General features: G+C 67.4%; 51 protein-coding genes, 1 tRNA gene and 1 pseudogene (1 of these 53 running past the window's edge). 23 read left to right on the top strand and 30 right to left on the bottom strand.

All coding sequences use genetic code 11. The features are described from left to right. Positions 1-202, top strand: the final stretch of a protein-coding gene (locus A5645_RS26230; protein WP_065131584.1) for an acyltransferase family protein. 1,145 nt of this gene lie to the left of the window's left edge; only the last 202 of its 1,347 coding nucleotides appear in the window; the start codon falls outside the window, past its left edge; the stop codon is at positions 200-202. Here the strand turns inward: A5645_RS26230 and A5645_RS26225 are convergent. After that, a complete protein-coding gene (locus A5645_RS26225; RefSeq protein ID WP_065131632.1) occupies positions 158-604 on the bottom strand; it encodes a MarR family winged helix-turn-helix transcriptional regulator in 447 nt (148 codons plus the stop codon). The two genes, A5645_RS26230 and A5645_RS26225, sit on opposite strands and share 45 nt — an antisense overlap. A gap of 76 nt (positions 605-680) precedes the next feature. On the opposite strand from A5645_RS26225, the gene A5645_RS26220 reads away from it, so the two are divergent. After that, entirely contained in the window at positions 681-1,622 is a 942-nt protein-coding gene (locus A5645_RS26220; protein ID WP_065131631.1) for a CE1 family esterase, read from the top strand. Between the two features lie 10 nt (positions 1,623-1,632). Here the strand turns inward: A5645_RS26220 and A5645_RS26215 are convergent, their stop codons facing one another. The 6 genes from A5645_RS26215 to A5645_RS26190 all read right to left on the bottom strand — a co-directional run bounded on the left by A5645_RS26215 (position 1,633) and on the right by A5645_RS26190 (position 7,516). After that, positions 1,633-2,187, bottom strand: a complete 555-nt coding sequence (locus A5645_RS26215; RefSeq protein ID WP_065131583.1) for a cytochrome b — start codon at positions 2,185-2,187, stop codon at positions 1,633-1,635. Continuing rightward, entirely contained in the window at positions 2,187-3,275 is a 1,089-nt protein-coding gene (locus A5645_RS26210; RefSeq protein ID WP_253867170.1) for a catalase family peroxidase, read from the bottom strand. Before A5645_RS26210 ends, A5645_RS26215 begins: the two co-directional genes overlap by 1 nt. 102 nt (positions 3,276-3,377) lie before the next feature. Beyond that, a complete protein-coding gene (locus tag A5645_RS26205) occupies positions 3,378-4,373 on the bottom strand; it encodes an ABC transporter ATP-binding protein (protein ID WP_036361844.1) in 996 nt (331 codons plus the stop codon). A 2-nt stretch (positions 4,374-4,375) separates the two neighbouring features. After that, on the bottom strand, positions 4,376-5,425 hold the full coding sequence (locus A5645_RS26200; protein ID WP_065131581.1) for an ABC transporter permease: 1,050 nt from the start codon (positions 5,423-5,425) through the stop codon (positions 4,376-4,378). A gap of 45 nt (positions 5,426-5,470) precedes the next feature. After that, positions 5,471-6,463, bottom strand: a complete 993-nt coding sequence (locus A5645_RS26195) for an ATP-binding cassette domain-containing protein (protein WP_065131580.1) — start codon at positions 6,461-6,463, stop codon at positions 5,471-5,473. A gap of 3 nt (positions 6,464-6,466) precedes the next feature. Then, positions 6,467-7,516 (bottom strand): ABC transporter permease, encoded by a 1,050-nt coding sequence (locus A5645_RS26190; protein WP_065035811.1) that lies wholly within the window; start codon positions 7,514-7,516, stop codon positions 6,467-6,469. Between the two features lie 243 nt (positions 7,517-7,759). Between A5645_RS26190 and A5645_RS26185 the strand changes: the two genes are divergently transcribed. From A5645_RS26185 to A5645_RS26170, 4 genes are all read left to right on the top strand, one after another. Further along, positions 7,760-8,137 (top strand): STAS domain-containing protein, encoded by a 378-nt coding sequence (locus A5645_RS26185; RefSeq protein ID WP_065035810.1) that lies wholly within the window; start codon positions 7,760-7,762, stop codon positions 8,135-8,137. A 46-nt stretch (positions 8,138-8,183) separates the two neighbouring features. Beyond that, entirely contained in the window at positions 8,184-8,612 is a 429-nt protein-coding gene (locus A5645_RS26180) for an ATP-binding protein (protein ID WP_065131579.1), read from the top strand. Positions 8,613-8,730: 118 nt separating this feature from the next. Further along, positions 8,731-10,491 (top strand): N-acyl-D-amino-acid deacylase family protein, encoded by a 1,761-nt coding sequence (locus A5645_RS26175; RefSeq protein WP_065131578.1) that lies wholly within the window; start codon positions 8,731-8,733, stop codon positions 10,489-10,491. Between the two features lie 13 nt (positions 10,492-10,504). Further along, positions 10,505-11,830 (top strand): aromatic ring-hydroxylating oxygenase subunit alpha, encoded by a 1,326-nt coding sequence (locus tag A5645_RS26170; RefSeq protein WP_065131577.1) that lies wholly within the window; start codon positions 10,505-10,507, stop codon positions 11,828-11,830. 85 nt (positions 11,831-11,915) lie between these two features. Here A5645_RS26170 and A5645_RS26165 read toward each other — a convergent pair whose 3' ends face one another. Beyond that, positions 11,916-15,227: a LuxR C-terminal-related transcriptional regulator gene (locus A5645_RS26165; RefSeq protein WP_155768178.1), complete on the bottom strand. Its 3,312-nt coding sequence runs from the start codon at positions 15,225-15,227 to the stop codon at positions 11,916-11,918. A gap of 204 nt (positions 15,228-15,431) precedes the next feature. Here A5645_RS26165 and A5645_RS26160 point away from each other — a divergent pair, with 204 nt between their 5' ends. From A5645_RS26160 to A5645_RS26150, 3 genes are all read left to right on the top strand, one after another. Further along, positions 15,432-16,667: a cytochrome P450 gene (locus tag A5645_RS26160; RefSeq protein ID WP_065131629.1), complete on the top strand. Its 1,236-nt coding sequence runs from the start codon at positions 15,432-15,434 to the stop codon at positions 16,665-16,667. Between the two features lie 136 nt (positions 16,668-16,803). Beyond that, entirely contained in the window at positions 16,804-17,541 is a 738-nt protein-coding gene (locus A5645_RS26155; protein ID WP_065131576.1) for a PP2C family protein-serine/threonine phosphatase, read from the top strand. Positions 17,542-17,568: 27 nt separating this feature from the next. After that, entirely contained in the window at positions 17,569-19,197 is a 1,629-nt protein-coding gene (locus tag A5645_RS26150; RefSeq protein ID WP_253867169.1) for an FAD-binding protein, read from the top strand. On the opposite strand, the gene A5645_RS26145 is transcribed toward A5645_RS26150, so the two are convergent. After that, positions 19,175-20,104 carry an alpha/beta fold hydrolase gene (locus tag A5645_RS26145; RefSeq protein WP_065131575.1) on the bottom strand — a complete coding sequence of 310 codons (930 nt, stop codon included), beginning with the start codon at positions 20,102-20,104 and terminating at the stop codon, positions 19,175-19,177. The two genes, A5645_RS26150 and A5645_RS26145, sit on opposite strands and share 23 nt — an antisense overlap. Before the next feature lie 31 nt (positions 20,105-20,135). Here A5645_RS26145 and A5645_RS29345 point away from each other — a divergent pair, with 31 nt between their 5' ends. Next, a complete protein-coding gene (locus A5645_RS29345) occupies positions 20,136-20,369 on the top strand; it encodes an SbtR family transcriptional regulator (RefSeq protein ID WP_065131574.1) in 234 nt (77 codons plus the stop codon). A gap of 2 nt (positions 20,370-20,371) precedes the next feature. Here A5645_RS29345 and A5645_RS26135 read toward each other — a convergent pair whose 3' ends face one another. The 3 genes from A5645_RS26135 to A5645_RS26125 all read right to left on the bottom strand — a co-directional run bounded on the left by A5645_RS26135 (position 20,372) and on the right by A5645_RS26125 (position 23,921). Beyond that, on the bottom strand, positions 20,372-21,235 hold the full coding sequence (locus A5645_RS26135; RefSeq protein WP_155768177.1) for an alpha/beta fold hydrolase: 864 nt from the start codon (positions 21,233-21,235) through the stop codon (positions 20,372-20,374). 124 nt (positions 21,236-21,359) lie between these two features. After that, entirely contained in the window at positions 21,360-22,745 is a 1,386-nt protein-coding gene (locus tag A5645_RS26130; RefSeq protein ID WP_065131572.1) for an NtaA/DmoA family FMN-dependent monooxygenase, read from the bottom strand. 18 nt (positions 22,746-22,763) lie between these two features. Beyond that, a complete protein-coding gene (locus tag A5645_RS26125; protein ID WP_065131571.1) occupies positions 22,764-23,921 on the bottom strand; it encodes an LLM class flavin-dependent oxidoreductase in 1,158 nt (385 codons plus the stop codon). 350 nt (positions 23,922-24,271) lie between these two features. Between A5645_RS26125 and A5645_RS26120 the strand changes: the two genes are divergently transcribed. Then, positions 24,272-26,509: an NADP-dependent isocitrate dehydrogenase gene (locus A5645_RS26120; RefSeq protein WP_065035800.1), complete on the top strand. Its 2,238-nt coding sequence runs from the start codon at positions 24,272-24,274 to the stop codon at positions 26,507-26,509. On the opposite strand, the gene A5645_RS26115 is transcribed toward A5645_RS26120, so the two are convergent. Next, complete coding sequence (locus A5645_RS26115; protein WP_065035799.1) at positions 26,478-27,032, bottom strand: DoxX family protein; 555 nt, start codon at positions 27,030-27,032, stop codon at positions 26,478-26,480. The genes A5645_RS26120 and A5645_RS26115 overlap by 32 nt on opposite strands. Before the next feature lie 102 nt (positions 27,033-27,134). On the opposite strand from A5645_RS26115, the gene A5645_RS26110 reads away from it, so the two are divergent. The 3 genes from A5645_RS26110 to A5645_RS26100 are packed head-to-tail and all read left to right on the top strand — an operon-like array spanning position 27,135 to position 29,839. Next, positions 27,135-27,548 carry a cupin domain-containing protein gene (locus tag A5645_RS26110; protein WP_065131570.1) on the top strand — a complete coding sequence of 138 codons (414 nt, stop codon included), beginning with the start codon at positions 27,135-27,137 and terminating at the stop codon, positions 27,546-27,548. Between the two features lie 48 nt (positions 27,549-27,596). Next, positions 27,597-28,817, top strand: a complete 1,221-nt coding sequence (locus A5645_RS26105) for an acyl-CoA dehydrogenase family protein (protein WP_065035797.1) — start codon at positions 27,597-27,599, stop codon at positions 28,815-28,817. Then, positions 28,814-29,839 (top strand): phosphotransferase family protein, encoded by a 1,026-nt coding sequence (locus A5645_RS26100; protein ID WP_065131569.1) that lies wholly within the window; start codon positions 28,814-28,816, stop codon positions 29,837-29,839. The genes A5645_RS26105 and A5645_RS26100 overlap by 4 nt, the downstream gene beginning before the upstream one ends. A 20-nt stretch (positions 29,840-29,859) precedes the next feature. On the opposite strand, the gene selB is transcribed toward A5645_RS26100, so the two are convergent. From selB to A5645_RS26085, 3 genes are all read right to left on the bottom strand, one after another. Continuing rightward, positions 29,860-31,650 (bottom strand): selenocysteine-specific translation elongation factor, encoded by a 1,791-nt coding sequence (gene selB / locus A5645_RS26095; RefSeq protein WP_065131568.1) that lies wholly within the window; start codon positions 31,648-31,650, stop codon positions 29,860-29,862. Next, positions 31,647-32,954, bottom strand: a complete 1,308-nt coding sequence (selA, locus tag A5645_RS26090; protein ID WP_065131567.1) for an L-seryl-tRNA(Sec) selenium transferase — start codon at positions 32,952-32,954, stop codon at positions 31,647-31,649. Before selA ends, selB begins: the two co-directional genes overlap by 4 nt. 29 nt (positions 32,955-32,983) lie before the next feature. Continuing rightward, positions 32,984-33,079 (bottom strand) — tRNA-Sec (locus A5645_RS26085). Between the two features lie 42 nt (positions 33,080-33,121). Between A5645_RS26085 and selD the strand changes: the two genes are divergently transcribed. Then, positions 33,122-34,093 (top strand): selenide, water dikinase SelD, encoded by a 972-nt coding sequence (selD, locus tag A5645_RS26080; RefSeq protein ID WP_065131566.1) that lies wholly within the window; start codon positions 33,122-33,124, stop codon positions 34,091-34,093. A gap of 78 nt (positions 34,094-34,171) precedes the next feature. Here the strand turns inward: selD and nrfD are convergent, their stop codons facing one another. From nrfD to A5645_RS26050, 5 genes are read right to left on the bottom strand one after another with little or no spacing between them, the layout of a single operon-like run. After that, positions 34,172-35,239, bottom strand: a complete 1,068-nt coding sequence (gene nrfD / locus A5645_RS26075) for an NrfD/PsrC family molybdoenzyme membrane anchor subunit (RefSeq protein WP_065131565.1) — start codon at positions 35,237-35,239, stop codon at positions 34,172-34,174. Then, a complete protein-coding gene (locus A5645_RS26070; RefSeq protein ID WP_065131564.1) occupies positions 35,236-36,198 on the bottom strand; it encodes a 4Fe-4S dicluster domain-containing protein in 963 nt (320 codons plus the stop codon). The genes nrfD and A5645_RS26070 overlap by 4 nt, the downstream gene beginning before the upstream one ends. Next, positions 36,198-39,470, bottom strand: coding sequence for a formate dehydrogenase (gene fdh / locus A5645_RS26065; protein WP_253867167.1), 3,273 nt, complete (start codon positions 39,468-39,470; stop codon positions 36,198-36,200). Before fdh ends, A5645_RS26070 begins: the two co-directional genes overlap by 1 nt. Before the next feature lie 42 nt (positions 39,471-39,512). Then, positions 39,513-40,553, bottom strand: a complete 1,041-nt coding sequence (locus A5645_RS26055; protein WP_065131561.1) for an LLM class F420-dependent oxidoreductase — start codon at positions 40,551-40,553, stop codon at positions 39,513-39,515. 2 nt (positions 40,554-40,555) lie between these two features. Beyond that, a complete protein-coding gene (locus tag A5645_RS26050; RefSeq protein WP_301337006.1) occupies positions 40,556-40,984 on the bottom strand; it encodes a nuclear transport factor 2 family protein in 429 nt (142 codons plus the stop codon). Positions 40,985-41,104: 120 nt separating this feature from the next. Here A5645_RS26050 and A5645_RS26045 point away from each other — a divergent pair, with 120 nt between their 5' ends. Together A5645_RS26045 and A5645_RS26040 are read left to right on the top strand one after the other, a co-directional pair. Next, positions 41,105-41,683 (top strand): PadR family transcriptional regulator, encoded by a 579-nt coding sequence (locus A5645_RS26045; protein WP_065131560.1) that lies wholly within the window; start codon positions 41,105-41,107, stop codon positions 41,681-41,683. Further along, complete coding sequence (locus A5645_RS26040) at positions 41,680-43,134, top strand: flavin-containing monooxygenase (RefSeq protein ID WP_065131559.1); 1,455 nt, start codon at positions 41,680-41,682, stop codon at positions 43,132-43,134. Before A5645_RS26045 ends, A5645_RS26040 begins: the two co-directional genes overlap by 4 nt. A 3-nt stretch (positions 43,135-43,137) precedes the next feature. On the opposite strand, the gene A5645_RS26035 is transcribed toward A5645_RS26040, so the two are convergent. The 5 genes from A5645_RS26035 to A5645_RS26015 all read right to left on the bottom strand — a co-directional run bounded on the left by A5645_RS26035 (position 43,138) and on the right by A5645_RS26015 (position 49,327). Continuing rightward, a complete protein-coding gene (locus A5645_RS26035) occupies positions 43,138-44,211 on the bottom strand; it encodes a hypothetical protein (protein WP_065131626.1) in 1,074 nt (357 codons plus the stop codon). Continuing rightward, a complete protein-coding gene (locus A5645_RS26030; protein ID WP_253867166.1) occupies positions 44,204-45,055 on the bottom strand; it encodes an ABC transporter permease in 852 nt (283 codons plus the stop codon). The genes A5645_RS26035 and A5645_RS26030 overlap by 8 nt, the downstream gene beginning before the upstream one ends. Further along, the gene (locus tag A5645_RS26025) at positions 45,045-45,779 is read right to left on the bottom strand and encodes an ABC transporter ATP-binding protein (protein ID WP_065131624.1); all 735 of its coding nucleotides are present in this window, start codon (positions 45,777-45,779) and stop codon (positions 45,045-45,047) included. The genes A5645_RS26030 and A5645_RS26025 overlap by 11 nt, the downstream gene beginning before the upstream one ends. Before the next feature lie 71 nt (positions 45,780-45,850). After that, a complete protein-coding gene (locus A5645_RS26020; RefSeq protein ID WP_065131558.1) occupies positions 45,851-46,873 on the bottom strand; it encodes an ABC transporter substrate-binding protein in 1,023 nt (340 codons plus the stop codon). A gap of 138 nt (positions 46,874-47,011) precedes the next feature. Beyond that, positions 47,012-49,327, bottom strand: coding sequence for a CehA/McbA family metallohydrolase domain-containing protein (locus tag A5645_RS26015; RefSeq protein ID WP_065131557.1), 2,316 nt, complete (start codon positions 49,325-49,327; stop codon positions 47,012-47,014). Positions 49,328-49,405: 78 nt separating this feature from the next. On the opposite strand from A5645_RS26015, the gene A5645_RS26010 reads away from it, so the two are divergent. Beyond that, positions 49,406-50,305 carry a LysR family transcriptional regulator gene (locus A5645_RS26010; protein ID WP_065131556.1) on the top strand — a complete coding sequence of 300 codons (900 nt, stop codon included), beginning with the start codon at positions 49,406-49,408 and terminating at the stop codon, positions 50,303-50,305. Here the strand turns inward: A5645_RS26010 and A5645_RS26005 are convergent. Continuing rightward, entirely contained in the window at positions 50,295-50,864 is a 570-nt protein-coding gene (locus A5645_RS26005; protein ID WP_065131555.1) for a TetR/AcrR family transcriptional regulator, read from the bottom strand. The two genes, A5645_RS26010 and A5645_RS26005, sit on opposite strands and share 11 nt — an antisense overlap. An 86-nt stretch (positions 50,865-50,950) precedes the next feature. Here A5645_RS26005 and A5645_RS26000 point away from each other — a divergent pair, with 86 nt between their 5' ends. Beyond that, entirely contained in the window at positions 50,951-51,358 is a 408-nt protein-coding gene (locus A5645_RS26000; RefSeq protein ID WP_065131554.1) for a hypothetical protein, read from the top strand. After that, positions 51,355-52,827, top strand: a complete 1,473-nt coding sequence (locus A5645_RS25995; protein WP_065131553.1) for an FAD-dependent oxidoreductase — start codon at positions 51,355-51,357, stop codon at positions 52,825-52,827. Before A5645_RS26000 ends, A5645_RS25995 begins: the two co-directional genes overlap by 4 nt. A 3-nt stretch (positions 52,828-52,830) precedes the next feature. On the opposite strand, the gene A5645_RS25990 is transcribed toward A5645_RS25995, so the two are convergent. Genes A5645_RS25990 through A5645_RS25980 form a run of 3 tightly spaced genes read right to left on the bottom strand, consistent with a single transcriptional unit; the run spans position 52,831 to position 55,127 of the window. Further along, positions 52,831-54,033 (bottom strand): NAD(P)/FAD-dependent oxidoreductase, encoded by a 1,203-nt coding sequence (locus tag A5645_RS25990; protein WP_065131552.1) that lies wholly within the window; start codon positions 54,031-54,033, stop codon positions 52,831-52,833. A gap of 3 nt (positions 54,034-54,036) precedes the next feature. Then, complete coding sequence (locus A5645_RS25985) at positions 54,037-54,213, bottom strand: ferredoxin (RefSeq protein WP_253867162.1); 177 nt, start codon at positions 54,211-54,213, stop codon at positions 54,037-54,039. An 8-nt stretch (positions 54,214-54,221) separates the two neighbouring features. Next, positions 54,222-55,127, bottom strand: coding sequence for a metal-dependent hydrolase (locus A5645_RS25980; RefSeq protein WP_065131551.1), 906 nt, complete (start codon positions 55,125-55,127; stop codon positions 54,222-54,224). Positions 55,128-55,310: 183 nt separating this feature from the next. Between A5645_RS25980 and A5645_RS25975 the strand changes: the two genes are divergently transcribed. The 3 genes and pseudogenes from A5645_RS25975 to A5645_RS28970 form a co-directional block, all read left to right on the top strand. Next, a complete protein-coding gene (locus tag A5645_RS25975) occupies positions 55,311-56,525 on the top strand; it encodes a GNAT family N-acetyltransferase (RefSeq protein WP_065131550.1) in 1,215 nt (404 codons plus the stop codon). 12 nt (positions 56,526-56,537) lie between these two features. Further along, positions 56,538-57,461: an NAD(P)/FAD-dependent oxidoreductase gene (locus tag A5645_RS25970; protein ID WP_065131623.1), complete on the top strand. Its 924-nt coding sequence runs from the start codon at positions 56,538-56,540 to the stop codon at positions 57,459-57,461. A gap of 8 nt (positions 57,462-57,469) precedes the next feature. Continuing rightward, positions 57,470-57,545: pseudogene (locus A5645_RS28970) on the top strand (TetR/AcrR family transcriptional regulator); the annotation flags it as partial.

Here is a 57,545-nt window from a genome sequence, read left to right as displayed (position 1 = left end):
CACCGTTATAGGTGTGCTGCTCTGCGTGGCGGGGGCGGCGACCCTCGCCGCGGTGAAGTGGGGCCTCAAGGATGACGGGTTGGTGTGCGTTTCGATCATGTTCGCCGCGTTGTTGGCCGCGCGACTCCTGGCGGCGGCGCGCCCGTCCGTCGTGCCGTCAGTCCCCCATGGCGGCCAAGAGGTCCTGCAACGCGCGGCGTAATTCGGCCAGCCGGCGGGATCCGAGGGTCTGCTCCCAGTTCTTCTCCAAAGCCATTGCACTGGAACGCATCACACGCAATGCATGGCGACCGCGGGGGGTCAGTTCGATGATCCGGGTGCGCGCGTCCACGGGATTGGACTCGCGGATCACATAGCCACCCCGCTCCAGCGCGGTGATTGCCTGTGCCACCGCCTGCCGACTCACCCCGAGCCGATCGGCGAGGTCCGAGGCGTGCAACCCCCCGCCGGCCAACGGAACCAGCGCCACGGCCTGCGCCGGCCGGATGCCGTCGAGCCCGGCGGCCGTGAATGCCGCGCGCAGCCGCGGACCACCGGCGGACGCCACCAGTTGCAGCAAGGCCGGCACGGTCGGTTCCCACTGAGCATCCGCCAGACGTCGCATGATGGCCGAGTCTGCCATCTCCGCGCAATTTGACAAGTTACTTGTCAAACTTGAGCGGCGCTGTCACCATGGGCTGATGGCCTCGCGATGTGCCCGGGCCCGGCAACTGCCGGTGGTGGTCGCCCTTGCGGCGTTGCTGGCCGGGTGTTTCGGCGGCGGCCACGCCGTCGGATCACCGGACCATCCCACGATCCCGATCGGGCAGTCCTCGCAAACCATCCAATGGGCCGGCAGCAGCAGGACTTTCCACCTCTACCGCCCAGCCGGTTTGACCGAGGCGGCACCGTTGGTGGTGATGCTGCACGGCGGGTTCGGCAACGGAGCCCAGGCCGAACGCTCCTACCACTGGGACAGTACGGCCGACCGGGGTCATTTCCTGGTTGCCTATCCCGACGGTCAGGGCCGGGCGTGGAACGCCGGCTCGTGCTGCGGAGGCCCCGCGCAGTCCAACCTGGACGACGTCGGATTCATCACCGCCATCGTCGGCGCGATAGCGCAGCAGACGCCCGTCGACCCGGCGCGGATGTATGTCACCGGCATGTCCAACGGCGCCATGATGTCACTCCGATTGGCTTGCGAGACAGACATGTTCGCCGCGATCGCGCCCGTGGCGGGTACCACGGTGACCGATTGCTCGCGGGCCCGGCCGACCTCGGTACTGCAGATTCACGGCACGGCCGACGCCAGCGTGCCCTACAACGGCGGCCCCGGTAAGGGTTTGAGAATCGATGGCAACCCGCGCGTCGACGGCCCGGCCATACCAGCGGTGGCCGCGGCCTGGCGCGCTATCGACGGCTGTCCGGCACCGGCCTCGACCACCGTCGGCGTGGTGACCACCGAAACGGCCGACTGCCCGAACGGCCGCACGGTTCGCTTGATCTCGGTGGCCGACGCCGGCCATCAATGGCCCGGCGGTGTCCGCGGACCTTTGCTGGAGCGGCTGGGTTTGCCGCAGCCCTCGACCGCGCTCGGTGCCACCGACACCATTTGGGAGTTCTTCGCCCAGCACCACCGCTGATCCGTCCGAACTAGCGACGCCTGGTGGGCCACACCGCCATCCGGTCGATGATCCGGTCACGCAGCACGAGCGTATGGAACAGCACCGCGCAGACGTGGGCGGTGAACGTCAGGAACAACAGGAGGGCAAAGACACCGTGGCACTGCCGCAGCACCGCGTAGGCGTCGATGTTGTGTGGGGCGATGCCGGGCAGGTGGAACGGTCCCAGCGACACGATCGGGTTCCTGGCGGCCGATAGCATCGCCCAGCCCGTCAACGGCTGCACGATCAGCAGCGCATACAACAGGTACTCCGACCACGACGCGATGCGCCGCTCCACCGGTCCCATGGTCGTCAGGAACGGCGGCAACGTGTGGGTGAGCCGATTGATGAGCCGGATCACCGCGAAAATGAGGATCAGCACCCCCAGCGGGCGGTGGATCGCCAGCAGCAGCGGGTAGTAACTCAGCGACGCCACCATTGTCACGCCGATCAGCAGCTGGGCGATCACCATCGGCGCCATCAGCCAGTGCAAGATTCGCGACGGCACCGCGAAACGTGGTGCTGTGTAGGTTGTTTCGGCCATCAGACGCGAACCTCGCTCGGCGACTTGGGCTCTTCGGCACGGCGGGTGAAGGACCGTGCGTACACGCCGGCCCGGGCCGCGGGCAGAGGATCGTCGGACAGGGCCATGCCGTCCGGCAACACCGTCGGGTCGAAGTTGACGTCCCGAGCGTTACCCGCCGCCTCGGTCTGCACCGCGGTGAGGGTCAGGATGCCCGCGTCGATGGTGCGCCGCGACGGCGGCCACGGTTTGGTGGCGTCATTAGTCGGGTCCGCCGGGTCGCCGACGGTCAACACCAGCCGCCACCGCAGGGGGCGCTGCGCCACCGTGCGGATCAGTTCGTCGAACAGGTAGTCCTTTCCCGTTGCTCCGGTGGCGGGGGCCGGCGGGTCAATCGGCAGCACCGACCAGCGCACCGCAAACCTCGCGCCCGCGTCGTTGGTGAACCGAAAGGCGTTGAGACCGTGATAGGCACTATCGGCGAAGCCGGAGCTGGGCGGTGATTGCTTGATGATCTTCATCGCCGCCGCGGTCTCGGGATGCCGGTCCATGAATGCTGCCATCCGCTGCGGGTCGGGCTTGCCGGTGTCGGGCCGAGGCTTGCCGGCAAGCAACCGCTCGAAGAACCCTTCCGGGGTGCTGTCGGTGAAGACGGGCAGGTTGATCATCGCGGTGCGCCACTGCTGGCCATCGGAGGCGCGGAACACCAAGCCGAGGCCACGGACCGTGTCGGGCTTGTCGGGCTGATCGGGTAGGCCGCCGCCCAGCGAGAAGCGGCCGACGACCGGCACCGTGCCGCTACGGAATACCGAAGCACGGCAGATCTGCGTGCCGGCGCCGTTGCTCTCGAAAGTCCCTGTCGCGCTGAGCCCTTTGGCGTGGTTGCGACGAAACCCGTCGTGCCGTCCATAAACATGTTCGAATCGGTCGGCGAATCGGCCCGGTGTCAGCGTGTCCGGTCGCAACCACCCACCGGCGTAGGCGAACCCGCCGACATCCACCGCGGCGAAACCCGCCACGGCGCCCATGCCCAGCAGCGCTCCTCGCCTGCTCAGCGCCGGTCGATCGGCGGCTTTGGCCTCAGTGGATTCCTCGTGCTGGGGCCCCATGCCCACCGTCCTTTCGGCACGAACAGACCGCAAACAGACACAGTGTCGGCGACACAGGTTCAATCCGCATCACGAGCAGGCGAACGGAATCGTTCAGCCCGGTTAATCGTCGGCCGGTTCGCGATGGTCCAGCACGTCGCTGATACCGCCCAGTCCCAGCCGCTCACGGAAGGCCTGCGCCGTGTAACCGACGGCGGTCGCGTCGGTGCGGGCGCGCACGGTGGCTGACCGCGGCATGTGAAACAGCACGCCCATCTCGCCGAAGTAGTCGCCGGGGCCACTGACCTTGACCAATTCCTCACCGCCGTCAGCCAATTCGCGCACGATCTCGAACTCCCCGTCGGACACCAGGTAGATCAGATCGCCCATGGTGCACTGCTCGAACAGCACCTCGCCCGCCTTCAGCCGCACCGTCTCCGGGGCGCGATTGGTGGAGGCAGCGGCGGGCGCGACCATCTCGACCACCCGGTCGGCCATCGGCAGGATGCGGCTGTCGTGGGTGGCGACCACCACCACCCGGTCGTCGTCGGCGAGTTCCCGGATCAGCCGCAGCACCTCCTCGACCTGGATGAAGTCCAGGTGCGCGGTCGGTTCGTCCGCCAGGATCAGCGGCGGGTCCAGCGCGATCGCCCGGGCCACCGCCACCCGCTGCTGCTGGCCGCCACTGAGGTCGCCGGGACGATGCTTCATCCGCTCGCCGAGGTTGACCCGCTCGAGCAGTTCGGTGGCTCGCCGGCGCGCCGCCCCGCGCGACATGCCGGCACCGCGCAGCGGGACCATCACGTTCTCCAGGGCGGTCAGACTGGGCACGAGGTTGAAGGCCTGGAACACAATGCCGACCTTCTCCAGCCGGTAGCGCGCCATCGCGGCGCCGTCGAGTGCGGTGATCTCCACGCCGTCGAACTTGATCACCCCGGACTTCGGCCGCAGGATGCCGCCCAGGCAGGACAGCAGCGTCGTCTTCCCGCAGCCACTGGGCCCCAACAGAATCAGCAGCGACCCGGCGGCCACGTCGAGGCTCAGGCCGTTGATCGGCCGCAGCGCGTAGCCACCGCTGGAGTATTCGACGACGAGGTCCTGAATGCTCAAATCACCCATGGTCAGGGACCTCCGAAAGCGAGCGCCGGTTCCACCGCCACCGCGCGCCGCAACCCGGCGACGCTGGCCAACAACCCGATCGCGATGGCGATCACCGGCAACGCCAGGTAGGCGCCGACCGGAATCACCACCAGCATCGGAAACAGCGGCGCCAGCAATTGCGCCAGCAGGACGCCGACCACGGCGGCGAGCAGCGCCACCACCAGCGCTTGCAGGCAAAGCCCCACCAGGATCGACCGGGTCGGAATGCCGATCGCCTTGAACACCGCGAAGTCCCGCAACCGCTCGAGCGCGGAAAGGTATACCACCGAGCCCACGATCAGCACCGCCACGATCCACAGCAGGATCGCCACGATCGTGATCGCATCGACGGCCACCTTCAATGGCCGCAGCAGGTCGGCGACGCCGACAGCGCGGTCGACGAGTTGGTAGCCCTCGGGCAGGTCCTTCGGGGTTCCCTTGACGCCGATCGAGGTGACCATCGGTTGTCCGGTGTACGAAAGTTGTTGCAGCCCTTCGGTGGTGAGGAAGATGTTGGGCATCTTGGCCAGTGCGGTGGAGTTGGGCACGATGCCCACCACGCGCAGTGTCCGGGCGCCGACCTGCACGCTGTCGCCCAGCTGCCGGCCCAGTGTGCTCGACACCGCCACCTCGTCTGGTACGGCGGGAGCCCGGCCTTGGGAGACCTTCGGCATGCCGGGTCCGCGTTCCGGCGCACCGAAGGCGGTGGCGTTGCGCGTGGCAGTGCCTTCCCGGATGGCAGCCGCGGCGGTCGCGAGGGGCGCCACCGCCACCACGCCGGGCTCCGCGGCCACCCGCGCCAGGTCGACGGGTGCGAATGGGGTGGAGCCCAGGAAAGGCCCGGCCGCACCGGACTTGACGACGAACGCGTCGACACCCATCGCGTCGACGGTGCGCTGCGCCTCAACCCGAAAACCGTTGGCCAGTCCGGTGAGCACGAGCGTCATCGCGAACACCAGTCCGGTGCTGACGATCGCGATGACCAGGCGACGTCTTCGCCATTGCATGTCGCGCAAGGCCGCGAACAGCATGCACTGACGCTACCGTCGTTTGCCCTGTCAGGGCAGGGTCATTTTCTACTCGCTGCTGAGCTCGCGATGCTCGATCAGATCGCGCTTGCCGCCCATCCCGAGGCGTTCCCGGAAGGCTTGCGCGGTGTAGCCGACCACCGTCGCGTCGGTGCGAGCCCGTGCGGTCGCCGACCGCGGCATGTGGAACAACACGCCCATCTCACCGAAGTAATCTCCGGGGCCGGCCACCTTGATCAACTCCTCGCCGCCGTCGGCCAGTTCGTGCACCAGCTCGAACTCGCCCTCCTTCACCACGTAGATGAGCTCGCCCATGGTGCTCTGCTCGAACAACACGACGCCGGCCTTGAGCTCGAACGTTTCCGGCGCCCGGTCGGTGTCGGCGAAACCGGGCGTCAGCTCCACCACCCGGTCGGCCATCGGCAACATCCGGGAATCGTGGGTCGCGACCACCACCACCCGATCGCCGTCGGCGAGCTCGCGGATCAGTCGCAGCACCTCCTCGACCTGGATGAAGTCCAGGTGGGCGGTCGGTTCGTCCGCCAGGATCAGCGGCGGGTCCAGCGCGATCGCACGCGCGACCGCGACCCGCTGCTGCTGGCCGCCGCTGAGGTCACCCGGGCGGTGCTTGAGCCGGTCGCCGAGGTTGACCCGCTCCAGCAGTTCGGTGGCGCGCCGGCGGGAGGCCTTGCGGGACATGCCGGCGGCCCGCAGCGGCACCATCACGTTCTCCAGGGCGCTGAGGCTGGGCACCAGGTTGAAGGCCTGGAAGACGATGCCCACCTTCTCGCGCCGGTACTGGGCCAGTTCCCTGCCGTCCAGCGAGGTGATGTCGACGTCGTCGAACTTGATGGCCCCGGACTTGGGCCGCAGGATGCCGCCGAGGCAGGACAGTAGCGTCGTCTTGCCGCAACCGCTGGGCCCCAGCAGGATCACCAGCGACCCGGACGCCACGTCGAGGTTCAGCCCGTTGATCGGCCGCAGGGCATAGCCGCCGCTGTAGTACTCGACGACCAGATTCTGGATGCTGAGATCGCCCAACGGTTACGGACCTCCGAACGCAAGTGCGGGATCGATGGCTACCACGCGTCTCAGGCCGGCGAGGCTGGCCAGCAGCCCGATCACGATCGCGACCACCGGCAATAGGAAATACGCCTCCACCGGGACCGCGACGACCATCGGGAACAACGGCGCCAGCAATTTGGACAGCACGACGCCGACCGCCGCCGCGAACAGCGAGACGATCAGCGCCTGCAGCGCCAGGCCCGCCAGGATCGAGCGGGTCGGCGTTCCGATCGCCTTGAACACCGCGAAGTCGCGGACCCGCTCGAGCGCGGAGAGATAGACGACCGACCCGACGATCAGCACCGCCACAATCCACAGCAGGATCGCCACGATCGTGATCGAGTTGACCGCGACCTTCAACGGCCGGATCAGGTCGTTGACCGCACCGGTCCGGTCATAGGTCCGGTAGCCCTCGGGCAGCGCGGAGGGTGTGCCGTTGACACCGATCGAGGTGACCATCGGCTGACCGTTGTAGGCGACCCGTTGCAGGCCCTCCGTCGTGAGAAAGATGTTGGGGATTTTCGCCAGCGCTGTCGAGTTGGGCACTATGCCCACGACGCGCAGGGTGTGCGCGCCGACCTGGATAGTGTCGCCGAGATGTCGGCCCAACACGCTGGACGCGGCGACCTCGTCCGGCCTGGCCGGCGCCCGGCCCTCGGAGACCTGCGGCATGCCGGGCCCGTGCTCGGGCGCACCGAACGCGGTGACGTTGCGCGTCGACGTCCCTTCTCGCATGATCGTGCCGACGCAGCCCAGCGGTGCGGCGGCTGAAACCCCTACTTCCGACCGCACCCGGCCCAGGTCGACGTCGGGAAACGGGGTCGAGCCCAGGAAAGGTCCCGCAGAGCCGTCCTTGACCACGAACGCGTCGACGCCCAGCGAGTCGACCGTCTGCCGGGCCTCGACTCGGAACCCGTTGGCCAGCCCGCTCATCACCAGCGTCATTCCGAAGATGAGTCCGGTGCTGACAATGGCGATAACGAGGCGCCGCTTTCGCCATTGCATATCCCGCAGGGCGGCAAAGAGCATTCCCAGACGCTACCAACGTGCACAAGACCCACCCGGATTGTGCCTGCGCATTTAATGCCGCTGACGACGGCAGTTGTGAGGGTTTAGGCGGAGTGGCTTAGAATTGGTGTCTGTTAGCTGCCGTAGCGCCGCAATTGGTGCGCCTATCGGCGGCGGTGCTCGGCGGGTTGAATCAACAGCCCCGGCTTGGCGTGGTTGTCTGAAAACTAAGCGTTTTCCCGCACGGACGGATTTGGATACAGCATGGTCGATCAACCCGGCGATCCAGTGAACAGGGCCTCTTTCGAGGTGGAACAGCACGAGAGAGACGGGGCCGTTGTGCTCGCCGTATCCGGCGAGGTCGACATGCTCAGCGCCCCGCAGCTGGCCGAAGCGATCAGCACGTCTCTGGCCGCCAAGCCCGCGGCCCTCATCGTGGACCTCAGCAAGGTGGAATTCCTGGCCTCGGCCGGGCTGAGCGTCCTGGTAAACGGTCAGGCCGAGGTCGTCGCACCCACCAAGTTCGCGGTCGTGGCCGACGGACCCGCCACCAGCCGCCCGATCAAGCTGATGGGGATCGACAGCCTGCTTTCCCTGCACCGCACCGTCGACAATGCTCTGAGCTGGGTCGCTGGTGCCTGAATCCGGTTGTGCTGGGTAGGGCCGGACGCGCTTAGCATCCCCCACCATGACGCCTCTCGACGACCGATCCAGTTTCGTCCGAACGGGCGTTGCCGCCCATGGTTCGAACGCCGCACGGCTGCGGGTCGAGTTCCGCAATTGGCTCGATCGGCATTTCACCCTGGGCGCCGAGCGGTTCAGCGATCTGGTCCTGGCGGTCAGCGAAGCGCTGGCCAACGTCGCCGAGTTCGCCTATTCGGCGCCTGACCGCGGCACGATGGACATCCACGCGACCTACGACCCCGATTCGGACAGCCTTGCGGTCACCGTCAAAGATCGCGGCCAGTGGCGAAAGCGCGCTGCGGCGGAGGATTTCTCCCGTGGCCGCGGAATACCCCTGATGCGTGCGTTGGCCGACGAAGCCGACATCAACGGCACCGCTCGAGGCACCCAGGTGCGACTGCTGTGGAAGCGCCTCAACGCGCCGACCGGTTGATACGAGCGGACCCGCCTGACTCATTGACTCGGCCGAGCCGGACGCATACCGTCGTTACATACGCTACGCGGCGTAGCGTATTAATTCCCCAGCCCGGGTTCGTGCCGTGGAGGCAGTCATGTTCGACCTGAAAATCATCGGTGGCACCGTCGTCGACGGCACGGGCGCGGGACGCTATCGCGCGGACATCGGCATCAAGGACGGCAAGGTCGTCGAGGTGGCCCGCCGGGGTGCCGACGACCCGGAGCTGGCCGGGGACGCCGCCGAAACCATCGACGCGAGCGGTCACATCGTCGCGCCCGGGTTCGTGGACATCCATACGCACTACGACGGCCAGGTGAGCTGGGACAGCCTGCTCGAGCCGTCCAGCGGTCACGGCGTCACGACGATCGTCACCGGCAACTGCGGCGTCGGCTTCGCTCCGGTTCGCCCGGGCGCCGAAGACTGGCTGATCAAGTTGATGGAAGGGGTCGAAGATATCCCGGGCACCGCGTTGACCGAGGGCATCACCTGGGGCTGGGAGACCTATCCGGAGTACCTCGACGCGATCGGCAAGCAGCGGTTCTCCGTCGACGTCGGCAGCCAGATCGCACACGGCGCGGTCCGCGCGTACGCGATGGGTGAGCGGGGCGCGCGCAACGAACCCGCCACCCCGGAGGACATCGAGGCGATGGCCCGGCTGGTCCGCGAAGGCATCGAAGCGGGCGCCCTCGGGTTCTCCACGTCACGCACGCTGGCCCACACGGCGATGGACGGCGAACCGGTGCCCGGCACGTTCGCCGCCGAAGAGGAACTGTTCGGACTGGGTCGCGCCATGGCCGCCGGCGGCCAGGCGGTGTTCGAACTGGCGCCGCAGGGAGCCGCCGGAGAGGACATCATCGGCCCGAAGAAGGAACTGGACTGGATGCGGCGACTGAGCCGCGAGATCGACCGCCCGGTGTCCTTCGCGTTGATCCAGGTCGACGCCGACCCCAACCTGTGGCGCGAGCAACTGGACGTCTCAGCCGCCGCTCACGCAGAAGGCAGCCGGCTGCATCCGCAGATCGCGGCCCGCCCGTTCGGGATGATGATCGGGTTCCAGGGGCACCACGGTTTCACCCACCGGCCGACCTACCGCCGGCTCAAGGCGGAGTGCAGTCGCGAGGAGCTTGCCCAGCGCCTGGCCGAACCCGCGGTCAAAGCCGCGATCTTGTCCGAGGACGACCTGCCCATCGATCCGGCCCAGTTGTTCGACGGCATGTTCGCGATGGTGCAGCATTCGCTGGGCCGGCTGTACGCGCTCGGTGATCCGCCGGACTACGAGCCGACGCCGGACCGGACCGTCGCCGCGATCGCCAAAGCGCGCGGCGAGGATCCCCTGTCAACGCTCTATGACCTGATGCTGGAGTCGGACGCGACGGCGATGTTGATGCTGCCGCTGTTCAACTACGCCGAAGGCAACCATGACGCGATCCGGGAGATGATGCTGCACCCGGCGGGTGTGCTGGGCCTGTCCGACGGTGGGGCGCACTGCGGAATGATTTGTGACGCTTCCTATCCCACGTTCCTGCTGACGCATTGGGCACGCGACCGGCGGCGCGGGGAGAAATTGTCGCTGGAGTATGTGATCCGCAAGCAGTCTCGCGACACCGCGCACCTGTTCGGGCTCACCGACCGCGGCACCATCGAACCGGGCAAGAAGGCCGACATCAACGTGATCGACATGGACGCCCTGCGGCTGCACCCCGCGGCGATGGCCTTCGACCTGCCCGCCGGCGGGCGCCGGATCCTGCAGGGCGCAAGCGGTTACACCGCCACGATCGTAAGCGGGGCCGTGACCCGCCGAAACGATGTCGACACCGGGGCGCGTCCGGGCCGATTGGTGCGCGGAGCGCGTTAGGCGTTCGGAGCCCATGACGACGACCGAGGGCAACCCGACCCGTACCGGGGGTGAGGACGCGATCGGCACCCCGCCCGCCTCCCCGACCCTGGTGCCGGTCGAGCGCTATTACTCACCGGCGTTCGCCGCGCTGGAGATGGAGCGGATGTGGCCGCGGGTATGGCAGATCGCGTGCATGGTCGACCATGTTGACCAGCCGGGCGATTACTTCGAATACCGTTGCGGCCCATACGGAGTACTGATCGTCCGAGGGGATGACGGCGTGCTGCGCGCGTTTCAGAACGCCTGCCGGCATCGCGGCAACTCGCTGTGTGTGGGTTCCGGTTCGGGTCTGCGTGAGCTCAAGTGCGGCTACCACGGCTGGACCTGGGACCTGGCCGGTGCACTCAAGCGGGTGCCTAACCGCAAGGGTTTCGGCTCGCTGAAAATGTCGGACTTTCCTTTACTGCCAGCGTTGGTCGACACCTTCGAGGGCATGGTCTTCGTCAATCTCGACTTGGGCGCGATGCCGTTGACGGAGTACCTGGACGAGATCCCGCAGGACATCGCGTGGTGCAACATCGCTGAATTCCGCTGCTACGCAACGCTGACCGTGGAGGTCGAGGCCAACTGGAAGACGATCGCCGACGGCTACAGCGAGACCTACCACATTCAGACGCTGCATCCCGAACTGCTGCGGTGTGTCGATGATGTTCATGCGCCGCAGAAGATTTGGGTGCATGCCGGTAAGTCGGATCAGCCCTACGGGGTACCGAGCCCCCGGTTCGAGGGCAGGCTGAGCGACGAAGAGGTCTGGGACGCTTACGTTTACACCCAAGGCGCGCTGATGGGCGCGGTCGAAGGCACCCCGTTTCCCGCCGCCGAACGGCAGCCCGGCCAAACGGTGCCCGACCTGATCGCTGCCCACACCCGGGCGTTTGCCGCGAGTCGCGGTGTCGACCTGGACTGGGCCGACACCGATCGGATCACCCGGTTGCACCAGTACAACGTCTTCCCCAACATGACGTTCTTGGCCAACGCCGACCACCTGACAATCATGTGCTCGCGGCCCGGACCCGACCCCGATCACGGCGAGCTGGTGATGTTCCTGATGTCGCGGATGCCGCCGGGTGCGGGACGGAACAAGCCGACCGATGTCCGGATGTCGGCCGCGGACGCCGAGCCCGGAATCGTGCTCACCCAGGACATCCGAGTGCTGCCCGGCCTGCAGCGCGGATTGCATCAGCCCGGGCTCACCCATTTGGTGCTGTCCAACGAAGAGCGCCGCGTGATCAACATGCACCGCAACCTGGAGCGCTATCTGGACCTGCCCGAGTCCGACCGGATGTCCGGTGGGTGAGGCGCAAGTTCCCTTGCGCGAGCAGACGCTAAAGCCCCACATTTCGGCACGAAATGGGGGCTTTAGCGTCTGCTCGCGGGGGAACTCACCCCCGGCGAGTGGCCTCTTGAGCCAGTTGCACGCGTGATGCCAAACCGAGCTTGGTGTAGACGTGCGTGAGATGAGTCTCGACGGTACGCGGTGAGATGAAAAGCTTTGTGGCAATTTCCTTATTGGCCAAGCCCTCGCTGACCAGCCGGACGACGTCGTGTTCGGCTGGTGTGAGCGAGGCCCAACCGGCGGAGGGCCGTTTGCGTTCGCCGCGGCCGCGCTGTGCATAAGCGATCGCTTCCGAAATGGACAGGGCCGCACCCTCACGCAATGCCACGTCGAAGTTGTTCTGACCCATGGCATCTCGTACTGCAGCAATCGACGCATCGTAATCGGCTTGGTGGATTGCGTACCGCACTTCGCCGGTATGCTGCCGGATACCCTGCGCCGCACCGAGGAGTCGAGCCGCCTCGGTATAGCTCGCGGCCTGGGCGGCCAGTGCGGCAAGACCGTCAAAGACGTCGGGCAAGCCTAGCTGTGCCCCGGTCTCAGCCGCGCACGCCAGCGCTTCGTGCGCGTCCCGCTCGGCCGCTTCGATGGCCTCCGGATGACCTTCTGAACGGGCAACGCGGACACGAGCATTCAGCGCGAGCATCCGAAAATATCCTGGGGTTACCGACACCGCTTGATCGGCCCAAAGCCGGGCCGCCACGTTATCGCCGGTCACGCGCTCGGCGTCGGCTCTCCACATCAGGTTCGTCGAAGAAAACCCGGCGTCCGGTATGCGGCCGTAGGCCTTGGCGAGAGCATCCTTGGCGGCCGCGGCGTCTCCCGCGGCCAGGTACGCGGCACCCAACGCGAGATAGCCGAGTCCTTCGATGGACGCACCGAGCTCGACGGCAGACTCGATCGCCCTCTCGGCGGCGGCCAGCGCCGCAGCCGACTTGCCGTGCCACCCCAGCACAAAGCTTTGCGCTATCAGGGCATTGAACCTGGTAAACAGGTCTCCGGCAGCATCGGCGTCGGCGAGTACATCCCGTACTTCATCCTCGGCGCCTTCGAGGTCGCCCCGCATCGTCCGCCCACCGGCGATGCCATACAGGCGACACTGACCCGAGGCGACTCGGTCACCGATCGCGTCGGCGAGGTCGCGTCCTTCGGCGGCCGCGTGCTCCGCGATCGAGCCGCCGGCCATGGCGGCCGCGTAGGCCCGGAAGCCGAGCAGCTGGCTCAGTCGCCATTTGTCGCCCAGGGCGCGCGCCAACTCGATGGCCTCCGCGAAGTATGTTTCCGCGTGTTCGGGGTTCAAGGCGGCCGCCGTACCAACGCAGCCAGTCAGGGCGCGGACCAACAGGGCAGGGTCGTCGAGTTGGCGAGCAATCGCGAGGGCTTCGGTGGCCTGCTCCATCCGCGCCGGCAGACCAAGCCAACCGTCGAACAAGGCCGCATCGGCGAGCGCCCGCGCCAGGACCGCCGGCGCCACCTCGCGGTCCGCCGAGGCCCGTTCGGCCAGCGCCTCATCGATCCAACTCATTCCTTCACGCAGACGGCCGCGGGTTAGCCACAACGGCTGCAGCGACGACGCGAGCCCTAAAGCCAATTCGATGTCACAGGTTTCCCGGCTCCAAGCGAACGCAGCGCGGAGGTTGTCGAGCTCGGATGCCGTCTGCTCGACACGCAGCTGGTGTCCGGTGGCGGCCGGCGCGTCCAGCATCGCGGCCATTGCTGTGTAGTAGTCGCGGTGACTTGCGCGAACGGTGTCGGCCTCGCCGGACTCGCCGAGCTTTTCCAGGGCGTACTGGCGGACCGTTTCCAGCAGCCGATAGCGTGTTCGGCCACCGGTGTTGTCGGCAACCACCAATGATTTGTCCACAAGCAGCGTCAGCAGGTCAAGCAGCTGAAAGCGCTCGGCCTCATTGCCTCCCGCGACGGCCCTGGCGGCAGCCAGATCGAATCCCCCCATGAACGGCGCGAGCCTGCGAAACAGCACCCGCTCGGGCTCGGTGAGCAGTGCGTGGGACCAGTCCACCGAGGCACGCAAAGTTTGCTGACGGCGCACCGCGATACGTCCACCTCCGGTCAACAGCCGAAAGCGGTCATTCAGACTGCCGATGATCTCCTGCAGCGACAGCGCCCGCACCCGGGCGGCGGCGAGTTCGATGGCCAGGGGCATGCCGTCGAGCCGTCGGCAGATCTCCCGGATCGCTGAAACCTGGTCAGTGCTGAAGTCGGGACGCGCACGCCGTGCGCGGTCGACGAACAGCTCGACGGCCTCGTCGTCCAGCGACAGGGATGGCACCCGCCAGGTCACCTCACCCGGCACCGCGATCGGCTCACGGCTGGTGGCCAACAACGTGAGGTTCGGACAACCGCTCAACAGCGTGTTGACCAGGACGGCGACGGCGTCCACCAAGTGCTCGCAGTTGTCGAACACCATCAACATCCGACGGTCTGACACAAACCGCGCCAGCGCGTCCGTCGTTGACCGTCCCGGCTGATCGGAGAGGCCGACGGCCTCGGCTGCGGCGGCCGGGACGAGGCCTGGGTCGGTGATCGGCGCCAGATCGATGAACCACACTCCGGCGTCGAAATCATCCGCCGCCTCGCCCGCAACCTGGATAGCCAACCGGGTTTTGCCCACCCCACCGGCGCCGGTCAAGACAACCAGCCGTTCGGCCGGCAACATCCGACGCAAGTCGGCAATCTCACCGTCGCGGCCTACAAAACTGGTGAGCTGCACCGGCAACTGTTCGGGGACTGAGCTTTTGGACGTCCGCAGCGGCGGAAAGTCGTTGCGGATATCCGGGTGGCACAGCTGCACGACGCGCTCGGGGCGAGCGATGCCCCGCAGCTCGTGCCGGCCGAGATCGGTTAGCCACGCGTCGTTTGGGAGCGCATCGATGACAAGGTCCTCCGTGGTGCCGGACAGCACGGTCTGACCGCCGTGTGCGAGATCGCGCAGCCGCGCGGTTCGATTCACGGTCGGGCCGATGTAATTGGACTCGTCGCGCAATTGCACCTCACCGGTGTGTACGCCGATGCGGAACCGCAACGGCGCCAACGGCGCTCGTTGCAGGTCCAGCGCGCAGGCGACCGCCTGGCTCGCGCGGGCGAACGCGATGACGAAGCTGTCACCCTCGCCCTGTTCCACCGGCCGCACCCCGCCATGGGCGGCGAGCAATCCGTCGAGCGTGCGGTCCAGAAGTGCGACGGCGGCAGCCATCGCCTCCGGCTGGGTCTCCCACAACCTCGTCGAACCCTCGATGTCGGCGAGCAGCATGGTCACCGTTCCGGTCGGCAGGCCGCTCAAACCCAAATCACCCCAGTTCACCGGCGGTGTGTCCACGCGTGGATGCGTTTCGGTCATGCTAACCAGCCTCGGCCGGCCGTCACCAGAAAACATCGGGGAAATCCCGTATGCGGGCCTGATCTGGTGGCAATCTGCACTTTGACTCTGCGCTGCGGGCGCGGTCTTTACGGTCATCACCGCCATAGCCGCAGAGTCAAACATTGCCGTATTTGCGTGTTCTCCCCGATGGTCTTCATCTCCCGTGGACACAGGCTGAGCGGCATGACAACCACCATTGACCGAAACCGCCCAAGCGTTTTCGAGGCCGACTTACCAACGATCAGCTACGAAAACGCCCAACACCCCGACGAGGCGCACGCGATCATCCGCGAGGCCCGCGCGCGGGCACCGATGGCGATGGGACCGTATGGGCCCGAGCTGCTCAGCTACGACTTGGTGCATGCCGTACTGCGCGATCCACGCTTCCGCGTGCCGCAAGGGATGTTCCTTGCCGCTCAAGGCATTACGTCCGGCCCGCTGTGGGACCGCGTCGCCGTCAACATTCTCAGCATCGACGGGGACCAACACCGCCGGCTGCGTCGACTGGTGAGCAAAGCGTTCACACCCAAAGCCGCTGCGCGGTTACGCACGACGATGACCGACGTCATCACCGGGCTGGTCGATCGCCAAATCACTCGGGGGCGTTGCGATCTGGTGGCCGACGTTGCCCGCCGGTACCCGATCCCCGTTATCTGCGCGCTACTCGGAGCGCCCGCCGAGGACTGGGAACTGTTCTCCGACTGGGCGGACGACATTTTGAAGGCCTTCAGCTGGGATGCCGCCAGTGCGACGCCGACGATTCTGACCGCCTGGGAAGCCCTGGACACCTATATCGATGACATGGTCGCGCGGCGGCGACACCGCCTGACCGACGACCTGATCTCCGAGCTGATCCAGGCCGAAGACGACGGTGACCGCCTCAACGGCGAAGAACTCCGATCGCTCGTTGCCGCATTGCTGTTGGGCGGCACCGACACGACCCGTATGCAGTTGGGCGCGGCGGCACACGTGCTGTGCGATCACCCTGAGCAGTGGGCCCTTCTCGGCGAGCATCCGGTGTTGGCGGCCGGTGCCGTCGAGGAGCTGATCCGTCATTCGCCCATCACCTTCGTGACCCTGCGAACTGCTCTCGAGGATGTCGAGCTAGCCGGTGTGATCGTCCCCGCCGGCACGCTGGTGGTGATCAACACCGGAGCCGCCAACCGCGATCCCGCCGTCTGCGACGATCCCGATCGCCTCGACATTCGCCGCCGGGGCGCCCCGCCGATCCAGACGTTCGGCGCGGGCACGCACTTCTGCCTGGGCGCCAATCTGGCCCGCCTCGAGCTCGCCGAGGCCCTGAGGGTGATGACGCGGCGGATGCCCAACGCCCGCCGCACCGGTCCGGCTCCATGGAAACCGGTGAACGCGTTGGGGGGACCGATCACCGTCCCGATCGAATTCGACACCGCCACCTAAGTTGCGTGAGCAGACGCAAAAGCCCCTCATTTCGGCACGAAATTGGGGCTTTTGCGTCTGCTCGCGGTGACTCGCAACCGGGTCACTAGTATTGCCGCGACCCGAGAAATACCTGGACCTACCGAAGGCGGAGCGGATGGGCGTGCAGTTCGCAGGTCTGTCCGACATCGGCCGGTTGCGTGCCACCAACCAGGACCGCTGGGGTGCCGACCCCGAGCAATCGTTGTTCATGGTCGCCGACGGCGTCGCATGCAGCACCGACGGCGCGCTGGCCGCCGCTCTGGTGATGGAGCTGCTGCCGACCTACGTGAGCCGACATCTCAAACCCGACAACGTCAACGACGAGGACGCGGACGAGCTGCTGGGGCGCGCCGTCGTCGAATACTGCGCCGACTTCTGCACCTACGCCCGAACGGATCCACGCGCCGCCGGCGCCAACACCACGCTCGTCGCCGTCGTGATCGCCCAGGCGCGGGCACTGGTTGCCCATCTGGGTGACAGCCGCGCGTACCTGTACCGCGACCAGAAGCTGCAACAACTCACCCGGGACCACAGCGTGATTCAGGACCTGATCGACTCGGGCGAGGTCGCCCCCGAAGACGCCGCGCGGCATCCGGCCCGGGCCACCCTCACCCGGCACGTGGCGATGTTCCCGCGCGCGCTGCCCGATACCGCGGCGGTGGACCTGCTGCCCGGCGACCGTATCCTGCTGTCGAGTGACGGACTGCACGGCGTCGTCGACGACGACGCCCTGGCCGCCGCGCTCACCGAGCACCCCGAGCCCGACGACGCATGCACGGCGTTGATCGACGCGGCGCTGCAAGCGGGCGGGCCGGACAACATCACCGCCCTAATCATCGCCCCCTCGTATTAGCACGCGCGCCCACGCTAGGGTGCACCGGTGAATGATGACCTGTCGACACGTGGCACCGAATGGGTGACGGACGTCGTGGTGGTGGGATTCGGGGCGGCCGGCGCCTGCGCGGCGATCACCGCTCGCGAACACGGGGTCGATGTCATCGCGATCGACCGCGCCAACGGCGGTGGCTCAACTGCGGTGTCGGGCGGGATCATCTACGCCGGGGGCGGCACCGCCGTCCAGCAACAGGCCGGCGTGATAGACACCGCCGAGCAGATGCTGACCTACCTTCGCCTCGAGGTCGGCGACGCCGTCAGCCCACAGACGCTGGAATCATTCGTGGCGGGCAGCCCGGAGATGATCCGCTGGCTCAGTGACTACGGCGTCCCGTTCGATTCCACCTTGTGCCCCTACAAGACCTCCTACCCGAACAACCATTACTACCTCTACCACTCGGGCAGTGAGAACGCCGGTGCATTCCGCGCGCACACGCCACCGGTCCAGCGCGGCCACCGTGTGAAAGGCAAAGGCGTGTCCGGCAAGATGCTCTACGCGCCGTTGGCGAAATCCGCACTCGCCCTTGGGGTTCAACTGCGTCCACAAACGAGGGCCACCCAGCTGATTCAAGAGCCGTCCGGGCGGGTGTGCGGAGTGGAAGCCACGACGATGCATTACGCGCCGGCCCGCGTCCGCCGCCGGTACGCGCGGCTGGCCGGGCTGTCGACCAAGCCCGGCATCTACTATCCACCGCTGCGCTCCGTGGTGGAACGTCGCCTACGCAACCTCGAGCGGCGCTATGCGCAGCCGGTGCGGATATCGGCCAGGCGAGCCGTAATCATCTGCGCCGGAGGCTATATGGCCAATGCGGAATGGATCGAACGGTTTGCGCCGCAATACCGCGGCGGCCTACAACTCGGCACCAGCGGCGACGACGGCAGCGGCATCGCCATGGCGCAAAGCGTCGGCGCGGTCACCGAACGGATGGACAACGTCTCGGCATGGCGTTTCATCACGCCGCCAAGCGCTTTCATCAGCGCAATCATTGTCGACGAGCAGGGTCGACGCGTCATCGACGAGAGCCGCTACGGCGCGGCCGTCGGCCACGCCATGGTCCGCCGCCACAACGGCAAGGGATGGCTGCTGGCCGACGCCGCGCTGATGAAGGAGGCGCGACGGCAGATGATCAAGCAGCCGTTGTGGTTTCAGCGCGCTCAGTCGGCGGCCCTGATGCTCTTCGATTCGGTCAAGGGCGCATCGCTGCGGGACGCCGCCCGGCGTGCCGGCATCGACCCAGACGGCCTGGTGGCCACTGTCGAAGCACACAACAGCGCGATCGATGCCGGCGCACCGGATCCCGCCGGTAAGCCCGCCGACTTCGTACGCCGAATAGGCTCGGGCCCTTACACATTGCTGAATATCTCGGTACGCCCGAGTCTGGTCAACCCCACCCCGATGTTGACCCTCGGCGGGATCCGCGTCGACGAGGGCACCGGCGCGGTGCTCGACGGATCCGGCGCGCCGATTCCCGGACTGTTCAGCGCGGGACGCACCGCAACCGGAATCTGCTCCAATTCCTACGTCAGCGGACTCTCGCTGGCTGACTGTGTTTTCGCCGGCCGCCGCGCCGGGAAATCCGCTGCAAAACAACCTAGTGCGCGCCGGAGCGCGTAATCACCAACTCGACGGCGGCCGCAACCAGGTCGGGCTGATGGATCTGAACGAAGTGGTCGCTGCCGGTCGCCTCGATGTGCGGCGTTTGCGGCCGCAGCGCGACTAGAGCCCCGGTGGCGTCGCGCCACGCCTGTTCCAACTTCGCACTCTTATCGGCGGGCAGGTCCGGCGGGATCGTGAAAGGTTCCGTGCGGGTCAGTACGGCCAGCGGGATGGGCGGGAAGCCGGGAGCGCCTGTCACCTGTGCCACACTGCGATCGATGTCGACCTCCTCGAACGACGCAGGATCGCGCAACTGTAGCGGCGGTGCATCCAGTGCTTGCCGATAGTCCGGCCAGTCCGAACCCATCAGATCCGGGATCTCGACACCGAAGGCATCGACGAACACCAGTCCCCGCACCTGATCCGGATGGGTTTGGGCATAGAGCCGGATGAACAGCCCGCCCAGCGAATGTCCGACGAGAACATAGGGTCCCGGGACATGCGCGGCGTCGAGCAGGGTGTGCAGGTCCGCGACGACGTCGGCCGCGGTACGCGGCATCGGCACCGCGGAGCTGCGGTCGGCGAGGGTGGGTGGGTCGGAATTGCGCACGGTCCCGGGACGGTCGTAGGCGCACACCCGATGGTTGCGGGCAAGGGCCGGCAGCACGGCCGGCCCCACCGCCGGTGGGGCCGCGTCCGATTGGTTCCACGGGTCGGCCGAGTTGTGATAGCCGGACTCCAAAATGATTGCCGGAACGCCCTTGCCGCGACATTCGAGATACAGGTGGCGTCCGTTGCCGACCTCGACCGGTCCGCTGAAGTCGCCCCCGCCTCTTGTGGCGGGGCGGCCGCCCGGCGGTGCGGCACTACAACCCGCCGAAGCGAATAGCAGTGCCGTCATCAAAAGGAACGTCAGCAGGCGCATTCGGCCATTGTGTCGGTTCGGGGTTCAGCCGATGGGACAGACCACCCCGGGCAGCTCCTCGGACAGTGCCCACAGCCGGCGCTGCAGTGCCTCGTCGTGCGAGTTGTCGCAGACCGCGCAGCGGGCCGGGACAGCGCGCCCGGATGTGGGCGTCGGCGAGGCGAAGACGCTGCTGGTGGGGTGTCAGCCGATGCACGTCTACAACGCTGATGCGGCCGCGACCGTGACGGAGGTTGCGCTCGACGGGCTCCCGGCCAAGCCGTAGAGCTATGCGATCGTTCGCACGGCTGCCGTGACGGCCCGGGGTGCCTCTGACTGCGGATAGTGGCCCACCCCAATGAGTCTGGTGACCTTGGCCTGTGGCAGGGCGGTGATTGCCCGGTCGAGTACTTGGGCGCCCGACACCGGGTCGTCGAGGCCCCAGACGAGATGGAGCGGTCCCTGCCAGTTGGCCAGCGCGTCCTCCCAGCGCCGGTGATGTTGGGAGCGTTCGGCGTTGTATCGGATGAGCAGGTGCGCGAGTTTGTGCCCGTTGCGCAGTGAGATGCCGAACCAGAGGTTGGCGAATTCCTGGTCGCTCAGGCGTGTTCCGCGGATTTTGTCGAGCGCCCGGCGGACTCGTTTCGGCCTGATCCGGCCCGAGATGAACCTGCCGATGCCGGGCCGGATCAGCAACTTCTGCAGGAACGTCGGCCGGTAGGCGCTGTAGACGATGCCGCAGTTCAGCAGGACCAGCCCGGAAACGGTGAACCCCAGCGTGCCGCTCAGCGCTCGGTGGATCAACTCCTGAGCGACGATGCCGCCGTAGTCGTGGGCGACCACCACCACCGAGTCCAGCTGCAGATGAGCCACCAAATCCTCGACCAGATCGGCTGATTCGGGGACCGAATAGGCGTAGGGGTTGGGTTTGTCCGAGGCGCCGTACCCGAGGAAGTCGGGCGCGATCACGTCATGGTCGGCAGCGAGATCTTCGGCGACATCGGCGTAGTCGAACGACCACGTCGGGAACCCGTGCAACAGAACAACGGCGGGCCCCTGACCACGACGCCGGTAGGCGATGCGGTGTCCCCGTCGACTGACGAGCGTCTCGCCTTGGCTGATCCATAACTGCGCCGCCGCCGCGTCGGTCATCGGTCCTCCCACTCCTCGGCGAGCTACTCATACGAGCGCAATCGATCCCCGGTGTCGGTGAGTGATCGTAGTGACAACCGGCTCGCCGGCGTCGATCGGCAACCTGGACCACGGTTTCACGCGGCTATGAGGCCGCCCACCGCGAGTCCTTCGACCGGTGGGGCGCCGGGAGCGGCGCCAGGCCCAGATGGTCGCGCAGTGTCGTCCCGGTGTAATCGGCGCGGAACACGCCGCGCTCCTGCAGCAGCGGTACCACCCGGTCGACGAACGGGTCGAGACCGCCGGGGGTGATGTGCGGGACCAGGATGAACCCGTCGCTGGCGTCGGCTTGCACCAGATCGTTGATCGCGGTCGCGACGGTGTCCGGTGCGCCGATGAAGGACTGCCGTCCGGTGACCTCGACGATCAGTTCGCGGGTGGTCAGGTTCTCCGCCTCGGCTTTGGCGCGCCATTCGTTGGCGACCGAGATCGGGTCGCGGTGCATGCGCACGCTGGCGCGTCCGCGCGCGATGGTGTTTTCGCCGACGACCGGGTCCACCGCCGGTAGCGGCCCGTCCGGGTCGTGGTCGGACAGGTCCCGGTTCCAGAGCTGTTCGAGGAATTTGATCGCCGTCTGCGGGGAAACCTGCGCAAGCCGGACCTCGTGTGCGAGGTCGTCGGCCTCGGCATCGGTGTCGCCGATCACGAAAGTCGCGGCTGGCAGGATCAGCAACTCGTCGCGGCGCCGCCCGTAACGCGGGAGCCGGCCCTTGACGTCGGCGTAGAACGCCTGCCCGGCTTCCAGCGTGCTGTGCCGGGAGAAGATCGCATCGGCCGCCGACGCCGCGAAGTCGCGTCCCTGGTCGGAGTCGCCGGCCTGGAAGATCACCGGTCGGCCCTGCGGACTGCGCGGCACGTTGAATCGACCGTGGATGTCGAAGTGTGCGTCCCGGTGCACGAACGCCCCGGCGTCCGGCTCGGACAGGAAGGCGCCGGTCTCTTTGTCCGCCACGATCTCGTCACCGTGCCACGAATCGAACAATTCCTGGGTCGCCTGCAGGAACGTCTTGGCCCGGTCGTAACGCTGGTCCTCGGCGAGAAATCCGCCGCGCCGGAAGTTCTCGCCGGTGAAGGCATCCCAGGAGGTCACCACGTTCCACGCGGCGCGCCCGCCGGACAGGTGGTCCAGGGACGCGAACTGGCGCGCGACCTCGTAGGGCTCGTTGAAGGTGGAGTTGATAGTGCCGGTCAGGCCGAGTCGATCGGTGATCGCCGCCAGCGCGGCGAGGATGGTGAAGGTATCCGGGCGGCCGACCACGTCCAGGTCGTAGATCTGCCCGTTCTGCTCTCGCAGGCGCAGCCCTTCGGCGAGGAACAGGAAGTCGAATTTGCCCCGTTCGGCCGTCTGGGCGAACTGGGCGAACGAGCTGAACTCGATGTGGCTGCCCGCGGCGGGATCACTCCACACCGTGGTGTTGTTGACCCCCGGGAAGTGCGCGGCCAGATGAATCTGCTTCAGCGGCTTACTCATTGCGAATCCTACAATCGTTCAGGCGGTGGCGTAGCGGTTGCGGGGACGGGCCAGCCCCAGCGACCCGCGCAGCGTGTCGGCCGGATAGTCGTCGCGGAACAACCCCCGTCGGCGTAACTCCGGCACCAGGCGTTCGGTGATCTGCACGAGGTCGTGCGGGAGCGCGGCCGGCCGTAGCCGAAACCCGGACAAACCCGCGGCATGCCAATCCCGCAGCAGGTCGGCCAGCTGTGCGGCGGTGCCGGTGAAAAGTGCTGCATCACTGTAGAATTCGGCACCGGCCAGGTCATCGAGACGGTGCCGTCGAGCGGCTGCCGCCGGTGCCGTGTCGTCTAGGAACACAACCAGGTCACCGAAGAGATGCATCGGTTCGTCGTCGCGGCCGACGGCTTGCCGCAGGGCGCCGATCTCGATGACGATGTCGGCTGCCTGAACCGCGTCGTGCGGGGTGACGAACCCGACGTCGGCACTCTCTGCGATCAGTCGGTAGGAAGGTCCGCCGTGACCCAGTGCCACCACCAGCGGCTGGCCCTGGGGCGGCCGAGGCGTGATCGAGGGACCCTTCACCGAGAACCAGCGGCCGCGAAAGTCGATGTAATGCAATTTGTTCCGGTCGATGAACCGTCCGCTGGCGACATCGCGGATCTCGGCGTCGTCCTCCCAGCTGTCCCATAACCGCCGTAACACCTCGACGTAGTCGGCGGCCTCTACGAAAAGGTCCTCGAGTTCGTGGCGGCGGCCGAAGTGTGCCGCCACGTCAGCGCGGCCCGTGACCTGGACGCGGACCCCGGCCCGTCCCGAGCTGACATAGTCGAGCGTGGCGATCGACTTGGACAGGTGGAACGGCTCGGTGTGGGTCACGACGGCCGTCGGCACCAGACCGATGCGCTTGGTGAGCGGCGCGATCCGTGCGGCGATGAGCATCGCGTCCAACCGGCCGCGAACGCGATCGGTCCTGTTGTCAGGTTGCCGCGGATCATCGGATTGCAGCGCCAGCGAGTCCTCGATGGTGACGAAGTCAACCGACGCGCGTTCGGCTTCGCCGACCAGATCCGCCCAGTAGCCGGGCGTGAACAGCCGCGCCGGTGTGGCCTCCGGTTCTCGCCAAGCCGCGGGGTGCCAGCCGGCGCCGTCCAGCGCTACGGCCAGGTGCAAATGATCCGACGGATTAGCCACTGGCGGGCCACCTTTCGTTCTCGGTGCCGAGGCTAAGTCGCCTGCACCGACGGGTAACGGGTTTGGCTCCCAATGAGAGAAAGCATGTTCGCCAAAACCCGCCGCCAGCTGCGTTTATTCCGCCGCCAGGTGACGATCGTTACGCGTCCGCCCGCACAGGTGCCCGGTGTCCGAGCTGCCCGGTCATGACCGGCGCCGCGGCCCTTTCGTCCGGCCGCTCATCTGTAACCACCCAGAGTGCGGCGTCTGTCTCAGCCCCCGGTCCCGGGCGTGCGTTAGTGTCGCTGTTGTGGCTGGCGATGAAGAGAGCCCCTCACAATCTGACCGACACTGACGCCGGGAGACTACGTATGAGCGCCGAGCAGCCGACAATCATCTACACGCTGACCGACGAGGCGCCGTTGCTGGCGACCTACGCTTTCCTTCCGATAGTGCGTGCCTTTGCCGAGCCGGCAGGCATCAAGATCAAAACCAGCGACATCTCCGTCGCTGCCCGCATCCTCGCGCAGTTCCCCGACTATCTGGACGAGGACCAGCGCGTCCCCGACAACCTGGCCGAACTGGGCAAGCTGACCCAGGACCCGGAAACCAACATCATCAAGCTGCCCAACATCAGCGCTTCGGTGCCGCAGTTGGTGGCCGCCGTCAAGGAACTCCAGGGCAAGGGCTACAAGATCCCGGACTTCCCGGGCAACCCCAAGACGGACGAGGAAAAGGAGATCCGCCAGCGCTACGCCAATGTGCTGGGCAGCGCGGTGAACCCCGTCCTGCGTGAGGGCAACTCCGACCGGCGTGCCCCCAAGGCGGTCAAGGAGTACGCGCGCAAGCATCCGCACAGCATGGCCCCGTGGTCGATGGCGTCGCGCACCCACGTCGCGACCATGAAGCGCGGCGACTTCTATCACGGGGAGAAGTCGATGACGCTGGACCGGGCCCGCAACGTGAAGATGGTGCTGAAGACCAAGGGCGGCGAAACCCTGGAGCTCAAGCCGAAAGTCGAACTCCTCGAGGGCGACATCATCGACAGCATGTTCATGAGCAAAAAGGCCCTGTGCGAATTCTACGAGGAACAGATGCAGGACGCCTACGAGACAGGCGTCATGTTCTCGCTGCACGTCAAGGCGACCATGATGAAGGTTTCACACCCGATCGTGTTCGGGCACGCCGTGAAGATCTTCTACAAGGACGCCTTCGCCAAGCATCAGAAGTTGTTCGACGAACTGGGCGTCAACGTCAACAACGGGCTGGTCGACTTGTACGACAAGATCGAGTCGCTGCCCGCGTCGCAGCATGACGAGATCATCCGCGACCTGCACGCCTGTCACGAACACCGTCCCGAGTTGGCGATGGTGGATTCGGCGAAGGGGATCACCAATTTCCATTCGCCCAGCGACGTGATCGTCGACGCCTCGATGCCGGCGATGATTCGCGCCGGCGGGAAGATGTACGGCGCCGACGGGCGGCAGAAGGACACCAAGGCCGTCAACCCGGAGTCCACTTTCTCCCGGATCTACCAGGAGATCATCAACTTCTGTAAGACGAACGGGCAGTTCGACCCGACCACGATGGGCACAGTTCCCAACGTGGGTCTGATGGCGCAGCAAGCCGAGGAGTACGGGTCGCACGACAAGACCTTCGAGATCCCGGAGGCCGGCGTCGCCGACATCGTCGACCTGGAGAGCGGCGAGGTACTTCTGACGCAGAACGTCGAGGAAGGCGACATCTGGCGGATGCCGATCGTTCGTGACGAACCGATCCGCGACTGGGTCAAGCTCGCCGTCAACCGGGCGCGCGCCTCGGGCATGCCGGTGCTGTTCTGGCTCGACCCCTACCGCCCGCACGAGAACGAGCTGATCAAGAAGGTGCAGACCTACCTCAAGGATCACGACACCGAGGGCCTGGACATTCAGATCATGTCCCAGGTGCGGTCCATGCGTTACACGCTCGAGCGCCTGATCCGCGGGTGTGACACCATCGCCGCCACCGGCAACATCCTGCGCGACTACCTCACCGACCTGTTCCCGATCCTGGAGCTCGGCACCAGCGCCAAGATGCTGTCCATTGTCCCGTTGATGGCCGGCGGCGGCATGTACGAAACCGGTGCCGGAGGTTCGGCGCCCAAGCACGTCCACCAATTGGTCGAGGAAAACCACCTGCGCTGGGATTCGCTGGGTGAGTTCCTGGCCCTGGGAGCCTGCTTCGAGGACATCGGGATCAAGACCGGCAACGAGCGCGCCAAGATCCTGGGCAAGAGCCTGGACTCGGCGATCGGCAACCTGCTGGAGAACGACAAGAGCCCGTCGCGCAAGACCGGTGAGCTCGACAACCGGGGCAGCCAGTTCTACCTCGCGCTGTATTGGGCCCGCGAGTTGGCCGCGCAGGACGACGACGAGGAACTGAAGAAGCACTTCGGGGCACTTGCGGACACGTTGGGCAAGAACGAAGAGAAGATCGTTTCCGAGCTCAACAAGGCGCAGGGCGAGCGCGTCGACATCGGTGGTTACTACTACCCGGATGCGGAGAAGACCGCGGCAGTGATGCGGCCGAGCAAGACGCTCAACGACGCGCTGGCCGATATCCGGGAGTGACGCTGCGCGCGTCGTCGCTGGGCTGATTCCGGTTGCGCGACCGGTTCTTTCGGCGCGCATTCAGCGCGTCGAACGACCACGGTCCGGCGCCGACGATGAGCAGGAATGTCACGGTCAGCAGCTGTGCGTACTCGGAGCGCACTTCGTGCAACACGGCCCAGAATCCGGTCTGCGGTGGCACCGGTGGCAGCGGCAGTGGCGAGACACCGTAAAAGATAGCGATTTTGGTCGACAACATCGCAACGATCATCTCGACGATGAACGGGATCGCAACGAATCGAGTGCACAGGCCCAGCAGCAGCAGGGTCCCGCCGACGATCTCCAGCACACCGACGAAGTCGGCGGACAGCTCCGGGAACGGAATGCCGATCTTGGTGAATCGCCCGACGCCTTGGTTCGGGAAGACGAACTTGATGACGCCTTCCCAGAGGAAGACTCCTCCCGCCATCAGCCTGATCAAGATCGTCGCAGCGGGGGCGCTGTCCGGCGGCTCTGCCAGCCAACGCCAAATTCTTGCTATCAAAGCCTTCCTCCGACCGTCATAAGTGGCCCACGGAGCGCGGGTCCGTCCTAGCCACGGTCAAAGCGCATAGGAAGTTCATGTTCGCCGGTATAGGTTTTCGCAATGCCGCAAAATTTCGACCCTAATTGGGAAAATGCCTTCTCGGTCGTGCAGCACGTGAAGCCGCCGGCGATTTCGCAGGATGCCGACGCGATGACGGTCGTGGTCGAGTACCCGCCGGGCAGCGCCGGTGCGCCGCCGCACCGGCACCCGGGCGGACCCGCTTTCGGTTACGTGCTCGAGGGCGAGATGCTGTTCGAAGTGGAGGGCGAGGCGCCCCGGGTAGTGCGGGCCGGCGAGGCGTTCTGGGAGCCGGGCGGTGACGTCATCCACTACCGGGACGCCAACCACCGCGACGACGTCAAGGTCAAGTTCGTGGTGACGATGCTGTGCGTGCCGGGACAGCCGATGCTGGTTCGGGTGGACGACGACGAGCTGGCCGCCAAGGAGCACCTACGACTGCCCGCGCCGGCGTAGGCGAGCCCGGCAGCATCTGCCCAGCCGCCCGAGTGTAGGACAGTGGGTATGCCCCTCTTCGAGATCTCCGAGCGCGCCCAGCAGTACCAGTCCGATCTGAGCGAGTTCATGGATTCACACGTCTACCCCGCCGAGGCGGTCTACGACGAGCAGATGCGGGAGGCCGCTGATCCGCACTTTCATCCGCCGATCCTCGAGGACCTCAAAACCGAGGCGCGAAAGCGGGGCCTGTGGAACCTGTTTCACCCGCACCCCGAGTGGGGACCGGGGCTGACCAACCTGGAATACGCGCCGCTGGCCGAGATCATGGGCCGCAGCCACCTTGCCTCCGAGGCATGTAACTGCAGCGCGCCGGACACCGGCAACATGGAGGTCTTCACCCTCTTCGGCACCGACGAGCACAAGGAGCGCTACCTCAAGCCCCTGCTGGACGGCAAGATCCGCTCCGCCTTCGCCATGACCGAGCCCGCGGTCGCCAGCTCGGATGCCACCAACGTCGAGATGTCGATGGTGCGCGACGGGGACGACTATGTGCTCAACGGCCGAAAGTGGTTTGCCTCCAACGGTATGCACCGCAACTGCAAGGTGCTGATCGTGATGGGCAAGACCGATCCGAATGCGGCGCCGCACCGCCAGCAGTCGATGATGGTGGTGCCCATCGACGCGCCGGGTGTCACGGTCCGGCGCAACCTGTCGGTGTTCGGCTATCAGGATCGGGAAGGGCACGCCGAGATCGACTTCGCCGACGTGCGGGTGCCGAGCAAGGATGTGCTCAAGGGCGAGGGCGAGGGCTTCGCGATCAGCCAGGCCCGACTCGGGCCGGGGCGTATCCATCACTGCATGCGGGCGATCGGCATGGCCGAGCGGGCGCTGGAGCTGATGTGCAAGCGCGCCCAGTCGCGCGTCACCTTCGGCAAGCCGATCAGCGAGAACGCCAACATCCGCGACTGGATCGCCGAGGCCCGCATCGACATCGAGATGATCCGGCTGCTGACCATGAAGGCCGCCTACCTGATGGACACGGTCGGCAACAAGGAGGCCCGCACCGAGATCGCCGCGATCAAGGTCGCCGCACCCAACATCGCGCTGAAGATCATCGACCGGGCCATCCAGGTGCACGGTGGCGGTGGGGTCACCGACGACTTCCCGCTGGCCATGGCCTGGGCCCACCTGCGCACCCTGCGCCTGGCGGACGGCCCGGACGAGGTGCACAAGCGAGCCATCGCCAGCCAGGAGTTGCGCAAATACCGCGCGGGCGCACCGAAGTGACCGTCGTCGGCCTGGACCCCGACGCCGTAGCCCGCTGGCTCACCTCGCTGGGCATCGAGTTCGATGCGCCGCTGCAATTCCAGCGGATCGGCCTGGGGCAATCGAACCTGACCTATCGCGTCCAGGACACCGCCGGGCGCGCGTGGGTGCTGCGGCGCCCGCCGCTAGGGCATCTGCTGGCGTCGGCGCACGACGTGCTGCGGGAGGCGCGGATCATCTCGGCGCTGTGGGACACCGATGTTCCGGTTCCCCAAATCCTGGGCACCACAACCGATCCGGAGTTCTCGGAGGTGCCGTTGGTGCTGATGCAGTTCGTCGACGGTCTGGTGGTGGACACGATGAGTGTCGCCGAGGCCCTGACGCCGCAGCAGCGGCGGCAGATCGCGGTGGATCTGCCGCGCACCCTGGCCAGGATTCACGCCGTCGATCTCACCGAGGTGGGTCTGGCGGACCTGGCCAGCCATAAGCCTTATGCGCAGCGACAACTCAAACGCTGGGCGGGGCAATGGGAACTGTCCAAGATGCGGGAACTGCCCGAGCTCGAGGACCTCACCCGGCGGCTGGTGGCGGCAGCCCCCGAGCAACGCGAAGTCAGCCTGGTGCACGGGGACTTTCACCTGCGGAATCTGATCACCTCGCCGGAGACCGGCGAAATCGTGGCAACCCTGGACTGGGAGTTGTCCACGCTCGGGGATCCACTGGCCGACATGGGCTCGCTGCTCACCTACTGGGCCGAGCCCGGCGAGAATGTGCCCGGTGACTACGCGCCATCGACGCTGGAGGGGTTCCCGGATCGAGCCGAGATGACGCGGCTGTACCTGGACGCGACCGGCCGCGACGCGGCCGCGCTGCAGTATTGGCACGCATTCGGGCTGTGGAAGTTGGCGATCATCGCCGAAGGTGTCCTGCGTCGTGCGCTGGAGAATCCGCAAAACAAGGCTTCGGCCGGTACCCCGGACACCAGCTGGATCGATGCGCGGGTGCGGCGGGCACGCGAAATCGCCGACGCCGCAGGCATTTAGCTTTCCCGCGGCTCGCCGCGCTACCGCACGACTTCACGGTGACCGGCGTCCAGTCGCCGGGTCCAACCGCGGGAGTCGAGGTGCTCGAGCAGCGGGATCGCCACCCGCCGGGTGGTGTCGAGCGACTGGCGGGCCTGGCTGGTGGTGAACGGCTGGGGCAGCCCGGCCAGGGTACGCATGGCCAGGGCGGGCGCGTTCGGCAGCAGCACGACGCCGTCGCGCAGCCGCAGCAACCGTCCGGCGCGTTCGGCGGCGGCCAATTCGCGGTTGCCCAAGCCCAGCGCCCGCAGTTCGTAGGCCTCCGGCGCGCGGAACGGGTCGGCGCGCAACCGGGTTTCCAATTCGCTGACCGATGCTTCAGCGGGGCCCAGTTCGGTTGCGGCGCCGGCCATTCGGATGTGGCCGCCACGTTGTTCCAGGCCCGCGTCACGGACCACGATCTCGAGCAGCGACTCGTCGACAAGACCCAGCAGGTCGACCGCGGCGCCGCGGGATATCCCTTCGCTCAACGGGTCTCGCGTGCGCAGGTCCTCGACCGCGGTACGCAACCGGTGCTGCCACGCCTCGTGCGCCGGACGGTGCACCCACCAGCCGTCGAACACCTCGATGTCGGCGGGCACGGCGTCGGTCAGCAGGCCGAGCCGGCGCAGGTGGTCGGCCCGTACCGCACCGCGGCGCGCCACTTCGGCCGCGGCGTCGCCACCGACGTCCATCGCGGCCAACGCGACGGCCCGGCGCCCGCCGTCGCCGCGTCTGCGTAGAGCGGGCGGTTCGGCGTCCAGCACCTGGGCACCACCCAGCAGCCGAACGCTGCCCGGATCACGCAACACCAACCGGTCGCCGAGCACCAGCGGCAACTGTCGGGCCAAGGTGAGCCGGCCGTGGTCGTCGTCGAAGGGTCGCAGCCGCGCGGGCACCGCGGCGGTGCCGACATGCACCACGAGTTGCGCGGGCAGTTGCGTCAGTGGGCCACCGGTGGCTCGGCGCACGTCCAGCAGCCGGGTGCTCGGCCACGCGCCGGGAGTGAGCAGCGCGTCACCGCGCCGGACGGCTTCCCGCGGGACGCCGCGCAGGTTCAGTGCCACCCGCGCCACCGGTTCCAGCGCGGTATGCGGCACGCCGCAGCTTTGCAGGCCGCGGATTCCCGCCGACCGGGCCCGCGAAGCGCCGACCAGATCGAGCTGGTCCCCGGTTGCCAGGGTGCCGGCCGAGAGGGTGCCGGTGACGACCGTGCCCGCGCCGGTGATCGTGAACGAACGGTCGACCCAGAGCCGGACCCTGGCGCTGGTATCCGGCGCGGGCAGTCGCGCGAGCACACCGTCGAGGGTCTCGCGCAGCTCGGCAAGCCCGGCGCCGCTGACCGCGGACACGACCACCCCGGGCGCGTCACGCAAACCCGTCTCGGCCAGTTCCGCCCGGGCCTGCGCAAGCACTTCGGGTCCCCGCTGCGCGGCCCGGTCGGCGCGGGTGACCACGATCAGGCCGTGCCGAATACCGAGCGCCGCAACGGCATCGCAGTGATCGCTGGACTGGGCCTGCCATCCTTCGTCGGCGGCGACGACGAAGCAGACCACCGGTGCCGGACCCAATCCGGCCAGCGTATTGGCGAGGAAACGGTGGTGTCCGGGCACGTCGACGAAGGCGACCGTGCGGCCCGACCCCATTGTGGTCCAGGCGAAGCCGAGGTCGATGGTCAGGCCACGGCGACGTTCCTCTTCCCACCGATCCGGCTCCATCCCGGTCAGCGCGTGGATGAGGGTGCTCTTGCCGTGGTCGACGTGGCCGGCCGTGGCGACGACGTGTCTGCTCAGCTCGCCTCACCCAACGCGGTCCGGACGGCGCTCAGCAGGCGGTCGTCGTCGTCCTCCGGGATGCAGCGCAGGTCGAGCAGGCAGGCGCCGTCGTGCACGCGCGGCAAGACGGCCGGGTTCCCGGTGCGCAACGGTCCGGCCGCCGACTCCGGCAACCGGACCGCCCAGCCGGGCAGGGGCACGCCCGGCGCTCCCCCGCCGCCAACCCGTCCGTCATGGGCGACGACGGTGGCGCCCACTGCGGCGGCCAACTTGTCGGCACGCATTCGCAATCGCGGGGTGTCGGCGTGCAGGGCCTCGGTGACCGGAGAGCCGCCCGCGCTCACCGTGGCCTCCAGCGCGGCCAGCGTGAGTTTGTCGGCGCGCACCGCCCGGGCCAGCGGATGCTTTGCCATCCTGGACACCACCTCGGCGCGGCCCAGCACGATGCCGGCCTGCGGGCCGCCGAGCAGTTTGTCGCCGCTGGCGGTGACGATGTCGGCGCCCTCGGAGAGCGCGGTGGCGGCGTCCGGCTCGTCGGGGAGCATCGGGTCGGGGGCCAGCAGGCCGCTGCCCAGATCCGAGACCAGCGGGATCTGTGTGCCGGCGAGCAGGCCGCGCAGCTCGGTGAGCGTTGCCGCCGCCGTGAACCCCTGCACCCGGAAATTGCTCTGGTGCACCTTGAGCACGCAGCCGGTGTCCGGGCCGAGCGCCGCCGCGTAGTCCGCGAGATGCGTGCGATTGGTGGTGCCGACCTCGCGCAACCGGGCGCCGGTCGAGGCGATCAGGTCGGGCAGGCGGAAACCCGCGCCGATCTCGATCAGTTCCCCGCGGCTCACGATCACTTCGGCTCCGGCGGCCAGAGCGGTGGTCGCGAGCACCAGTGCGGCCGCGCCGTTGTTGACGACCAGCGCCTCCTCGGCCTGCGGGCAGGCGTCCAGCAGGGCGCGGCGGGCGGCGACGCCGCGTTTGGAGCGGGTGCCGGTGGCCAGGTCGAGTTCGACGTCGACGTAGCCGCTGGCGGCAATCAGCGCCTCGACCGCGCCGGCGGCCAGCGGCGCCCGTCCCAGGTTTGTGTGCACGACGACACCGGTGGCGTTCAGCACCGGCCGCAGCGAGGTGGTGGCGCGGGATGCCAGCGCGGCTTCCAGGGCGTCGGGCACCCGCTCGGGCGGCAACTCACCGCGTCGGGCCCGATCCTGAACCGTCTTGATCACCGCTCTGATCACGTTGTCGCCCAGCCGTTTTCGTTCGCGCTGCACCGAGCGCAGCGCCAGCAACTGGTCCGTGCGCGGAATCAATCGGCGCGGGTCGACCTGGGTCACTGATCTTCACCGCTTCCTGGGTAGGCAACTGGCGGAGGCGGACGGGAATCGAACCCGCCAGACCGAGATGCTCGGTCTCACCGGTTTTGAAGACCGGGGGGACCACCAGGAACCCAAACGCCTCCACGGGTAAACCTAACCCGATGCCGCACCCGTACGCTCGGGCCATGACCCGGCTCACCGGCTACGCCCACGGCGGCGGCTGCGCGTGCAAGATCCCGCCCGGCGAGCTGGAGGACGCGGTGCGCGGGCTCGTCGGGCAGACCGGCGACGGCGTGCTCGTCGGGCTCGACGACGGCGACGATGCGGCCGCCGTGCTGGTCGGCGAGCTGGCGGTGCTGTCCACCGCGGATTTCTTCACGCCCGTCGTCGACGATGCCTACGACTGGGGCCGGATCGCCGCGGCCAATGCGCTGTCCGACATCTATGCGATGGGCGGCCGGCCGGTGATCGCGATCAACCTGGTCGGCTGGCCCCGCGATGTGCTGCCCCTGGAGCTGATGACCGAGGTCCTGCGTGGCGGGCTGGCGGTGGCCGCGGAGGCGGGCTGTCCGGTGATCGGCGGCCATTCCATCGACGACCCGGAGCCGAAGTACGGCATGGCGGTGACCGGCATCGCGGACCCGGCAAAGCTACTGCGCAATGACGCCGCCGAGCCGGACCTGCCGCTTACCCTGACCAAACCGCTGGGCACCGGGTTGCTGAACAACCGGCACAAGCAGACGGGTGAGACCTTCGACGAGGCGGTTGAGACGATGACCCGCTTGAACCGGGACGCCGCCGCGGGCGCCACCGCCGCGGGACTGCGCGCGGCCACCGACGTCACCGGCTTCGGGCTGCTTGGCCACCTGCACAAGATGTGCCGGGCGTCCAAGGTCGGCGCGGTCATCGACCGCGGCGCGGTCCCGGTGCTGGAGGCGGCGCGATGGGCGCTGAAAGACGGCTTCGTTTCCGGCGGTACCCGCCGCAATCTGGACTGGGTGCGCCCGCATCTCACGTCCTCGCCGGACGTCACCGAGGACGACCTGCTGCTGCTGGCCGACGCACAGACCTCCGGCGGGCTGCTGGTGGTCGGCGAGTTGCCGGGTCATCCGGTGATCGGCCACACCGTGGCCGGCGGCGGCATCCAGATCCGCTGAGCCCGCGCCGAGCGTGGGGGCTGTGGCGCAAAAATCGCGATTTTCACCTGCAGAAGGCCCACGCTCGAGGCGAGAGCGTCAACCCCCGGTGGTGATCGAGTCGTCGGTGACACCGGCCGCGCGCCGTGCCGCAAGCCGCCGCTTCTGCGGCTCGATCGTGTAGCGCGGATCGCGCGCCGATTCCTTGCCCGCTTCGAAGAATCCGAACCGCAGCAGCGCCGAGGCCGCCAGCAGCGTCAGACCGGACAGGGCTGCGGTAGCGCGGTGTCCTCCACCGAGCAACGCCCCGAGTCCACCGGCGGCGGCCAGGCGTTCGCTCCATTCCAGCATCCGGCCGGGCGTCCCCTGGTGCAGTGGCTCGGCGGTCACCGGGTCCATCCGGTGCTCGGTGACTCGCGCCGAGACCAGGTCACACACCGCGCCGATGACCGCGAGCTTGCGGGCCGGACCGGCCTCGGCAACCGGGGTGGTGATCATGGCCAGCCCCGAGGCAGCCAGGCTCGCCGAGCTGACAAAGACGAACGGCAGGTCCCGGTACGCGGCGTTCCAGGTCGGCGTCGCGGTGTCGGAGAGCAGCACGGCGGTGTAGACCGCCAGCGGCGCCGCGAACAGCGCGGCTTCCAGGCCGGCGGGACCCTCGACCGCACGCAGCACGGGCCGCAACGGCCCGAGCGGCGCCCGTTCCCCGGTGAGCCGGTCCAGCTCGGACACCGCGGCCACTCCGGCACCGGCGCTGAAGGCGCTGAGAATCCACGAGCCCAAGCTCATCGGCGAGGTCAGCTTGACAGTGCGCAACATATTGACGAACCGCTCCGGCCGACCGAGGTCCTTGACCAGCGCCGCCGCGCCCAGCGCCACCGCGGCCAGCGCGGACAGCCGCGCGTTGCGCCGCAGCGTCGGCCGGCCGGTCAGCTGGGCACCGGCGGCCAGCAGGCCGGACCCGCCGGCCACCCCGCCCAGGAACAGGTACGCCCCCACCTCGTGCCCCCACGGCGCCGGCTTGACCACCGGGCGCCCGTAATACGAGGTGAACTCCGCTTCCGGCACCATCAGCGACTCGTCGCGCCGACGGCGCCCCTTGCCCCGGCGCCGCTTACCGCCGGCGGGTTCGGGTGGTCGCAGGCTGTCGTATTCGGACGTGCTCACCGGCTGCTCCAGAACGCCAGCACGGCCGCGCCCACCATGCCGGCGGCGGCGACCCCGGCCCGCTTGAACATAGTCGTCAGGTCGGCCGTACAGACCCGGGGGTCGGGCGGCAGGCCGTACACCTCCGGCTCGTCGAGCAGCAGGAAAACCGATCCGATTCCGCCGACACCGTCGTTCTCGTTGGCGCCGTAGAGGCGCGCCTCGCTGAGCCCCTGCGCATGCAACTGGGCGACCCGCTCGCGGGCCTGTGCGACGAGGTCGTCGTGGTCGCCGAACTTGATCGACGTGGTCGGGCAGGTCTTCGCGCAGGCCGGTATCTCGTCCTCGACGAGTCGGTCGTAGCAGAGCGTGCATTTCTGGGCCACGCCGGTGACGAACTCGTGCCCCGGCCGCTCGGAACGTTTCGCCGGTGTCGTATAGGTGCCGTCGCTGCGTCGCTCGACGACCCCGAACGGGCACCCCGCCACGCATGTGCCGCAACCGTTGCAGACGTCGTCCTGCACGACGACGGTGCCGAACTCGGTGCGGAACAGCGCGCCGGTCGGGCATACGTCGAGGCAACCGGCGTGCGTGCAGTGCTTGCACACGTCCGAGGCCATCAGCCAGCGGAACTCCGGGGTGGCGGGCGGTGTGGTGTCCGGCGCGCTGGGGATCGAAGGCATGCCGAGATTGACCAGCGCGCGGCCGGACTCGCGGGCCTGCTCGATTCTGTCCCGCCCTTGCTCGATGAACGCGACGTGCCGCCACGTGCTGGCCCCGAGGTGGCCGGTGTTGTCGTAGGAGGAGCCCAAGATCTCCAGGTCTCCGTCCAACGGGTTGCGGTTCCACTCCTTGCACGCCACCTCGCAGGCCTTGCAGCCGATACAGATCGAGGTATCGGTGAAAAATCCCTTCCGCGGCTGTGGCTCGGGCCAGCGCGCATCGGAAGTCGGGTCGGTAGGTCCGGCCAGCTGACCCATCAGCCCTCCCGTTCCGCATCGGTGACACGGACATTGTCCGTCTCGACGGTCACGCCCGCCCGCGACCGATACTCGTCGATCAGCCGCAGCAACGCATCGCCCTGCGGCCGTCGGCCCGGGCGGATGTCACACGATCCGGCCTTGGACTCCTGGATCTGCACGTTGGGATCCAGCACCACGCCCAGCAGGTCGTTGGCCGCGTCCCCGCTGACCACCGCGTCGCTGCCCACCCCCCAGTGGTAGGGCAAACCGATCTGGTGAATGGTGCGTCCGCCCACCACCAGCGGCGTCATCCGTTCGGTGACAAGCACTTTGGCCTCGATCGCGGCCCGCGGCGAGATGATGGTGGCCCAGCCGTACGGCTCCAGGCCGCGTTCGGCGGCCAGCTCCGGCGACACCTCGCAGAACATCTCGGGCTGCAGTTCGGACAGATAGGGCAACCACCGGCTCATTCCGCCCGCCGTGTGGTGCTCGGTCAGCCGGTAGGTGGTGAAGACGTACGGATACCCGTCCACGCCCGGGTCGTCGGCACTAGGCGCCCACAGATTGTCCTTGCGCGGGAACATGATTCGCGACGGACTCTGCTGTTGCGGATACAGCGCGTTCGTGACCGGCGACTCCTGCGGCTCGTAGTGCGTCGGCAACGGACCGTCGACCAGTCCCTTGGGCGCGAAGAGCCAGCCCTTGCCGTCGGCCTGCATGATGAACGCGTCGTCGCCGGCCAGGGCCGCGGGCCCGCCGATGTCCGGGTCGGGCCGGTCGCCGGGGGCGCGGTCGGGCGGGAAGTCCGGCACGTCGTGACCGACCCAGCGGCGCTGCTGTTCGTCCCACCAGACGTAGCGCTTGCGCTCGCTCCACGGCTTGCCGTCGGGGTCGGCGGAGGCCCGGTTGTACAGGATGCGCCGGTCGGCGGGCCACGCCCAGCCCCACTCGGACTGATTCGGCCGCGGGCCGCCCTGCGGCGCGCGGCGCGCGGCCTGGTTGACGCCGTCGGCCCGCACTCCGGAGTAGATCCAGCAGCCGCAGGAAGTGGATCCGTCGGCACGCAGTTCGTGATAGCCGGACAGCGGCCGGCCTACCTCGGGGCCGGTGAGCTGGAACCCGTTGATCTCGGCCAGCACCGCCTCGGAGTCCGGCTCGCCGTGCTCGTTGGTCGGGTAGTCCCAGGTGAGATCCAGCAGCGGGCGGTCCCCCTCATCCGTCGAACCGGCCAGGCGCTGCCGGATCCGGTTGCCCAGTTCGACGAAGAACTGCAGTTCGCTCTGGCAGTCGCCCGGCGGGTTGACCGCCTGGTGCCGCCACTGCACCATCCGTTGAGTCTGGGTGAACGAGCCCGCCTTCTCGACATGGCTGGCCGCCGGGAAGAAGAACACCTCGGTGGCGATGTCCTCGGTCTTCAACTCCCCCGACGCGATTTCGGGACCGTCCTTCCAGAACGTGGCGGACTCGATGAGGTTGAGGTCGCGAACGACCAACCACTTCAGGTGTGACATGCCGAGGCGCTGCATGCGGCCGTGCGCCGACCCGACGGCCGGGTTCTGTCCCAGCAGGAAGTACCCGTCGACCTCGTCCTCAAGCATGGCCATCACGGTCTGATAGGTGCCGTGCGGACCCGACAGCCGCGGGAGGTAGTCATAGGCCCAGTCGTTGTCTGCGCGGGCCGCATCACCCCACCACGCCTTGAGCAGGCTGACCAGGTAGGCGTCGGCGTCGGCCCAGTAACCCTTCTGGTTCTTCGGGCCGACCGCGTCGATGTAGTCCCGGAAGGTGTCGTGCAGTCCCGCTTTGGGCATCGGCAGATAGCCGGGCAACAGGTTGAACAGCGTCGGGATGTCGGTCGAGCCCTGGATGGTGGCGTGCCCACGCAGCGCCATGATTCCGCCGCCCGGTCGACCGATGTTGCCGAGCAGCAACTGCAGAATCGTTGAGGTCCGGATGAATTGGGCGCCGAGCGTGTGCTGGGTCCAGCCGACGGCGTAGGCGAAGCAGGTGGTGCGCTCGCGGCCGGAGTTCTCGGTCACCGCCCGGGCGAGGTAGTCGAAGTCTTGGAGAGGGATACCGCACACATCGCGCACCATCTCCGGGGTGTAGCGGGAGTAGTGCCGCTTGACGATCTGGAACACCGTCCGCGGATCCTGCAACGTCTCGTCCCGCACCACCCGGGCATGCGGCAACACCGGGCCCCCGCTGCCGTGCGAGTGGCCGGCGGCGCGCGCCGACGCGCTGGCGCCGTGCTCGCCGTTCTCCTGTTCGGCGTAGCTCCACGTCGAGGGGTCGTATTGGCCTGTCTCGGGATCGAACCCCGAGAACAGGCCACCGAGGTCCTCGGTGTCCCGGAAGTCGTCGTTGATCAGGGTCGCCGCGTTGGTGTAGGCGACCACATACTCCTTGAACCACAGCTCGTTGCTGATCACGTAGTTGATCAGCGCACCGAGCAGCACCACGTCGGAGCCGGCCCGGATCGCGATGTGCTTATCCGACACCGCCGACGTGCGGGTGAACCGCGGGTCGACGTGAATGACCTTGGCGCCCTTGGCTCTAGCCTCCTCGACCCATTGATAGCCGACGGGGTGGCACTCGGCCATGTTGGAGCCCTGGATGACGATGCAGTCCGCGTTGGCCATGTCCTGCAGTGATTGGGTGGCGCCACCGCGCCCGAAGGAAGTTCCCAGACCGGGAACTGTGGAGGAGTGTCAAATACGAGCTTGGTTCTCGATCTGGATGGCGCCCGCGGCCGTGAAGAGCTTCTTGATGACGTAGTTCTCTTCGTTGTCCAGCGTCGCGCCGCCCAGCGCCGCGATCTTGAGGGTGCGGCGCAGCGGATGGCCCTTCTTGTCGATGTCCTGCCACGCGTGTCGTCGCGCCTCCACGAAGCGGTCGGCCACCATGTCGATGGCGGTGTCCAGGTCCAGCGACTGCCATTCGGTCGCATGCGATGCCCGGTAGAGCATCTTGGTCTGCCGGCCCGGCGAATTCACCAACTGCTCACTGGCCGAACCCTTCGGGCACAGCCGCCCGCGCGACACCGGCGAATCGGGGTCGCCCTCGATCTGTACGACCCGCTCGTCCTTGACGTACACCCGCTGCCCGCAGCCGACCGCGCAGTACGGACAGATGCTCTGCACCACCCGATCGGCCGTTGACGTGCGCGGCGTCAGCGCACGCGTCTGCCTGGAGGTGACGGCCGGTCCGCGGCCGAGCACATCCCCGGACCGGAGCTGCCGGATAACGGGCCATTCCAGAAAGAGCTTGGGCAGCGAGTTCTTGGCCATGACGCGAGCTTAGCGGCGCGCACACCGGACCGCCGCCGACAACTAATCCGTCAGCTCGCGCAGCGTCTCGATGAGCTTGACCCGCTCGCCGGACGTCCCCGCGATGGGCGCCACATTCAGCGTCGTCACCCCGGCCTCGCGGAAGGCCGCCACCCGCTCCTTGACGAACTCCCGGCTGCCGATCAGGTTCACGTCGCGCACCAGTTCGTCGGGAACGACCTTCGCGGCGCCTTCCTTGTCGCCGGCCAGGTACAGCTCCTGAATCCGGTCGGCCTGCGGACCGTACCCGTACTTGGTGGCCAGCGTGTGATAGAAGTTCTTGCCCTTGGCCCCCATGCCGCCGATGTACAGCGCCAGGTGCGGCTTGACGAATTCACGTAGCGGCTCGACGTTTTCACCGATGGCCAGCGTGGGGCCGGCATAGACCTCGAGCTCGCCCAGCACCGGGTCGCGTTTTGACCGTCCGGTGCTAAGCGCCTGACCCCACACGTCCTGGGCCTTCTCCGGCAGGAAGAAGATCGGTTGCCACCCTTCGGCCAGCTCCGCGGCCAGCTCCACGTTTTTCGGCCCAAGTGCGGCCACCAGGATCGGAATCCGTTCCCGCACCGGATGGTTGATCAGCTTCAGCGGTTTACCGAGACCGGTGCCCTGCTCGGGCGGCAACGGGATCGTGTAGTGCTGTCCTTGGTAGCGGAGGGTCTCGCGGCGCCACACCTGACGGCATATCTCGATGACCTCCCGGGTCCGGGCGATCGGGGCGTCGTAGGGGACGCCGTGGAAACCCTCGATCACCTGCGGCCCGGAAGCGCCCAGCCCAAGGGTGAAGCGGCCGTCGGAGACGTAGTCGAGCCCGGCGGCCGTCATCGCGGTCAGGGTCGGAGTGCGGGTGTAAAGCTGCAGGATCCCGGAGGCCAACTCGACCCGCTCGGTGCTGGCCGCCAGATAACCCAGCGCGCTGACCGCGTCGTAGGAATACGCCTCGGGGACAAAGACAATGTCCAGCCCGGCGCGTTCGAGGTCCGCCACTTCGGCGGCGACTTCCTTGAAGCCGCCCGCATAGTTGATCGCCAGTCCGATGCGCATGATCAGCCCTGCGCCCGGCTCAGCTCGGGAGCCAACTCGCCGGCCTCCCGCTGGATGCGTTCGAACTGAGCGCCCATCGCCTCCGACAGTGCCGTCGCTCCGGAGAGCGGACGCACCATCACCATGAAGTCGTCGATCAGGCCGTCCTCGTTGAAGTGCAGGAAGTCGCAACCGGTGATCTTCTTGCCGGCCACCACGGTCTCGAACATGAACGCGTGGTCTCGGCCGTTCTCGTCGTGAATCTCGCGGATGTAGCGGAAGTCTTCGAACACGCGCAACACACCGCGCAGGATGGCCGCCGTGATCGGCTTGCCGACGTACGGCTTGAACGCGACCGGGCTGGTGAACACGACATCGTCGGCCAGCATTGCCTGGATGGCCGCCTCGTCGCGCTCCTCCACCGCTTTCCGGAAGGGGTGCTGGGAACTCACAAGAAACCTCGCATAGTCAAAACGTTGAGTAGTCGTGACCGACGCTAGAACGTGACCGCCTATATGTCTATAGGGAAATAATCACTTTGTTGAATAGGTGCGTTATTGTACGATCGGCCGATGTCGCTGCGTGACGCCGTGCTCGCCGCACTCCTCGAGGGTGAATCCTCCGGCTACGACCTGGCCAAAGAGTTCGACGCCTCGGTGGCCAACTTCTGGATGGCCACCCCGCAGCAGCTCTATCGCGAGCTCGACCGGCTTGCCGAGCAGGGCCTGATCCAGGCCCGCGTGGTGCACCAGGAACGCCGGCCCAACAAGCGGATGTACTCACTGACCGACGCGGGGCACCAAGCGATCCGGCACTTCACCGCACGGGCGCCCAGGCCGTCGGCGATCCGGGACGAATTGATGATCAAGGTCGCGGCCGCCGACGCGGGCGACCTTCGGGCCGTTCGGGATTCCGTCGCCGAACGCCTGCAGTGGGCCGTTGCCAAACTCGAACGCTATGAGCGGTTGCGGGCCCGGCTGCTGGCCGGACGCACCGAGGACGACTATGTCGCAGAGACCGACCGGGTCGGCCCCTACCTGACCTTGTTGCGCGGCATAGCATTTGAGCAGGAGAACGTCCGCTGGGCCGAGCGGGCATTGGCGATCATGGAGCGCCGCGGCTGCCCGGCGCGCCGCGGGGTCGATGCATGAGCCGTGAGCCGCGGGTGGTGATCATCGGCGCCGGCATGGCCGGGATCACCGCCCTGCACGTCTTCACCCGACGCGGATTCGCCGCGGTCACCGTACTGGAGAAGGCCTCCGACGTGGGTGGGGTGTGGCACTGGAATCGCTATCCGGGACTCACCTGCGACGTACCGTCTCAGCTTTACCAGTTCGGGTTCGCGCCCAAACCCGACTGGTCACACCTGTTCGCCGACGGATCTGACATTCAGCGCTACCACCGCGAGGTGGTGGAGTCACTCGGACTCGCGGAGCGAATCCGCCTGAATACCGAAGTCGTTGCGGCGCAATGGGACGAGGACACGGCGAGCTGGACGCTGACCACCGCCAGCGGGGACCGGATCGAGGCGGACGTCGTCGTCTGCGCGACCGGCGTGTTGCATCATCCCGCGGTACCCGAGCTACCCGGCCTCGACGAGTTCGCCGGCGCCACAGTGCACACCGCACGCTGGGATGACAGCATCACCACCGACCACAAGCACATCGCGGTGATCGGCACCGGCTCCACCGGCGTGCAGATCGTCTCCGCCCTGCAGCCGGGGGCCGCGTCCATCACCCACTACGTTCGTTCGCCGCAGTGGATCCTCTGGGCACCGATGTCCTTGCGACAGAGCGAGTTTGTCAGCACAGCGCTGAGACGCTTCCCGGCCGCCCACGACCGGCTGTATCGAACGCTGTTGTGGGCGTCGGGAATTCTGGCCGACGTCACCACCCGCCCGTCCTGGCGGCGGCGCGCGGTGCAGGGCTACGCCCGCCTGTGCCTGCGCCTACAGGTCCGCGATCCGGCATTACGCCACAAGCTGACCCCGGACTACCAGCCACTGTGCAAACGCCAGGTGGTATCCGAAACGTATTACCGGGCAATACAATCCGTGAATGCTGAGCTGGTGACTGAGCGGATCGACGAGGTGACCCCGGACGGGATCCGGACGGCCGACGGCCGCCACCGGGCGGCCGATGTGATCGTGCTGGCCACGGGCTTTGCGCCGCACAACTACATGCGGCCGATGCAGGTCACCGGTCGCGACGGCCTCACCATCGACAAGGCGTGGGCGAGCGGTCCGCGGGCCTACCTGATGACGGCGATTCCCGGCTTTCCGAACCTGTTCACCATGCTGGGACCGAACTCACCCACCGGGTCGATCTCGTTGCAGTACTCGGCCGAACGGACCGCCGAGTACATCGCGCGCTTCCTCGCCATGCTGCGGGACGGCATGGCGACGTCGATCGAGGTGACCGAGGAGGCCACCGACGAGTTCAACGACGCGGTGGCCGCGGCGATGCCGCCCACGGTGTGGAATACCGGCTGCAATTCGTGGTACCTCACCGACAACAAGACCATCGACCTGTGGCCGTATGACCGCGCCGCGTTGACGTCCATGCTGGCCGCCCCCGAGTCGGCGCACTTCGACATCCGTTGACGCTCAACACCACCGGAAGGGGCGCGGCAGGGTGATCGTGCGCTCCGCGGGCTGGTACCAACCCTGCGGGGCGTGCTGATCGGTGTGCAGGTAGCACTGCGCGCGAACGTAGCGGCTGCCGGGTGTGAAGGTGAGCAACCTGCTGATCGGCAGGGTGGTGATCGGCATGTGATGGCGACTCAGCGAAGCGACATTGAGAAACCAGGTGCCCCAGCGCTGCTCGATGTGCGTCTTGTTCCCGTGATTGTCATCGGGGTGGGTGTGCGTATGCCCGGCGAGCCACATCGCCACCCGGCCCGGCTGTTCGGCGAGGAAGGATTCGAATTGACCGGAGTCGGGCTTGCTGTCGACCCAGTAGAGATACGACGCCCCGTTCGGGGTGCCCTGGGTGAAGGGGCGGTGGTAATGCTCGTGCCACTGCCCGTCGTCTCCCTTGCGCACGCCCTCCCATTCACCCGAGGCGACGGTGGTGTCCTTCAACACGTAGTGATGCACCGTGATCACGTTGAGGTCGGGGTGGCGTGACACCATGTCCGTCCACCACCGGAACGTCTCGCCGCTGACCACCCCACCGGGATTGCCGCCCAGCGTTCCCCGGCCGAGCGGCTGCGTCGGCTCGTTGCGGTCGCTCATCATCAGAAAGAGCAGGTTCCCAACCCGGAATGAGTACCGCTCCCAGGTTCCGGTGACCGGATAGCGGCGAGCCCGCGGGTCCACCCCGGAACTCTCGGTGTGCTCGCCCAGGGGATCGATCCACTTCTGCCACCACCACCCGTCCGGCTCGTCGAGGCCGTTGCGGTCGTGATTGCCCGACACACTGTAGACGTCCTCGCGGCGGTGCCCGCGCAGCGCGCCGAACTGGCGCCGCACCTCGAGGCCTTCGGCGTCATCGGGCAGGCTGTGATGTGCGCCCGACATGTCCCCCACGTCGATCGCCAGGTCCCACTCGAAGCCGTCGCTCTCGGAGTGAACGATGGCCTCGGTTAGGCTTTCTCGCCCATACTGCTTGTCCGTGCCGACGTGCGCGTCGCCGAATGCCCACAGCCGGAGCGGACGTGTGGCCGGCGGGTCAGGCATCGTGATCGTCCAGCAGACCCCACCGTCGCCGGATGCGCACATCCAGCCAGCTGAACAACGCGTCGACGAGAATCCCGATCGTCAGAATGACGATCATGATGGCCATCGCCGAGGGCATGTCGGTGAGATTCTGCGCATTTTCCAGCAGCACCCCGATCGACGACGTGTTGGCGACCAGCACCACCAGCTCACCGGCCATCAGGCTGCGCCAGGCGAAGGCCCACCCCTGTTTGAGTCCGGCGACGAACATCGGCAGGGCGGCGGGCAGTATCACATGCCGATAGAGGGCGAAAGGCCTGAGCTGCAGTGCCTTTGCCGCGCGGAGCAGTACCGGCGAGATGTGGTCGACCCCGGAGATCACGCCGAGCGCCACCGATGGCACGGCTCCGATGACGATCACGAACAGAATCGCCGAGGTGTTGAGCCCGAAGAAGATGATGGCGAACGGAAACCACGCGATCGCCGGCATCGTTTGCAGACCGGTGATCAGCGGCCCGAATGCGGTGCGTAACGGCCTGTTCCGCGCGATGAGCGCGCCGATCACCGAGCCGATCAGCGCGGCCAGGGCAAAACCGGTCACGGCGCGTTCCATCGTGGTCCCGATGGCATCCCAGAGCAGTGGTCCCTGCAGCTGGTGCCAGAGGTTCTCGGCTACCGTGGCGGGACCTGGCAGCACGAACGGCGGTTTCCACCCGCTCAGGACGATCAGTTGCCAGCCGGCGATCGCCACCGTGAGCGCAACGAGTTTCGGCCATACGGCTGACGTGATGCGGCCGATGATGCCGCTACCCGCGGCATCGGCGGCCGCGGGGAGCCGGACCGGCTCATCGAGGTCAGTTGTCACTGGAGTTCCCGCTGCGGTTGAGTTGTTCGGTGATGTGTGCGGCCAACTCCGCAACCTCCGCGGTGTTGATGTCGCGGGGACGTGACAGCGGAACCGCGAACTGTTGGACGACGCTTGCGGGCCGTTGACTCAGCAGCACCACGCGGTCGGCAAGGCGTACCGCCTCCCGCACGTTGTGCGTGACGAAGACCACGGTGAGATTGCGGGACAACACAATCCGCTCCAGCTCGGCCTGCAGGCGGTCCCGGGTCAATGCGTCCAGCGCGGCAAACGGCTCGTCCATCAACAGCACATCGGCATCCTGGGCCAGCGCACGGGCCAGGGCCACCCGCTGCTGCATGCCGCCCGACAGTTGATGAGGTCGCCGGTCCGTGGACTCGGACAGTCCGACGGTATGCAGGAGTTCGCGGGCCGTCGCGCGCCGTTGCCGGCGTGGGATGGCCCGCGCCCGCAGGGCCATTTCCACGTTGTCCGCCGCGGTCAACCAGGGGAACAGGGCCGGCTCCTGGAACATCATCGCGATGCGGTGATCACCGATCTCGACCGAACCGGATGTCGGCTTGTCGAGCTTGGCGATCAGGGACAACAGCGTGCTCTTCCCGCACCCCGAAACGCCGACCACACAGACGAATTCACCCGCGGTGACCGTCAGTGACAACGGGCCCAGGGCCGCCACGGACGCCGCCCCCTTGCCGAAGCGCTTGGTGACTTCGGTCAGCCGCACGGCCGCCGGGGGCGGCGAGGCGTCTCTGACGGCGGGATACGGCACGGCGGCACCGCGTAGTGCGGCGGTCGTCACGCGGCCACCGGCGGCGCACCCTTCGCCGCGAGCTCACGATTGAGGGGGCCGAGGTCGAAGATGCCGTCGAGGTTCAGCGGCTGCAACAACCCGACCGAAACCGCCTTGCGGACCTGATCATTCAGCGATTGCACACCGGGATCGTTGGTGAACGTCGTCTCCTGGAACGACGCCGTCAGAACGTCTTGCGGCAACCCGCTGCCCAGCGCCTTGGTCAACGTGGCGTTGGCGGAGCGGGCAGCGGCGTCGGGATTGTTGTGGATCGTCTCGTTGGCCTCGATCTGACCGCGGATCAGCCCGGCCACGACGTCGGGGTGAGCGGACAAGAACTCCTGCCGGACCACCAGGATGGTGATCGTGTTGGGGTCCGACCAGAGCCGCACGCCGCCGGCGTTGACCAGCTGCACATCGTAGGGCGCGGATTCGATGGCGCCGTCGATCTGATTGTTGATGAACTGTTGCACGATCGCCGACTCGGGGTTGGTCGGTTTGATCGAGACATCGCCGCCGCCTTGCGGATTGGTCTTCAATCCGTTCTTGAGCAGCCAGTCCCGCAGACTGACGTCCTGGGCGCCGCCCAGCGCCGGATCGGCGAACGTCTTCCCGCGGAAGTCCTGCGCCGAGTTGATGCCCGGCTTGACGACCAGCGAAGTCCCTCCGGACGCGGAGCCGGAGATGATCTTGATGGCAGTGCCGTTGGAGCGCTGCCACGCGTTGAACGCCGGGTTGGGACCGATGAAGGCGGCGTCGAGATTGTTGGACAGCAATGCGGTGGTTTCGGCCGTGCCCTGGCCGAAGGGCTGTGGCTCGAACTTGACCCCGGGTCCCAGGTTTTTCGCGAACGCACCAGTGTCGATACCGACCAGGGCGGAGGCGTGGGTGATCCGGGTCAGGTAGCCGAGCCGCAGGGTGACACCGGACGAGTTCGACGATGGGGTGTGGCCGCCGCAGCCGACCAGCACCGCCGCACCGGTGAGGGCGAAAGCGACTACCGCAGAGAGATATTTACGAGGAAACACGGGTGCTCCGGGGATGGAAGGGGCGGGACGGGCGGAACCGGCGTGCTCAGCCGGCGTGCTGCGAACCCGGACAAGACGCGCAGGTGATGCGGCCGAAGTCAACGTGCCGGCGCCGGGTCAGTGCACTGCGGCCCGTCATCATGGCTGCGCCTGCGGTCGCGTGACGAACAGCGGGCTGGTCCAGATCTGGTGTCCGTCACTCTGCAACGCCCGCAGATAGACCGCACTGTGTTCCCGCGGCAGCGTCAGTGTCAGCGCACCGCTGACGGTGATGGGCAGTGCCGACGGGTCGGCGATGCGCTCGACCTGGATGTGCAGGTTCAAACCACCCGCGGGCTCAGTAATTTCGGCTTGATCGAGCAACTGCGCACCGGTCACGGTGAGGCTCGCACGATGTTCTTCTTCGAGCACCGTCGCCTCGATGTGTAACCGCGCCTGGTCAAGGTCGCCGAGCCGCATGATCAATCCGATGTCCGCACCATAGGTCGCGGTGTGCCAGTTGACGACCTGGCCGTCGGTGTCGATGCGCTGTTCGGGATGGCTGATGGCCCACGGTGATACGGAGTCGAGACTACTGCCCTCGACCCGCAACCGGCCCGTCCACGTCGCCCAGCGGTAACGGTCGCGGTGCCGCGCGCCACCCCAGCGGATCCGGACCAGCGAATCCGACAGCCCGGTTTCGGCGTTGAGATCGCGCCGCCACAACGGGCCGTGTGTGTCGTAGATCAGCAGGTCTTCGATGCCGGTGCTGCCGTAGACAGCGTAATCCGCGGTGAGTTCGTCGGCGGCCGTGAGGATTTCGTCGCCCATCCAGTCGTAGCCGCTGCGCAGCAATGCCACCGCCCGCGCGCCGGTGGTAGCCCAGGTGCGGCGGGAGCGCAGTGCGCGTCCGACGTGCTTGGCGGTGAGTTGTTCGGCGAGCACACCGGTCAGGCCGCCCTGCCCGCCGAAGATGTTGGCCCCGGGTGCACCACCACCGGGACGGCCGCGGTGTTCGTCGCTGGCGGCGCTGGCACCGACCTTGAGGCCGCGGGCCAACGCATCCTCGAGGAACCACGGACTGCTGCCCCAGCTGGAGTGCACCTCGATCAGTCGCTCCAGCTCGGGGTGGTGCCAATCCAGGACGGCCCGCCGGCCCCCGACATGCGGAATCAGCAGATAGGCTTCCGGCTCCTTCTCGTAGGCCGCGTACAGCTCGGTGATCGGCCACGTCTGCGGGCTCGGGGCGGCCGCAGCCATGCCCTGGCGCCATTCCAGCGACCGCGCGATGGTGGTGTCCTCGTCGAGGAAGACGACGTTGTGGTCGCCGCCCACGCCGGCGGTCCCGCACCACTCCACGCCGGGGAAACAAACGAAAGTGCCGTCCTGCGCGGCGGTTCGGCACGCGGCCACCACCTTCGACCAGGCGCCGTCGGTGATCTGGAAATCGTTGGCCGTGTATCCGAGGACGTCCAGGCCGCCGATGTCGCGCCCGTAGCGCAGGTTCCAGTCCGTGTTCTGCGTTCCGACGGTGTCGTTGGAATGCACGTGCAGATCGCAGAACAGTCCCCGCGGCGCGGGCAGATCCTCGACAACGTCGATGGCGACGGTGCACGGTCCGAAGGAGGTGCCGTCCGCCTCGGCGCTCAGCTTGATGTAAGCCTTTTCCGCCGGGACGTCCAAGACGGCATGCGCCCAGCCCGTCGCCGTAGTGGTTGCGGTCGCGATGATCTCGCCGTCGACCTCGGCGCGCACCGTCGCCGCGACGTCCTGGCAGGCGTTGCCCCACCGGTCCTGCAGGTGGGTGCGCAGCTGCGCCGTCCTGGTGCCGGCGCCGACCACCCGCGGCCCATGCACCACCAGGCGGTCAGGCGGGCCGGCAGTGACGGCGAGCTTGGCGACCGCGGCGTGCGCCATCCGGGAGGTGCCGAGCGGATCGACGTAGAGGTGCACCTCGAAGTCGTCCTCGACGAAGGTCTGCACCCGGGTTCCTGGTCCCCCGAATCGGCGGTCGCCGAGCCGGATCTCGATCACGTCGGCGGGACGCAGATAGCCGTCCACCACGTGAACCAGCAGCGATTTCTGGAAGGGCCGTTCCCCGCCCTTGACGTCGTAACGGGTGGCCAGTCGCTGCACGGTGGCCCGGCCGTCGGGCGATGCGCCGCCCAGCACCGAGCGACTGACGAGCGACGCGGTGGCGAAGTCGCGCCCGGTGGGGTCGGTGGTCTGCAGGTCCCAGTCGGAGTAATAGCGGAAGCACAGCTTCAGCCAGCCACTGTCGGCGATGCCGGATTGCCCGACGGTGTAGGTGAATACGATTTCTTCGGTTGCGCCGGCGACCACCCGCTCCGTCTGGCAGGTCAAAGTACCCAGAAACGGCAGCGTCGCGAATTCGGCCGTGATCCGGTCCCGTACCTCGACCGACGAGCAGTCGTTGGTCCGGAGACCGCCAACGGGCCGCACGACGACAGACATGCCGCTTATTGTGTGCGTCCGACACTTAGGCGTCCAGCGCATAGATATGATCCGATCAATCATCGAAAGTGATCGATCGTGAACCTTCAGCAGCTTCGCTACGTTCTCGCCGTGGCCGAGACCCGCAGCTTCACGCGCGCCGCGGAAACATTGTTCGTGGTGCAGTCGGCGCTGAGCCAGCAGGTCCGCAAACTCGAGGATGAGCTGGGCGTTTCCGTCTTCAACCGCACCACCCGGTCAGTCTCGCTGACGCCGGCCGGCGAGGCCCTGCTGCCGCTGCTTCGACAGGTCATCGCCGGAGTGGATCAGATCGCGATCGATGCCCAAGCGCTGCGGGGAATGGTGACCGGCCGACTTAGCGTCGGGATGATGGAAATTCCCTCGGAGAGCCTCGATGTCGCCGCGCTCATGGCGACCTTCCACGCCCGCTACCCCGACGTCACGGTGACGCTGCGCAGCGGCGGCAGCGACCTGCTCGTCCAGGCCACCCGGGACCGCAATCTGGACGCGGCGATCGTCGGCTCCAATGACGCGCGTTCAAACGAGCAGCTCACCTTCGAGCATCTGTTCACCGAGTCGCTGGTCGCCGTGCTGCCACAGGGACACCCCCTGGCCGCCCACCCGTCGGTGTCGCTGCGGGAATTGGCCGAAATCCCGTTCATCGACTTCCCGCCTGGCTACGGTCTGCGCCGCGAGACCGATCGCGGGTTCGCCGACGTCCGGCGTCGGGTCGCCTTCGAAGTGACCCGCGTCGACGAGGTGATCCACTTCGTCTGCCAGCAACTCGGTGTCGCGTTGCTGCCCGAGTCGGTGGCCAACAGCCGGGCCGAGGTCAATGCAACCCTGGTGCTGCTGCCCGTTCGAGGCGCGGACCTACGGCGCGAGGTTCACCTGGTGGCACCCCCGAGCCGCCTGCGGTCCGCGGCCACCCACGCGTTCATCCAGTGCGTGCACGAGCACATCGGCGTCACGAGCTGACCGGACCGGTCAGGTAACGCGCGAACACCGGACGCAGCCAATCGGCGAGGGTCGCGTCGTCCATCTCGGTCAGCGCCGGGATCCGTAGGATGTAGCGGGCCGTCGCCAGCCCGAGCACCTGGGATCCCACCAGCGCGGCACGCTCGGCGGGATGGTCCGGGACGGCGGCGGCCAGCGCCGGCGCCACCCGGTCGACGAACACCTCGAGCATGGCGTCCGCGGCGGCGCGGTTGGTCGCGGCCGCGCGCAACAGCGGCAGAAACGGACCGTCGGATCCCCAGACCGAGACGAACATCGGCAGCAACACATCGACGAGCCGATCGGGCGGGACAGCACTGAGGTCCGGGAAGGTGATGTCGAATCGCGATGCCGCCGCGAACAATTCGGCCTTGCTACCGAAGTAGTGCATGACCAGTGCCGGGTCCACCCCGGCCGCGGCCGCGATCGAACGGATCGTGGTGCGTTCGAAGCCGTGGTTGGCGAATTGCGAGCGTGCCGTCGCCAGGATGGCCGCTCGCGTTGTCTGTCCATCGCGCTTCTCGCGAGGCTTCAAAGGCATGCCCAGCAGTGTATTCAACAATTGTTGACACGACCAGACCCGGGGTTTACCGTTGACTTCAACAGTTGTTGAAATTGGAGGTTCTCATGACCGTAACCGCCATTCAGATAGGTCTCGACCCCGACGTGATCGACTGCTCATCGCCGGACTTCGCCCAGTTCCCCGGCCTTAACCGGGAAAAGCTGCGTGCCGCCAATGACGACAACGTCGCGGCGTTGCGCGCAGCGGGCTACCGGGTCGACAACTGCCTGATCGACTTCGGTGAGGCGGGCGCTGCCAAGGCCCGCCAGTGGCTGCAAGCCAACTCCTACGACGCGGTGCTGATCGGGGCGGGCGTGCGGCTGGTCGCAACCAACACGCTGCTCTTCGAAGCGATCGTCAATGCCGCGCACGTCGCACAACCCAACTGCCGCTTCGTGTTCAACTACGCGGCCCAGTCCACGCCCGACGACATCCGCCGTTGGTACCCGCACCCCGAGGCGGTGGCGAAATGAGCGGCTATGACGTCGATGTACTCGTTGTGGGCGCTGGGCCCACCGGACTCACCGCGGCCGGTGACCTGGCCCGGGCCGGCCGGTCGGTCACCGTGCTGGAGCGCTGGCCCACCGTCAACCCGGCCAGCCGGGCGTTTGCCACCATGGCCCGCACCCTTGAGGTGCTCGACGCCCGCGGGCTGGCCGAGGACCTGCTGACCCGGGCACATCGGGCGCCGGGCGTCACGATCTTCGGCGGCGCCCGCATCGATCTCACCCAACTCGACTCGCCCTACCGGTTCGTGGCGGTCACCCCACAGACCAACGTCGACGCGGCGCTGCGCGAGTACGCCGTCGCGCAGGGCGCCGATATTCGCCGCGGCATCGAGGTCACCGGCCTCGAACAGGATTCCACCGGGGTCACAGTCCGCACGGCTGGCGGGAGACTTTGGCGCGCACGGTATCTGATCGGTGCCGACGGCGCGCACAGCACGGTCCGCCCCTTGGTGGGCGCGGATTTCCCCGGTAAGACGGTGCTGTCCTCGATCGTGCTGGCCGATGTCAAGCTGGCGCACCCGCCCGCCGGCGACGGACTGAAGGTCGGCAGCACCCGGAACTCGTTCGCGTTCCTGGCGCCGTATCAGCGGCGCGACGCGCAGGGCTCGTGGTACCGCGCGATGACCTGGGACCGCGGCTATCAGGTGCCCGATGACCAGCCCGTCTCCGACGAGGAGATCATCACCGTCCTCGACCAGGCCATGGGCGCCGAGCTGACGGTGGTGGATATCCAGTGGAAATCCCGATTCCATTGTGAGGAACGGCAAGTCACGCGCTATCGGCACGGTCGTGTTTTCCTGGCCGGTGATGCCGCCCACGTACACTCGCCGATGGGCGGGCAGGGCATGAACACCGGCATCCAGGATGCGGCGAACCTGGCGTGGAAGATCGACGCCGTGCTCGGCGGTGCGGATGCCGGAGTGCTCGACACCTATCATGACGAGCGGTACCCGATCGCCAAACGGGTGCTGTTCCAGTCCGGCATGCTGGCCCGCGGCGTCACACTGCATCCCCGCGTGGCGCGAAGGTTGCGAAACCTGCTGGCACCGAGGCTGCTTCGCCTCTCCCGGGTGCGCGACACGGTCGCAGGCAGCTTCGCCGGTACGACATTGCGGTATGGCCGCCGCCGCGACGACCACCCGCTGGTGGGCACCCGCGCCACCCAGATCCCGCTCACCCAGGGACGGCTCACCGAGCTGCAGCGGATCCTGCCCAGCTTTGTGCTGGTTCGCGAACAGGGCGCAGCCGCGGTCGATGCCGTCGACCTACACCAGGCCGAACGCTGTGATGACGGTCCGGCGGTGCTGGTCCGACCGGACGGCTACACCGCCTGGGCCGGCGAGTCGGCCGATCGGCCCGGGTGGACGGCGGCGCTGGCGCGCTGGACCGGAGCCGGGCGCATTCATGGCGCCGGTCTGCAAGCCGTGCCCTGACGGCTAATCCGGTGGACTGGGCGGGAATTCCGCTTGAGTCCGGACGACATCCCGATAGGCGTCCACGCGCCCCGGTACGGTGCCCAGCACCGCCGTCGTGTGACCGTCGCGGCCATAGGCAGCGACGAATTCCCACGTCGCTGGATCACCCTCGAGGATCTTCATCCCGTCGTAATCGGTTGGAAAACCCAGCATCTGGACCTTGACGTCATACTGGTCCGACCAGAAGTAGGGCACCTCTCGGTACTCCCGCGCGCGATCGCGGCCTGCCAACAGCGTCCGCGCCGCCGCCGCGCCCTGACGGCCGGCGTGATCCCAGTGCTCGATGCGTAGCTGTCGCCCGTACAGCGGGTGCCACCAGGACGCCACATCACCGGCGGCCACGACGTCGGTACCTCCTTCGACCGTCCCGGTGGCATCACAGACCACCCCGTCGTCCACCCGCAGTCCGGAACCCTCGAGCCAGCCCGTCGCCGGAGTGACACCTAAGCCGATGACGACGAGATCGGCGGGCACCTGCGAACCGTCGGTGAGGCGGACGGCCTGAACATGCCCGTTGCCGACGAACTCGTCGACGCCCACGTCGACTCGCAGATCGACACCATGCTGGCGGTGCAGGTCGGCCCAGTGCGGCGCCAACTCCCCGCCCAGTGCGGCGAGCAACGGATTGGCAGATCGCTCGATCAGCACCACCTCGAGCCCGATCTCCCGGCACGTTGCGGCGACCTCGGCACCGATGAAGCCCCCTCCGACCACGACGACCCGAGGCCGCGAGCTCAGACGCTCGCGAATCGACAGGCAGTCGTCGACCGTGCGAAGCAACATCACGCCGTCCGGCAGTGGCCCGTTCGGCCACTCACGCGGAACCGCACCGCTGGCGATCACCAAACCGTCGAAATGCAAAGCCAATTCGTCGTCGCCGTCGCGGACCTGCAGGGTCCGGGACGACATGTCCAGTCCGAGCGCCGACGCGCCACGCAGGACCCGTGCCTCCATCTCGAACTGCGGCGCCAGGTCGATGCCGGCGCGGTGCACCTTCCCACTGAGCAACTTTTTCGATAGCGGCGGACGATGATAGGGCGCGCAGCGTTCCGCGCCCACGATCGTGAGCTCGCCGTCGTATCCGTCCTGCCGCAGCGTCTCGGCGGCGCGCGTCCCGGCAATCCCGGCGCCGACGACAACCACTTGTTTGAGGGACGTCGGCATCGTTCAGTCCCTTACCGTGATCGCCTGGGTCGGGCAGGACACTTCGGCGCCCTTCAACTGCTGACGAAATTCTTCACCCGGCTCCTCCTGCAGGACGTGAAGCCCGTCTTCGGCCACCTCGAACACCTCATGGCAGATGCTCATGCACACGCCGTTCCCATCGCAGGTGTCCAGATCCACTGAAACCCTCATCGCAGCGCCGCCTGTCGCGCGCGCTCGCGAGCGGCCTTGGCCACCGGCGAGTAATTCAGGTAGTCGATCGCCATCTGCGTATCCGCCTCGGCACTGGGGTGATGGCTGGGCCGCATATACCGCACGGGCGAGGTCACCAGCAATTTCCACGGCCCGGGTAGCCGGTATTGCCGAGCCGCCCGCATCCAGTCGCGCCATCGCCATTTCTGATCGATGGTCGGGTCGTGGTTCATCAGATACCTGGCTCCGGCGACCCACCAGCCGATGAACAGTGGTGCGGTCATGAACATGGAGAAAGCGCGGATCGTGTAGCTGCCGCAGACGTGCTGGTAAACGTCGAACACCAGGGAGCGATGCTCGACTTCCTCCGCGCCGTGCCAGCGCAGCAGATCCAGCATCATCGGGTCGGCGCGGGCGTAATCGAGACCCTGGTTGGTCAGCACCCACTCGCCCAGCATCGCGGTGAAATGTTCGAGCGCGGCCACATCCGCCAGGCGCCGGTACAGCCACCAGCGGCGCAGTGGCGGCGGAAAATACCTGGGCGGATCACCGAGGCTGAATGACAATGTCTTACCGAGTCGGTCGGTGTACGGCTTGGTGTCAATGCCCTGTTCGGCAAGATGGTCAAGCACCACCTGGTGCGCCCACGCATGCCAGGATTCCTGCTGGATGAACGGCTTGATGGCCGCCTCCAACTCCGGATCGTCGACGAGCGACGAGGCCTCCAGTACCGCCTTGATGAAGTGACGCTCGCCCTCGGGCAACAACAGATGCAGGACGTTGATCATGTGTGTCGAGAACGGGTCATCGGGGACCCAATGCAGAGGCGTCTCCGACCAGTCGAAGCGAACCATCCGTCGAAACTTCGGGTGTCCGTCGTGATGAAGTGCCACTTCTGGCATACGTAATTCCTTCCGCCCGCTAAGCACTCTTGCGCGTTCACGCATTGACAGAGCGGCTGCCCGCAAGGACTACCGGGCTACACGGATTAACTGCGAACAACCGTTCACTCAACGTGTACCCACCCGCTCGGCGGTCTAACGTGCCCGCGCCAACTGACCGACGACATGGCGTAAGAAGAGTGGGTGACCACCGACATCCGCGTGCTGGACGGCGAAGCCGATCTGCTGGCCGCGTCGAACGTGTTCCGCACCGCCATGGTCGGATTCCCGCCGCTGGACCTGGCGCCCGGCCAGATCGCCACCATGCTCGAACCCGGCCGGACCATCGGCGCGTTCGTCGACGACCGCCTGGTCGGTACTGCCGACGCGGTGACCAGCACACTGACCTTGCCCGGCGGTGAGATCGTGGGCCATGCCGCCGTGACGCACATCGGGGTCCTGCCGTCCTACACCCGCCGAGGCGTTGCCAGCGGTCTGGTCGGACATCAATTGCGCGATTTCGCCGCCCGCGGTGAGGTGGTCGCGACATTGCGGGCCTCGGAGGCGACGATCTACGGGCGCTACGGCTACGGGGTAGCTAGTTCCACGCAGAGCGTGGAGGTGCAGACGGCGCGGGCGGCGTTTCGGCCAGGCGTTGAGTCGGGCGGTCCGGTGCGGTTGCTCGATGTGGCGCAGGCGTGGGACTTGTTGCCGCGTATCTATTCCGTGCACCGCCCGGCCCGGCCAGGCACCATCGACCGCCCCGAGGTGTGGTGGCAAAGCGTCCGGCGGCGCAGTGAATCCGGGCCTGGCCCTTTGTATATCGCGGTGCACGGCGAACCCGGATCGGAGTCGGGATTCGCCCGCTACCGTCCCATCGACACCGACCGGTGGTTCGTCAGCGACCAGCGCACCATCGTGGTGGAGGACTTCTTTGCCCCCAGCACCGACGCCTACCTCGGCCTGCTCCGTTTCCTGCTGGGTTTGGATCTGGTCGACCGCGTGATGTTCTGGATGCTGCCCCTCGACGACGCGCTGCCATCGCTGCTGACGGATCGGCGCGCCGCCAAGGTGACCGCGGTTTACGACGAGACGTGGTTGCGCATCATCGACGTCCCGAACGCGCTCGCCGCGCGCCGCTACTCCGGTGCCGGTTCATTCACCCTTGCGGTCAATGATGCTCTGTTGGAGGGTAATTCGGGGGTCTTCGCAATCAGCGGCGACGGCGCCACGCTTACCGATCGCTCGCCGGACGTGCACGTTGAGGTCGAAGGTCTAGGCGCGGTCCTGCTCGGCGGTGCGACGTGGCGCAGTCTCGCTCTGGCCGGGCTGGCGCGGGCCGATGATCCCGCGGCGCTGGCGGTCGCCGACGAGTTGTTCGCGGTGCCCCTCGCCCCCTACTCCGGCTTCTACTTCTGAGTGCTGCGGAGCATGATCGTCATCGTCGGCGCCGGCATCTCGGGGCTCGCGGCCGCCTACACACTGTCCCGGCGCGGTGAACACGCGCTGGTGATCGAGCGTGGCGAGCCGTTCGCCGAGCAGTCTGTCGGGCTGGCGCGGATCTTCCGCATCGCGCACCAACGCCCGGAATTGTGTCGGCTTGCCCTGCATGCCCGCGAGGGCTGGCGGCGCTGGGAGTCAGAGTTCGGCGCAGGACGGCTGCTGGGCTCCGAAGGTTTTATCTCCGCTGGTGCAGTCGACGCTGTCGCCGCCGCCATGCGCGAGGCGGGCGCCGAGTTCCGGCGGCTCGACCGTGGCGAAATCGCCGCACACCTTCCCTTCGTCGACGTGCCTTGGGAGACCGGCATTTTCGATCCGCTCGGCGGCAGCTTGCGCATCCGTCGGGCGTTGACCGCCCTGGCCCAGCGCGCGGACATCCGGCGGGCCGATGTCCTGTCGGTCGCCGACGACGGTGCGGTCGCGCTCGGGGACGGAACGCAGCTGCGGGCCGAGCGGGTGCTGATCTGCGCCGGTGTGCAGACCCCCGCCCTGTTCGGTCCACTCGACATCGAGTTCGGCTCGCACACCCGGTTCACCTACCAGGGCGCCGATGCGACCGGCGCCGCCTGCCTGTCCGCGCCGGAGGGCTACGGCCTGCCCATCGGCAGCACCGGTCGCTGGGCCTTCGGCCAGGACGTGGCGGACCCGGCGACCGTGCGCCGGCTGTTCCCGACGTTGACGCCGGTGGGTCAGGTGGACTGCGTGACGGCGCGCGCGCCCTGGCTGGATGCCGGCGGCGACGGCTGGGCACTGCGCCGCCGCGGCCGGGTCACCGGGTTCGTTGGGGCCAACCTGATGAAGTTCGGGCCAGTGCTCGGTGAACTCCTCGCCGATTTCGTGCTGGACGCCGGCTGAGGAGGTTGCGCGAGCAGTACGACGCCGGCGAACCCGACAGCGTCGAGAACGCCGTGCGCACGGCGGGTCAGCTGATCTGGAGCA

Source organism: Mycobacterium asiaticum (assembly GCF_001673635.1).
Classification (GTDB): domain Bacteria; phylum Actinomycetota; class Actinomycetes; order Mycobacteriales; family Mycobacteriaceae; genus Mycobacterium; species Mycobacterium asiaticum_C.
The sequence above is the reverse complement of the archived record's forward strand: the minus strand, read 5'-3'. Positions and strand labels throughout refer to the sequence as shown.

Excerpts from the sequence above, each read along its gene's own strand:
- A5645_RS26035 (WP_065131626.1), bottom strand. The coding sequence starts at position 44,211 with ATGCCTGACCCGCCGGCCACACGTCCGCTCCGGCTGTGGGCATTCGGC.
- A5645_RS26205 (WP_036361844.1), bottom strand. The coding sequence starts at position 4,373 with ATGGGTGATTTGAGCATTCAGGACCTCGTCGTCGAATACTCCAGCGGT.
- A5645_RS26155 (WP_065131576.1), top strand. The coding sequence starts at position 16,804 with ATGGGCGTGCAGTTCGCAGGTCTGTCCGACATCGGCCGGTTGCGTGCC.
- A5645_RS26225 (WP_065131632.1), bottom strand. The coding sequence starts at position 604 with ATGCGACGTCTGGCGGATGCTCAGTGGGAACCGACCGTGCCGGCCTTG.
- selD (WP_065131566.1), top strand. The coding sequence starts at position 33,122 with ATGACCCGGCTCACCGGCTACGCCCACGGCGGCGGCTGCGCGTGCAAG.
- A5645_RS25990 (WP_065131552.1), bottom strand. The coding sequence starts at position 54,033 with ATGCCGACGTCCCTCAAACAAGTGGTTGTCGTCGGCGCCGGGATTGCC.
- A5645_RS26105 (WP_065035797.1), top strand. The coding sequence starts at position 27,597 with ATGCCCCTCTTCGAGATCTCCGAGCGCGCCCAGCAGTACCAGTCCGAT.
- A5645_RS25970 (WP_065131623.1), top strand. The coding sequence starts at position 56,538 with ATGATCGTCATCGTCGGCGCCGGCATCTCGGGGCTCGCGGCCGCCTAC.
- A5645_RS26160 (WP_065131629.1), top strand. The coding sequence starts at position 15,432 with ATGACAACCACCATTGACCGAAACCGCCCAAGCGTTTTCGAGGCCGAC.
- A5645_RS26000 (WP_065131554.1), top strand. The coding sequence starts at position 50,951 with ATGACCGTAACCGCCATTCAGATAGGTCTCGACCCCGACGTGATCGAC.
- A5645_RS26220 (WP_065131631.1), top strand. The coding sequence starts at position 681 with ATGGCCTCGCGATGTGCCCGGGCCCGGCAACTGCCGGTGGTGGTCGCC.
- A5645_RS26045 (WP_065131560.1), top strand. The coding sequence starts at position 41,105 with ATGTCGCTGCGTGACGCCGTGCTCGCCGCACTCCTCGAGGGTGAATCC.
- A5645_RS25995 (WP_065131553.1), top strand. The coding sequence starts at position 51,355 with ATGAGCGGCTATGACGTCGATGTACTCGTTGTGGGCGCTGGGCCCACC.
- A5645_RS26040 (WP_065131559.1), top strand. The coding sequence starts at position 41,680 with ATGAGCCGTGAGCCGCGGGTGGTGATCATCGGCGCCGGCATGGCCGGG.
- A5645_RS26175 (WP_065131578.1), top strand. The coding sequence starts at position 8,731 with ATGTTCGACCTGAAAATCATCGGTGGCACCGTCGTCGACGGCACGGGC.
- A5645_RS26180 (WP_065131579.1), top strand. The coding sequence starts at position 8,184 with ATGACGCCTCTCGACGACCGATCCAGTTTCGTCCGAACGGGCGTTGCC.
- A5645_RS26185 (WP_065035810.1), top strand. The coding sequence starts at position 7,760 with ATGGTCGATCAACCCGGCGATCCAGTGAACAGGGCCTCTTTCGAGGTG.
- A5645_RS26135 (WP_155768177.1), bottom strand. The coding sequence starts at position 21,235 with ATGACCGACGCGGCGGCGGCGCAGTTATGGATCAGCCAAGGCGAGACG.
- A5645_RS26215 (WP_065131583.1), bottom strand. The coding sequence starts at position 2,187 with ATGGCCGAAACAACCTACACAGCACCACGTTTCGCGGTGCCGTCGCGA.
- A5645_RS26005 (WP_065131555.1), bottom strand. The coding sequence starts at position 50,864 with ATGCCTTTGAAGCCTCGCGAGAAGCGCGATGGACAGACAACGCGAGCG.
- A5645_RS26055 (WP_065131561.1), bottom strand. The coding sequence starts at position 40,553 with ATGCGCATCGGACTGGCGATCAACTATGCGGGCGGCTTCAAGGAAGTC.
- A5645_RS26190 (WP_065035811.1), bottom strand. The coding sequence starts at position 7,516 with ATGCTCTTTGCCGCCCTGCGGGATATGCAATGGCGAAAGCGGCGCCTC.
- A5645_RS26120 (WP_065035800.1), top strand. The coding sequence starts at position 24,272 with ATGAGCGCCGAGCAGCCGACAATCATCTACACGCTGACCGACGAGGCG.
- A5645_RS26145 (WP_065131575.1), bottom strand. The coding sequence starts at position 20,104 with ATGCGCCTGCTGACGTTCCTTTTGATGACGGCACTGCTATTCGCTTCG.
- A5645_RS26165 (WP_155768178.1), bottom strand. The coding sequence starts at position 15,227 with ATGACCGAAACGCATCCACGCGTGGACACACCGCCGGTGAACTGGGGT.
- A5645_RS26170 (WP_065131577.1), top strand. The coding sequence starts at position 10,505 with ATGACGACGACCGAGGGCAACCCGACCCGTACCGGGGGTGAGGACGCG.
- A5645_RS26070 (WP_065131564.1), bottom strand. The coding sequence starts at position 36,198 with ATGGGTCAGCTGGCCGGACCTACCGACCCGACTTCCGATGCGCGCTGG.
- A5645_RS25980 (WP_065131551.1), bottom strand. The coding sequence starts at position 55,127 with ATGCCAGAAGTGGCACTTCATCACGACGGACACCCGAAGTTTCGACGG.
- A5645_RS26210 (WP_253867170.1), bottom strand. The coding sequence starts at position 3,275 with ATGGGGCCCCAGCACGAGGAATCCACTGAGGCCAAAGCCGCCGATCGA.
- A5645_RS26015 (WP_065131557.1), bottom strand. The coding sequence starts at position 49,327 with ATGTCTGTCGTCGTGCGGCCCGTTGGCGGTCTCCGGACCAACGACTGC.
- A5645_RS26200 (WP_065131581.1), bottom strand. The coding sequence starts at position 5,425 with ATGCTGTTCGCGGCCTTGCGCGACATGCAATGGCGAAGACGTCGCCTG.
- A5645_RS29345 (WP_065131574.1), top strand. The coding sequence starts at position 20,136 with ATGGGACAGACCACCCCGGGCAGCTCCTCGGACAGTGCCCACAGCCGG.
- A5645_RS26110 (WP_065131570.1), top strand. The coding sequence starts at position 27,135 with ATGCCGCAAAATTTCGACCCTAATTGGGAAAATGCCTTCTCGGTCGTG.
- A5645_RS26130 (WP_065131572.1), bottom strand. The coding sequence starts at position 22,745 with ATGAGTAAGCCGCTGAAGCAGATTCATCTGGCCGCGCACTTCCCGGGG.